This window comes from Edaphobacillus lindanitolerans (genome assembly GCF_900156305.1).
Classification (GTDB): Bacteria; Bacillota; Bacilli; order Bacillales_A; family Planococcaceae; genus Bhargavaea; species Bhargavaea lindanitolerans.
This window is the reverse complement of record NZ_FTPL01000002.1, coordinates 518802-576472: the sequence shown is the minus strand read 5'-3', so window position 1 is coordinate 576472 and position 57671 is coordinate 518802. Positions and strand designations below refer to the sequence as shown.

Sequence of the window (57671 nt, the reverse complement as noted above, 5' to 3'; positions counted from 1 at the left end):
CGGCATCACGATCCCGCTCGTCACGAAGGCGGACGGCACGAAGTTCGGCAAGACCGCCGGCGGCGCAGTGTGGCTCGATCCGGAGAAGACATCGCCTTATGAGTTCTACCAGTTCTGGATCAACACGGCGGATGCCGATGTCGTCAAATACCTGAAGATCTTCACGTTCCTCAGCCGCGAGGAGATCGGGGAACTCGAGAAGGCGGTTGAAGAAGAGCCGCATCTCCGGAAAGCCCAGAAAACCCTGGCTGAAGAAATGACGCGCATGATCCATGGACAGGAGGCGCTCGACCAGGCGCAGCGCATCACCCAGGCGCTGTTCAGCGGCGACCTGAAGGCCCTCTCCGTTTCGGAAATGAAAGATGCCTTCAAGGACGTGCCGACATTCGAATCGGCAAAAGAAGAAAAGAATATTGTGGATCTGCTTGTTGAAGCCGGAATCTCTTCATCGAAGCGGCAGGCGAGGGAAGATGTGACGAACGGGGCCATCTCGATCAATGGCGAGCGCATGACGGACCTGGCGCATACCGTCGGAGCGGACGACCGTCTGGATGATGCGTTCACAATCATCCGCCGCGGCAAGAAGAAATACACGATGGTGAAGTTCAGCTGAATTCCGGTGCGGGTTGGGAGGAAAAACAGATGCTGAAAGATCGGTTCTACTATGAAGATCCATACCGGACCGCGTTCAAGTCGAATGTCATCCATGAAGGGGAAGACGGAGGCCGTCCGTTCGTCGTACTTGAAAATACGGTGTTCTATCCGACCGGCGGCGGTCAGCCGAACGACACCGGCAAGCTGAATGGCATCCGGGTGACCGATGTGGAAGAGGTCGATGGGGAGATCCGGCATTACGTCGAGACCCCGCTCGAGGCATTCGTCGTTTCCGGCAAGATCGACTGGGAACGGCGCTTCGACCATATGCAGCAGCATGCCGGTCAGCATATCCTGACGGCCGCGTTCGTCGAGACGGCCGGATATCAGACCGTCAGCTTCCACCTCGGACAGGACATCGTTTCCATCGACTTGGATTCGGACCAGGTGATCGAGGAGCAGCTGCGGGCCGCCGAGGAACGGGCGAATGAAATCATCCTCGAGAACCGTCCGATCCAAACGGAATGGGTGACGGATGAGGAACTGGACCGTTCCAAGCTCCGTAAAGAGCTGGCGGTGAACGGGGAGATCCGGCTCGTCATCATTCCGGACTTCGACTACAACGGCTGCGGCGGAACCCACCCGAGGACGACCGGGGAAGTCGGGTCCATCAAAATCCTGGGGACGGAGCGGAATAAGAAGAAAACGCGTGTTCATTTCGTGTGCGGCGACCGGGTTCTCCGGCAACTCGGGAAGAAAAACGCCATCCTCAAAGAGGCGGTCGGGTTGCTGAGCGCGCCTGAAGAGCAGGCGGTTGACGCAATCCGGAAACTGCTCGAGGCGAACAAGTTGCTTGAAAAGCAGGCAGCGGAGCTGAAGGAATCCCTGATCGGCTTTGAAGCAGGCGAATTGCTCGCCGGTGCAGCCGGCAACACGGTGAAGGCCGCCTTTGAAGACCGGTCGATCGCCGAGCTGCAGAAACTCGCACGGGCGGCGGCTGCCCAAAGCGAAGAGTCGGTCATCCTGCTGGCGGCCCGGAACGGGGACAAGCTACAGTTCGTCGCGGCCCGGGGAAGCGGTGTGCCGCTATCGATGAAGAAGGCGGCGGATGCGGCCCTGTCCGAAATCGGCGGAAAGGGCGGCGGCAACGATGCATTCGTCCAAGGCGGCGGAGAAACCAGCCTGAGCGCGGAGCAAGTGCTGGGCGTTATGGAAGCGGCTCTTCAATAAACGAAAAGTAAAGTTGGATCCCCCGCTGCACATGACTGTGCGGCGGGGGATTTTGGCTGGATAGACTGTACATTCATTCAAAATGGCACACCGTTATTCATAACGGTGCTTCGTAATTCACAAGAGGGCTCCATAATTCATAACGGTTCTTCATAATTCACAACGAGGTCCCATAATTCATAACGGTGATTCATAATTCACAAGAGGGCTCCATAATTCATAACGGTGCTTCATAATTCATAACGTCGCTCCATAATTCAGAAGCCGACTCTATAATTCAAAACGTCGCTCCAAAATTCATAAAGCGACTCTATAATTCAAAACGTCGCTCCATAATTCATAAAGCGACTCTATAATTCAAAACGTCGCTCCAAAATTCATAAAGCGACTCTATAATTCAAAACGTCGCTCCATAATTCACAAGCCGACTTTATAATTCAAAACGTCGCTCTATAATTCAGAAGGCGACTCTATAATTCAAAACGGCGCTCCAAAATTCATAAAGCGACTCTATAATTCAAAACGTCGCTTTATAATTCACAAACCGCCTCCATAATTCAAAATGCCGTCCCATAATTCACAAGGCGGCATTGTAATTCATAATGCTACTCTATACTTCATTGTGGAGCTTCATAGTTCTAACACCCCAACCCGAAAACAATTAAGCCTCCCGGTTCACCCACTCAGGCAGTTCCAAGTCACCGTAGACTTCCGGATGGAGGAGGCGGCCGAGTTTCCAGGCGCCTTCGAGCAGACGCGGGGACGGCCGGCAGTAGAGTGATTCTTCCATGATGTCGACCTTGCCGTCCTGCATGGCCGCAAGCTCCGGCCAGCCGGGCCGTTTTTGAAGGAGTTCCGGCCGGATCTTTTCGGTCCTGACCCCGACCCAGGCGAGGAGGATGCGATCCGGGTTACGGAGTCGCACGTCTTCCCAGTCGGTCTGGATGCTGGCAAGCTCTACGTCCTCATACAGGTTCCGGCCGCCGGCGATCCGGCTCACTTCGGTGAGCCAGTTGACCGACCCGGGCGTAAACACCGGCTTCGGCCACCATTCCCAGTAGAGGGTAGGGGTGTCCGTCACTCGCTCGGACCGTTCCTTCATCTCCTCGAGGAACCGGCGATATTCTGCGGACACCCGCCGGGCCTCCGCCTCAATTCCACAGGCTTCGCCGACCCGGATGAGATCGTCCTCGATGTCTCCCAGGCTCTGCGGATCCAGAACGAGGTGGGGGATCGAGCGTTTCCGGAGTTCTTCGACATTCCGCTCCATCCCGGGGACGCTCAGTGAAGCGAGGACAAGGTCGGGTTCGAGCGATTCGAGCCGGTCCATGTCGATGGACAGGTCCGGTCCGAGCCGGGGAAGGTCGCGTACGGTGCCCGGCCAGTCGGAAAAGTCATCAACGCCGGCAAGCTGCCCGGCGATCCCGAGATAGGCGGCCAGTTCGGTGTTGCTCGGGCAGATGGATACTAGTTTCATGGAATCCCTCCGTTCTGACATCATTGTATCAAAAAAAGGCATAGAAAAAAGAGAGCCGGCAATCGGCTCTCTTTTTCAATGATCAGCGGCTGTAGAATTCAACGATGAGTGATTCGTTGATTTCCGCAGGCAGTTCGCTGCGCTCTGGAAGGCGGACGAACGTGCCTTTTTTCGCTTCCGCATCGAATGTTACGTAGTCCGGAACGAAGTTTGTCACTTCGATGGATTCGTTGACAGTCGTCAGGTTCTGGGAACGCTCGCGGAGCGAGATTTCCTGGCCTGGGGATACGATGTAAGACGGGATGTCTACGCGCTTGCCGTCAACGAGGATGTGACCGTGGTTGACGAGCTGGCGAGCCTGACGGCGTGTGCGGGCGAGGCCCATGCGGTACACGACGTTGTCGAGGCGGCGCTCAAGCAGGATCATGAAGTTCTCGCCGTGTTTACCAGACTGTTTGCCTGCACGGAGGAACATTGTATGGAATTGGCGCTCGTTCACACCGTACATGTGACGGAGTTTTTGCTTCTCTTGAAGCTGGAGACCGTATTCCGATTGTTTTTTACGCTGGTTCGGGCCGTGCGGGCCTGGAGCGTAAGGACGTTTTTCGAGTTCTTTGCCCGTACCGCTCAGGGAAATACCGAGACGGCGGGAGAGTTTCCAAGATGGACCTGTGTAGCGAGCCATGAAGACTCCTCCTCTGTTGGTTTTATTTTTTGAGTAAAATAAAAACCAGATGCGTTCAAACGCGGCGCCATTTCATCATCTTGCACCTTCGCCCAGCAGCCACGGGTTACGCGATGCACCTTCCGATCCCGGCCGAGCCGGAAAGAGGGAGGAATGAAATGGGCAGCCGTGCTCACACAACTGCTGCGTTTATTTTACACAACGACTATCATAACCCGGCGGCCCGGCCGAGTCAAGGAGAAACGAAAGGGACATCCCGTTTCCTCCTGTAGCCGGGTTCCTTTTTCGTTTAAAGGAAGATACAATGATTATGAAGATAGAGAAAATTTAGAAGGAGACGATTTTATGGATTCGAAACACGTTCATCGCGATACGCTCATGATCCACACCGGGCATGATCCCCATGAGCATCATGACAGCCTGGCCATGCCGCTCTACCAGACTTCGACCTACGTCTTTCCGGATGCCGCCACCGGCGCGGCGCGCTTTGCAGGGGAGCAGGAAGGCAATATTTACTCGAGACTGACGAACCCGACGGTCCGGGCGCTCGAGGAGCGGATCACCGCGCTTGAAAAGGGCGAAGGCGCGCTCGCATTCGGTTCGGGAATGGCGGCCGTCAGTGCGGTGCTGACCTATGCGACCAGAGCGGGGGACCATATCCTGGCGACGCGCGGCATCTACGGATGCACATTCGGCCTGCTCGCGATCATGAATGACAAATACAACATCACCCATGACCTGATCCGGATGTGGACGGAGGAAGAGATCGAGGCGGCCGTCAAGCCGGAGACGAAGGTCATTTACATCGAAACGCCGGTGAATCCGACGATGGAGATCGCCGATCTGCAGGCGGCCGTCAATGTGGCCCGCCGCCACGGACTGACCGTGATCGTCGACAACACGTTTTCTTCGCCGTACATCCAGAATCCGCTTGAGCTCGGTGCGGACTTCGTGCTCCACAGCGCGACGAAATATATCAACGGGCACGGGGACGTCATCGCCGGACTGCTCATCGGAGCGGATGCGGAGAAGATCACGGAACTCCGCATGACGGTCCAGAAGGATTACGGCGGGATCATTTCGCCATTCGATGCCTGGCTCCTGCTGCGCGGGCTGAAGACGCTCGCAGTCCGGATGGAGCGCCACACGGCAAATGCCGGACGGGTGATCGAGTATCTGAAGAGCGAGCCGATGGTCAGGGAAGTCCACTATCCATATGATGCGGATCACCCGCAGGCGCCGATCGCAAGGCGCCAGATGAGCGCGGGCGGGGGGATCTTTTCCTTCACGATCGACGGCGGTCTGCGGGAAGCCCAGGAATTCATGGACAGTCTTTCCCTCATCAAGATCGCCGTCAGCCTCGGGGATGCCGAATCCCTCATCCAGCATCCATGGACGATGACGCATTCCGGCGTGCCGGAGGAAGACCGGGCCGCGATGGGCATCTCCGACGGCCTGCTCAGATTCTCCGCAGGACTTGAACATCCGGACGATCTCATCGCGGATCTACAGGCGGCCTTTGCTTCCATGAAAAAGCACGCCGCAGCCCCTGCCGGAGAATGATAATAGGAAAACCGCCTTTCTTTGGGAGAAAGGCGGTTTTTCGTCGATCCGTCCGTGCTCAGATCCGCAGATGTTTGGCGAGGACAGCCACGAACTTTTCAAGCCCGTCTGCGTCCTCTTGCGAGAACCGGGAGACTTCCGGGCTGTCGATGTCCAGCACCCCGAACAGCCGGCCGTCCACTTCGATCGGGACGACCACTTCGGAACGGGAGGCCGCATCGCACGCGATATGGCCGGGGAACGCATGGACATCTTCCACAAGCTTTGTTTCCCGGTCTTTTGCAGCCGTTCCGCAGACGCCTTTGCCGAGCGGGATCCGCACGCAGGCAGGCAAACCCTGGAACGGGCCGAGCACGAGCTCGTCCTCTCCGTCCATCACGTAAAATCCTGCCCAGTTCACGCGGTCCAGGAACTGGTTGAGCAGTGCGGAAGCATTGGCCAGGTTGGCCATGACATTCGGTTCGCCTTCCAGAAGGGCATCGAGCTGCCGTGAAAGCAAATCATATTTTTCCTGCAGTGTGCCTTCGTAATCGAGTGGTGTGAACATCATTGATCCGCTCCTTTTACCGGAATTCCGGCACTTGTTGGTGTATGGTGACGAAATTTGAGGGTTCTTGCGAATTTGAACAGCATAATCAAACGAAACATGGTACTATTAAGGATAATACAGCGTTCACAGAGATTTTGGAACAGGGGGATGACCTTGAAGTATTTGATCATCGGGATCATCGTACTCATTGCATTGATCGCCATCGCCTTTATCTTCAGGCGAAAACATACAGCCATCATCGAAAAACTTGAAGTTCAAAAAATGGAGATCCAACACAAACCGATCCTTGAAGAATTGACAAAAGTAAAGCAGCTGAACATGAACGGCGAAACGGAAGAACGCTTTGAAAAGTGGCGCAGCAGCTGGACAGAGGTGATGGACGATCATATGCCGGCCATCGATAACCTGCTGTTCGATGCGGAAGAATCCGTCGACCGGCTCCGCTTCGGCAAAGCGACAAAATTTGAGGCGGAGATCGAAGAGAAGATCGCCTTCTGTGACAAAGAAATGAACCGCATCCTTGATGAGCTTTCCGAACTGATCGGAAGCGAAGAAGCGAACCGGACGGAAATGGAAGGCCTGAATGAGAGCTACAAGGCAGCCCGCAAAAATCTGCTGGCGCACCAGCATTCGTTCGGCAATGCCGCCGGCCCGCTCGAGGCACGGCTCGAATCGATCAATCCGAGGCTGGTGGAATACGACGAACTTACCGCTTCGGGGAATTATCTGAAGGCGAGGGAGACGGTTCTCGGCCTGGCCACCGAAGCCCGGGAAACATTCCGGCTGATCGAGGATGTACCGGTTCTTCTTTCGGAGATCCAGTCCAAGATCCCGCAGGCAATCCGGGAGCTGAGGTCCGGCCTCCGCGAGATGGAAGAGCAGCATTATTATCTCGGCCACCTTCGGATGGACGTTCGCCTGAACGAAATGGAAGAAGAGCTGGACGACCTGAAGGCGAAGCTCGAAGCACTTGAGGCAGAGGAAGTGAAAGCACGGATCCATTCGATCAATGAAGAGATCAACGGTTTCTACGACCACCTCGAAGCGGAAGTGTATGCGCGCAAATATGTAGAAGACAATGAACTCCCTGTAGGGGACCGTCTTGCCGAACTCGGCACCTTCACCCGGACAACGGCTGATGAGGCCCGCTTCGTCCAGCAGAACTACCGTCTGTCGGACCAGGAGGCTGCGGTGCCTGAAGAGGCGCTCGAGAAGCTGGAAGGGATGGAGAAGCGGTTCATGCTGCTGTCCGACCGGATCGCGCATGGCCAGTCCGCTTATTCCACCCTTCAGGAGGAACTGCAGGAGATCGCCGCGGAGACGGAATCGCTCATGCAGGAGCAGGATGATTATGCGGAACGCCTGAAAGGCCTGCGTGTGGATGAGACGAAAGCCCGCGAACAGCTGGACGAGCTCGTCCGCATCCTCCAGAACACGGACCGCAAGCTCTACCGTGCCAACACCCCGGGAATTCCGGAAGAAATGGATGCCCGGCTGGAGGAAGCCGAAGAGCACCTGTTTGTCGTCACGCGCAACCTCCAGGATATGCCGCTGAACATGGCGCTTGTGAATGATAACCTTGAAAAGGCGGGACAGTGCGTCCGGGAAGTCGAGGAAAAGGCGATCGAGATGCTCGAGAACGTCGAGCTCATCGAGCGGCTGATCCAGTACGGGAACCGGTTCAGGGCTACAAACCCTGCGGTCGACGAGCAGCTCGCCGAGGCGGAAGAAGCGTTCAACCAGTGCCGTTACGGCAAGGCGCTGGAAGATGCCGCAACCGCCGTGGAATCCGTCGAACCGGGTGCCATCCGGAAAATCGAAGTACTTGTCAAAGAGGAAGTCTGACGTACATAATGATACAGGGAACCGGCCACCTCACAATTGTGATGGTGGCTTTCGTTCGGAAAGGTAGCGAATTTTCATGATTTATTTTGATAATAGCGCGACGACGCAGCCTGATCCCGAAGTGCTCCGCACCTTCACGGCTGCGTCCCAAGCATTCTTTGCCAACCCGTCTTCTCTCCATGGCCTCGGAATCGAGGCGGACCGGCTGCTCGGCCGCGCGGCGCAGCAGGTGGCCGAACTGGCCGGCATGCCGGACGGGACCGTCGTCTTCACATCCGGCGGAACCGAAGCCAACAACCAGGCGCTGTTCGGGTTTGCCCGTGCAAACGCCGGGCACGGAAGGCGGATCCTCATCTCCTCCGTCGAGCATCCTTCGGTTTTGAATACGGCGGAGCAGCTTGAGGCGGAAGGCTTCGAAGTGCTCACGGTCGGCACGGACGGAAACGGAAGGCTGGACCTGTCCGATCTGGAACGAAAACTGTCCCAGAAGACGATCGTCGTTTCGATCATGCATGTCAACAACGAAACCGGTGCCATCCAGCCGCTCGAGGAAGCCGGCCGGCTGATCAGGCGCAAGGCGCCACGCGCCGTGTTCCACTCGGACACCGTGCAGAGCTACGGGAAGCTGGCCATTCCGGGCGGGCCGGACGGACCGGACGCAATTTCGGTGTCGGCCCATAAATTCCATGGACTCAAAGGATCGGGCGCGCTCATCCTGAAGAGGAATGCGCAGATCCGGCCATATCTGTTCGGAGGCGGCCAGCAGGGCGGTCTCCGGAGCGGGACGGTTCCGGTCGCCCATGCCGCCGCGCTTGCCAAGGCGATGCGCCTGGCCGAAGAAGCGCGCGGAGAGCTGCAGTTTGGCGAATGGCGCGATGAGCTGATCCGCTTTTTTGGCGGGTGGGACAAAGTCCGGGTGCTCGGAGGTCCGGAATCCGCGCCGCACATCCTGTCGGTTGCCATCCGCGGCATCCGGGGCGAAGTCGCGGTCAATGCGCTACAGGAGAAAGAGATCTATGTTTCCACCTCGAGCGCCTGCTCTTCGAGAAGCCGGAGCGAAAGCCATGTGCTCCGGGCGATGAGAATTGATGAAGACTTCCGGCACGGCGTCATCCGCCTCAGCTTCGGGCGACAGAACAGCCGGGAAGAAATCCTCCGGTTCAAAGAAGTATTTGCAGAATTTATGGATACGATAGAAAGGGTTTGAAAACCTCATGACCTACAATGAAATTCTCATCCGATACGGGGAACTGTCCCTGAAGGGGAAAAACCGCAATGTGTTCATCCGGAAACTCCGGGACAACATCCGCAGGGTGATGAAAGACCTGGAGACGGTCAAAGTGAAGTCCGAGCATGACCGGATGTTCCTCTTTGCCGATAGCCCCGAAGAGATGGAGGAAGCCATGCGCCGTCTGCCGGAAGTGTTCGGCATCCAGTCGTTCAGCCCGGCGGTCCGCTGCGATGCAGAAATCGAAGAGATCAAACAAACGGCAGCTGAAATTCTCGGAAGGATGGAAACCGAGGGGAAAACATTCAAGGTGGAAGCGCGCCGTGCAGACAAGACGTTCCCGCTTAAGACAAATGACATTCAGCAGGAGCTTGGCGGACACTTGCTCCCTCTTTATCCGGAACTCATCGTGAAGATGAAAAAACCGGACATCAAGCTGCTCGTGGACATCCGGGAGGACGGCGCCTATCTGTCAACGGAGACGATCCAGGGCGCGGGCGGACTGCCGGCCGGCTCGAACGGCCATGCACTGCTTATGCTGTCGGGCGGGATCGACAGCCCGGTTGCCGGATACATGATGATGAAGCGGGGCGTCAAACTGGACGTGATCCACTTCCACAGCCCGCCGTTCACAAGCGAACAGTCCAAACAGAAAGTCATCGAACTGGCAGAACGGCTCAGCGGCTTCGGCGGGCGCATCCGCATGCATACGATCCACTTCACCGAGATCCAGCAGGCGATCCAGGATACGATGCCGGCTGCGCTGACGATGACGACGACGAGACGGCTCATGATGAAGATCACCGACATGGTGCGCGAAGAAATCGGGGCAAAGGCGATCGTCACGGGTGAAAGCCTCGGCCAGGTGGCCAGCCAGACGCTCGACAGCCTGTCCGCCATCAATGAAGTGACGAGCACTCCGGTTCTCCGGCCGCTCATCGCCTATGACAAGCTGGACATCATTTCAATCGCCGAAAAGATCGATACGTACGAAACATCAATTCGTCCGTTTGAGGACTGCTGCACGATCTTCACGCCGTCCCATCCTGCCACAAAGCCGAAAACATCAAAAGTCATCTATTATGAAGGAAACGCGGACTTCGGGCCGATGATCGACAAGGCAGTGGCCGAACGGGAGATCATCGAATTTCCGATTCAAAAGGAAGCCGATCCGTTTGCGGACCTTCTTTGAAATCTTGAACAAATTTCCATTGTTTCGCTCTGCATGATTTTTTCTTCCCCGCACATTCTATGTGCACAAGGAGGTGAACAATCATGGCAAGCAACAACAGCAACAACTCTAACCAGCTGCTCGTACCGGGCGTGCGCCAAGCACTCGACCAGATGAAGTACGAGATTGCCCAAGAATTTGGTGTTCAGCTCGGTGCCGACGCAACATCGCGTGCCAACGGTTCCGTTGGCGGAGAAATCACAAAGCGTTTGGTTTCGATGGCACAGCAACAAATGAAAGGCACGAACCAGTAACAAATCCGGACCGCCCTCTCGAAGGGCGGTCTTTTTCGTTTTAAAACCGGAAGTTGGAGAGAGGTTCCGTTACGTCCGAATTGAAATTCTATTTTGAAAAGGTCCATTTGAAAGCGTATAATGAAAACGACCAATCAAAGGGGTGATTGCATGAAACGAGAAGAGCTTCTGGCTCCCGGACAGTACAATCTTTCTTCGGAATTTGAGAAGTACGCAAGCGGAACAGAACGGAAAGCCCTGATCTGGACCGACGGAACGGAAGAGCGTGAAATTACATATGCAGAGTTGATGGCACTGGCGAACCGCTGTGCCAATGTGCTGACCTCTCACGGCTTCGGCAAGGGAGACGTCGTCATGATCATGATGCCCCGTCTCGTAGAAGCCTATGTGACGTATGTGGCGGCATTGAAAGCCGGGATTGTCGTCATTCCGAGTTCTGAAATGCTCCGGGCATCGGACATCGAATACCGGCTTGAGCACAGCGGGGCGAAGGGCATCATCGCCTATGCGCCGTTTGCCGAACAATTCAAAGACGTTGACATGGACGGTGTCAGCCTGTTCATCGCCGGTGATGCCGATAATGGAATTCCATTGCTCAAGGAAATGCAAAACACGTCCGATCAATTTGAAGCGGCCGACACGAAAAGCAGCGACATGGCCTTCCTCTCGTATACGTCCGGCACGACCGGCAAGCCGAAAGGCGTCGTCCATACGCACGGATGGGGATATGCGCACCTCCGGACGACGGCTGCAAACTGGCTCGGAATCGAGGACGGCGATATGGTGTGGGCGACGGCGAGCCCGGGCTGGCAAAAATGGATCTGGTCTCCGTTCCTCGCCACGCTCGGCAGCGGATCGACCGGGTTCGTCTACAACGGCCGGTTCGATCCGGCCAAATACCTGGAGCTCATCGGCAAATACAGCGTCAATGTCCTCTGCTGCACGCCGACCGAATACCGTCTCATGGCGAAGACGGGCAAGCTCGGGGAGTACGATCTTTCTTCCATCCACAGTGCAGTGTCCGCCGGTGAACCGCTCAATGTGGAAGTGATCAACACATTCTCCCGTGTAGCAGGGATTGAAGTCCGGGACGGCTACGGCCAGACGGAAAACACACTCCTGGTCGGGACGATGAAGGGAATGGAAGCCCGTCCGGGGTCGATGGGCAAGCCGACGCCCGGGAACCGGGTCGAGATCATCGACGAATTCGGCCAGCCGAGCAGCCCGGGCGTGCCTGGGGATATTGCCGTCCATGTGAGCACGCCGGCGCTCTTCAAGGAATATCTGAAAGACCCCGAGCGGACGAGCATGCAGTTCAGGGGAGATTACTACCTGACCGGCGACCGGGCGAGCAAAGACGAGGACGGCTATTTCTGGTTTGAGGGCCGCGGCGACGACATCATCATCTCTTCGGGCTATACGATCGGACCGTTTGAGGTCGAGGACGCGCTGACGAAGCACCCGGCCGTGAAGGAATGTGCGGTGGTGGCGAGCCCGGACGAAGTAAGGGGGAATATCGTCAAGGCATACGTCGTCCTCACCGACCCGGAAAAAGCCTCTGATGAACTCGTCCAGGAACTGCAGGATCATGTGAAGGAACTGACGGCCCCTTATAAATACCCGAGGGCCATCGAGTTCATTGACGAACTTCCGAAAACAACATCCGGCAAAATCATGCGCGTCGAGCTGCGCAAGCGGGAAAACGAAAAGTAATCCTTGTTGCGCACTTGGAAGACAGCCGCCCCGGGCGGCTGTCTTCCCGCTTTTTTTACAGAAGCAAATGTTCATGCCGGCGGCTTTGACCCCGTGCGGCAGGAAGGAAAGAAGGGAAGCCCGTGGACGGGAAAGAAAAACAAGGCATCATCTGGGCGGCGGCCGCCTATCTGATCTGGGGCGTGCTGCCGATCTACTGGAAGCTGGTCGGTGACATACCGAGCGGTGAAATCCTGGCCCACCGGATTTTCTGGTCATTCATCACGACCGCATTGACCGTTGTCCTCATCGGCCAGGGACGGAAGCTCATCGAGGACTTCAAGGGGCTCTGGAAGCGGCAAAAAGACTTTTGGAGTTTGTTTGCCGCATCGATCCTCATTTCGGGAAACTGGTTCCTGTTCATCTGGGCGGTTAATAATGGCCATATCGTCCAGACCAGTCTCGGCTATTACATCAATCCGCTCCTCTCCATCCTTTTAGGCATCGTCTTCCTGAAGGAACGGCTCACCAAGGCGGAGAAGTCGGCGGTGCTGCTTGCTGCTGCCGGGGTGCTGATCATCACGATTTCATTCGGCCAGTTTCCGTGGCTTTCATTCGGGCTGGCGACATCCTTTGCCATCTACGGACTTGCGAAGAAGACGATCCATCTCGATCCGCTCCGCGGCCTGACGATCGAGACGTTGTTCATCGCCCCGTTTGCGGCGATCTACCTGGCGGTTGTATGGAAAGGGGGAAGCCCGGCATTCCTCCATTCGGGAGCCGGCATGGATGTCCTGCTGATCCTGTCCGGAGCGGCGACGGCGCTTCCGCTCGTCCTGTTTGCGAAAGGGGCGCAGAACATCCCGCTTTATCTGCTCGGCTTCCTTCAGTACATCGCGCCGACCCTCATGCTTTTCCTCGGGGTCATCATTTACGGGGAGCCGTTCGGAATGGTCGAACTGGTCGCGTTTTCGTTCATCTGGGCCGGGCTCATCCTGGTCACGGCTTCGAAATTCAGGATGATGAAGAAAATGAAAGTGGCTATGAAGTGAAACATTTCGGCAGTCTGTCCGTATACAAGACTGCTGCAGGAATAGGAGGGATACAGAATGAATATGAAACGATGGCTTGCCCTGGGTGCTGCGGTGCTCCTGTTTGTCGTCGCAGCCGGTGTGAACATGGCTTCTGCCATCTTCTCGAAGAACTGGGCTTCCGTCATGGAAGACGCATTCACGCCGGTCCAGGGGCAAATGGAATATGTGATCGAGGAAGGCGATGCCCGCAACCGGATCGCCCTGCTGCGGGTTGAAGGCGTGATTCAGGACACCGGATCGGCATCATCCCTGTTTGCGACCGGCTATGACCATCAGGCGCTCATGGAACAGCTGGATATGATCCGGGATGACCAATCCGTCAAAGGCGTCGTCCTGTATGTGGATTCCCCGGGCGGCGGAGTCGTGGAGTCCTCGGATATCCATGACAAGATCGTCGCGATCCAGAAGGAACGGGAAATCCCGGTCTACGTGAGCATGGGCGGCCTTGCCGCATCAGGCGGATATTACATATCGGCGCCGGCTGACAAAATCTTTGCCCATCAGGAAACGATGACGGGCTCGATCGGCGTGATCATGGAAAGCATCAATTACGGAGAGTTCGCCGACAAGCACGGAATCGACTTTGTGACGATCAAATCCGGGAAGTACAAAGACATCATGAGTGCGACGCGGGAGATGACGGACGAGGAGCGGGGAATGCTTCAGGAGATGCTGAATGATTCCTACGAGCGGTTCGTTGACGTGATCGAGGAAGGACGCGGAATGAGCGAGGCAGAAGTCAAGAAGTGGGCGGATGGACGGATCATGAACGGCCGCCAGGCGATCGAGGCCGGACTCGCTGATGAAACAGGCCGTCTGGAAGATGCCGTCGCGGCACTCCGGAACGACCATGACCTCGCCAAAGCGGAACTGTTCGAATACGGCACAGACGTCGGATTCGGCTCCCTGCTCGGTGTGAAAATGCAGTCGATGTTCAAAGGGGATCTGGAAACCCAGATCGTCGGACAGATCCTCGCCGACTACAATTCGCCTCGCATGATGTACCTGTACGGTGAGAAATAAGGAGGGATGAAGATGCGGGAATCCCAAATGACAGAAGGGATGCCGGCCGGCGGGACGATTGCCGTCCCGGCATACGCAGGGTTCTGGATCCGGTTCTGGTCTTATCTGATCGACCTCATCGTCCTCGGATCGGTCAGCATGCTGGTGATCCGTCCCCTATCACGGCTTGGCGGGCTCGAGATCGCGCCTGACGGGATCTTTGCGCCGTACAATATTGCCACGGCGGCTGTCTTCTTCCTCTACTTTGTCCTGATGACGAAGTTCTTCGGCCAGACCGTCGGCAAGATGGTGACGGGCATCCGCGTCGTCCGCAATGACGGCGGGCCGCTTGACTGGGGGACGATCGTGTTCAGGGAACTGATCGGCCGTTTTTTGTCGAAGACATTGCCGATCCTGTACTGGATCGTCGGCTTCACGCCGAAAAAAGAAGCGCTCCATGATTTCATCGCGGATACGCTGGTGATCCATGAGGAGCGGTATGTGATGGCGCCGGCGGGAATGCGGACCGAAGGGGAGGCTTCCCGATTGCAAGACGGGCCGGCCGTTTAGTACACTTGGTTGAAAAGGAGGCGTTCCCATGGTACAAGTGACATTCAAGCAAAACCCGGTGACCCTGCTCGGTACAGAAGTGAAGGTCGGCGATCAGGCACCCGATTTCACGGTGCTGACCAATGACCTCAGCCCATATACGCTCAAAGAGACCGAAGGCAAGGTTCGCCTCATCAGCGTCATCCCGTCGATTGACACGGGGGTCTGCTCCACGCAGACAAGACGGTTCAATGAAGCGGTGACGGAGCTCGGCGACGATGTGGCCGTCCTTACCATCTCGGCAGATCTGCCGTTTGCACAGGCACGCTGGAAGGCGACCGAGGGGCTTGATCAGGCGATTGCACTTTCGGATCACCGAGACCTGTCGTTCGGCCTCGGTTACGGAACGGTCATGAAAGAATTGCGCCTCCTGGCGAGAAGCGTGTTTGTCATCGACAAAGGCGGAAAAGTGACGTATGTCGAATATGTACCGGAAGGCACCGACCATCCGGACTATGACAAGGCGATTGAGGCAGTCAAAGAACTGACGAAGTAATTACATCCGGAAACCCACTCGGGCGAGTGGGTTTCTCTGTTTGGAGGATGAACATGGAAACGAACACCGAACTGCTTTTCTCTTTCCTCGACGGGCATTCGGCCCGGATCTCGGAAAAGGAAGAACTGCTTTACCTGGAGGCGCTGTTTGAAACCTTGAAGGCGTGGGCGGAAGGCACAATCTCTCCGGAAGCGGAGGAAGCGACGAAGGAAGAAGTGCGCAAGGCGATCCAGCTTGCCGTCCTGAAGGGCATGAAGGCGAATGCCCAGCCCCATCACCAGATGACCCCGGATTCCATCGGCCTGCTTGCGGGCTATCTGGCCGACCGGCTGTCGAAGGGAAGCCGGTATGTGACGCTGTTCGACCCGGCCGCCGGAACGGGGAACCTGCTGTTCACCGTCATGAATTACATGGACGGGCGGACCGCCGCATCCGCTGTCGAGATCGATGACCTGCTCATCCGGATTTCGGCAGTGACGGCGGACCTGCTCGCACAGCCGGTGACCCTTTACCACCAGGATGCGCTGCGTCCGCTCATGGTCGACCCGGTCGACGTCGTCATCTCCGACCTGCCCGTCGGCTACTACCCGGATGATGAGAATGCAGCAGGCTTCAAATTGAAGGCGGACGAAGGCCATTCGTACGCACATCATCTGTTCATCGAGCAGTCGATGCGCCATCTGAAGAAAGGCGGTCACGGGATCTTCATCGTGCCGGCCAATCTGTTCGAATCCCAGTTTGCGACGCAGCTTCATACATTCCTGAAAGAGGAAGCGCAGATCGTGGCAGTCCTCGCTCTTCCGCCGGGCCTGTTCAAAAGCCAGGCGCACGCAAAGAGCGTGCTCGTCCTGAAGAAGCCGGACCTGGCAGGCGGGCCAAAGCCGGAAGTGCTTCTGGCGAATGCGCCGGACATGACGAACATCCGTGCACTGGAGAGCTTCTTCGCAAAGGTGGACGCCTGGGCGGAGGAGAACGGCTACAAGACGGACAGCAATTGAGCATCCGGCATCCGTCTGCTTTACGCGGCCGTTGAAAAAGTCTAATAGAGCCAACACCGCCGTTCCGGCGTGTTGGCTCTTTTTGTTTCCGCTGCGGGGAGGGGGTTATCGGGTGTATGTTAAGAATAACGGCCTGTAGGTTAAGAAAGAAGGGCTGTATGTTAAGAAAGATGCTGTCTAAGTTAAGAAAGACGCCCTCAAAGTAAAGAAAGACGCCCTCTAAGTAAAGAAAGGCCCACACTTCTCTCTGCAGAGAAGGGAGGCCGGCCCCCACGCTCAAAAAGGCGAGATTGCGTCCCGGTCGGGGGCAATCTCGCCTCTTCTTTTTCAGCGGCCGGATGAGGGAGCGGTCACTCTTCGGTCGCCGCGATTTCCTTTTCTTCGGTGCGGACGACGAGGACGTCACACTTGGCGCTCCGGACGATCGTCTCGGAGATGCTGCCGATCAGGAAGCGTTCGACCGCATTCAGGCCGGTCGCCCCGCAGATGATCAGGTCGGCTTCGACTTTCTTGGAAACGTCCCGCGGGATCATCGTCTTCGGCGAGCCGTATTCCACGATGATGTTGACGTCTTTGACGCCGGCCTGCTCGGCTTCCGTTCTGTAGTCCGAAAGCAGCTGCTGGGCAAAGCCCTGGGCACGTTCCGCGATGGACCGGTCATAAGCCTCCACGGCAGCAAAAGAACGGGTGTCGATGATGTTTACGAGATTCAGGGTTGCGCTGTTCCTCTTGGCGATGCCGATCGACTTCTTGAATGCCCATTCCGCTTCTTTCGAGCCGTCGACGGCGACGAGGATATGCTTGTAGTTGAGTGTCATCTGCTTTCCCTCCTTCTGGATCTTACTTACTTTATTCGACGGCGGCAGTGCCGATTCCTCCGGGAAGCCAGGCTGTTTCTGTCGATTCTGTGTCGGTATTTCATATTTGAAATGCTTTCAACATTCGGCAAACGTGATAGAATGGAAGAGCAAAAGCAGAGGACGGGCTTCCGTCCGGCTGGTGAGCGACAATGGGATTATTGTAGGAGGGTTTAGGAATGCGCATCGGTGTACCAAAGGAAGTCAAGAACAATGAAAATCGCGTGGCCATGACGCCGGCCGGCGTCGTCACGCTCGAATTGGCCGGCCATGAAGTTCTGATCGAGAAGGGAGCCGGCGAAGGTTCCGGATTCACCGACGCCGACTACCGGGAAGCGGGGGCAGTCATCGTCGAAACGGCAGAAGAGGCCTGGGCTGCCGAGATGGTCATGAAGGTGAAGGAGCCGGTCCGGGAGGAATACCGTTATTTCCGCGAAGGACTCATCCTGTTCACCTACCTGCATCTGGCACCTGAAGAGGAATTGACGGCTGCGCTGCTTGAAAATAAAGTGGTCGGCATCGCCTATGAAACCGTCCAGCTGCCGAACCGCTCGCTGCCGCTCCTCTCGCCGATGAGCGAGGTCGCGGGCCGCATGGCGACGCAGATCGGCGCCCAGTTCCTTCAGCGCACGAACGGCGGCAAGGGGATCCTCCTTGCCGGCGTCCCGGGCGTCAGCCGCGGCAAGGTCGCCGTCATCGGCGGCGGCATGGCCGGTGCGAACGCTGCTCGCGTCGCCGTCGGCATGGGCGCGCAGGTGACGGTCATCGACCTGAGCCCGGAACGTCTCCGCCAGCTCGACGACCAGTACGGGAACGACATCCAGACGCTCATGTCCAACCCGTTCAACATCGCGGAGGCCGTGAAGGACGCCGACCTCGTCATCGGTGCGGTGCTGATTCCGGGCGCGAAGGCGCCGAAGCTCGTCACCGAAGAGATGGTGAAGTCGATGCAGCCGGGCTCCGTGCTCGTCGACATCGCGATCGACCAGGGCGGCATCTTCGAGACGAGCGACCGGATCACGACGCACGACGACCCGACGTACGAAAAGCACGGCGTCGTCCACTACGCGGTCGCCAACATGCCGGGCGCCGTTCCGCGCACATCGACGATGGCGCTCACGAACGTGACAGTGCCGTACGCGCTCCAGATCGCGAACAAAGGCTGGAAACAGGCCGCACTCGACAATGAAGCATTGCGCAAAGGCTTCAATACGCTCGGGGGCCATGTAACGTACAAAGCCGTTGCCGATGATCAGGGCCGTGAATATGTCCCGGTCGATTCGCTGCTGAACTGAATGTGAACAACAAAGGAGCCGTCCGGCATTATGCCGGACGGCTCCTTGTCATTTCTTATTTCATTCAGCCGATGATCTGCAGTTCTTTCGGGAACTTCGTGAGCACTTCCACACCATCTGCCGTTACAACCACATCGTCTTCGATCCGGACCCCGGTCACGTCGGGATGGTAGATACCCGGTTCAATCGTGAAGACCATGCCTTCCTGGAGTTCGATTTCATTTGCGCCGTGGATCGACGGGAATTCATGGACGGAGATGCCGAGACCATGGCCGAGACGGTGCGTGAAGTATTGGCCGTAGCCCGCTTCCGTGATGACGTCGCGTGCGGTTTTGTCGAGGTCCATTGCACGGATGCCCGGCTTCACTGCATCGACGGCCGCCTGTTCGGCGCGGCGCACGGTTTCATAGATCTCGCGCTGCTTGTCCGTCGGCTCCCCGAATGAAACGGTGCGGGTGATGTCGGAGCAGTATCCTTCCCACACAACGCCGAGGTCGAACAGGACAAAGTCGCCCTTCTGGATCTTTCGGGTACCCGGATTTCCGTGAGGGGAAGCCGTCTTCGGCCCGCTCAGCACCATCGTATCGAACGACATGTGCGAAACGCCTTTTTTCTTCATTTCAAACTCAATCGCCATGAGGATCTCCAGCTCGGTTTTGCCTTCGGCGATTTCCCGGCAGCCGACTTCGACCGCGTAGTCCGCGAGCTCGGCGGCCTTGCGCAATTTTTCCAGCTCGTCTTCGCCTTTGATGTTGCGCATTGCATTGAGCTTGTCGTCCAGTCCGGTGAACGAGGCTTCCGGGTACAGCGTGGACAGCCGTTCGAACCGCTCGACGTTCATGTGGACTTTCTCGACGGCAATGGACGCTGGATGGACATCGCGTTCCTTGACGGCATTTGCAACGATCTCCCATGCATCGTCGGTGTCTTCATGTCCGATGACGCCGCCGGTCCAGCCGGCCGCCTTGACGTCAGGCACTTCCATTTTCGGGGCAATGATGAATGGTTCTGCGTCTTTGAACACGGCAACGGCGAGCAGCCGCTCGTGCGGGTCGCTCATGAAACCGGACAGGTAAAAAACATTATCCGGCGTTGTAATGAAAGCCGCGTCGATTCCGTTCTCCTTCAGGTAATTCGTCACTTCGTTCAGTTTGTCCAAATCATCCACCAGCCTTTCTGATTCCTTCTCATCATAGCAAAAAAGAAGGAATCCGTGCACAGCTGTCGAATCAGGGAACCGAGCGAGAAACACGGAAAGGAGTTTTTTTCATGTATGTATCCTATCACGGCCACTCGGTCGTAAAGATCCGGACAGAGAACCATACGATCCTCATCGATCCGTTCATCACGGGCAACGGGCTCACGGACCTGAAAGCGGAGGAAGAGAATCCCGACGCCATCCTGCTGACCCACGGACACGGCGACCATGTCGGAGACACGGTGGAACTGGCGAAGCGGAGCGGTGCCCTCGTCGTCGCCCCGAACGAGCTCGCGGTCTGGCTGTCCTGGCAGGGGATCGAAACCCACCCGATGCATATCGGGGGCTCCTTCGAGTTCGACTTCGGACGCGTGAAATTCACCCAGGCGTTCCACGGCTCCTCCTTCATCAAGGAGGACGAACAGGAGATCATCTATACCGGAATGCCGGCGGGCGTCCTGTTCATGGCGGAAGGAAAGACGGTCTACCATGTCGGGGACACGGCGCTGTTCTCGGACATGGAGCTGATCGGCAAGCGCCATCCGGCCGACATCGCCTTCGTTCCGATCGGTGACAACTTCACGATGGGCCCGGAAGACGCCGCCTATGCAGTCGGTCTCATCAGGCCGAAGATCGCGGTGCCCGTTCACTATGACACCTTCCCGCCGATCAAGCAGGACCCCGGGCAGTTCAAACAGCTCGTCGAAGGCACGGACGTGCGGATCCTGAAAGCCGGAGAGGGCATTCAACTCTGAGCAGCCCGGAACGGAATAAAACAAAAACCCCGGAATTCACTGCCGGGGCGGCATATGAATCAGGTCCGGACGTCATCTGTCCGGACCTGATTTTGTGTTTGTTCCGGCTTTCGGCATTTGACAGGAAGCCATCAGCTTATAACTCAAATGGTTATTGTCCCGGATGAAGGATGTTGCAGGCGCTCAGCCAATTGCCGGAAGGATCTTTAAATCCAAAACCGCCGGATTCTCCTTGTAAATTCAAAGGACCCACTTCCACCTGTTTTCCTTTCAGCCACTCATGTAATTCCTTTAGGGAAGGAGTATAAAAGTCGATTACGCTATGAACGATCCCGGTATCCGTGTTTTTGAATGATAACCCCTTAATTTCTTCAGTTTCAACGAGGAAAATCGTGGGGACCCCTTTTGAATGCATCGTAAGCATCGCATTTTTTTCTCCCTGGAAGTGGAGTTCGGCGCCCAGGATATCGGTATAAAAACTGATGGATTCCTCTAAATTTGCAACAGGGATCTCCAATGTTGCAACATGTGAAATGAGATGAGTCATGGCTGCCTCCTGTGTTTTATTTGTTCATCATATGATTCTTCACTCTATTAGGGGCATCCTCTAATATTTAATAAGCATTCGAATTAAAAATAGTCCTTGTTCTTCATTCAAAAGACCGGCAACTCCGTCCCCGCCATATCTAAATAGGCCAATAAGATGAGCTTTCCGTCTTCTATGGTAAAATGGAGTCAGAATTCGGTTTTGGGAAAAGGTGAAGATGTGGCGACTAAACATGAGATGATTCTCCGTTTCATCGAGGGGCTGCCGGTCGGCGACAAAATATCCGTCCGCCGGATTGCCCGGGAGATGGAAGTCAGCGAGGGGACGGCCTACAGGGCCATCAAGGAAGCGGAAAACCGGAAACTCGTCAATACGATCGAACGGGTCGGCACAATCCGGATTGAGCAGAAGAAGAAAGAGAACATCGAGCGGCTCACATTTGCCGAGGTGGTGAATATTGTCGACGGCCAGGTGCTCGGCGGCCGGAACGGGCTGCATAAGACCCTGACGAAGTTCGTTATCGGAGCGATGCAGATGGAGGATATGCTGCGCTATACCGATCCGGGAAGCCTCCTCATCGTAGGGAACCGGCTGAAAGTGCACAACAACGGGCTCCGGGCCGGTGCGGCCGTGCTGATCACGGGCGGTTTTGAAGCATCAGAGGAAGTGAAGCGGCTTGCCGATGAGGTGGAGCTCCCGGTCATTTCAACGAGCTATGACACGTTCACGGTCGCGACGATGATCAACCGGGCGATCTATGACCAGCTGATCGAGAAGGAGATCCTTCTCGTGGAGGACATCGTCGTCCCGGTCGACGTGACGGCGACTCTCGACGTCCAGGACCATGTCTCGGATTTCCATGCGAGCAACCGCACGACCTCCCACGGGGCCTTTCCGGTCACGACGAAGAACGGCCGGCTCGCCGGCATCGTCACCGCAAAAGACGTGATCGGGATGGACGGAAGCGTCCCGATCGAGCGCGTCATGACGCCGAGGCCGATTTCGGCCAACATGAAGATGAGCGTGGCGTCTGCCGCGCACCGGATGATCTGGGAAGGGATCGACCTGATGCCGGTCGTTTCCTCCGGCGAGATCCTGCGAGGGGTGATCAGCCGGCAGGATGTGCTGAAAGCCATCCAGGTGGCACAGCGGCAGCCCCATCAAGGTGAAACGATCGAAGATCTTGTCCGGTCGCAGATGGAGGACAGCCGGGACGGGGAGTCGTCGTTCACGTTCACGGTGACACCGAGGATGACGAATTCGCTCGGATCACTGTCCCACGGGGCGTTGACGATCATGCTGTCGGAATCCGCCGATCATCTGCTGAAGAAGCGGAAGCGCGGGGAGAGCGTCGTCGAGAACATGACGGTCTACTTCATGAAGCATGTGCAGCTCGGCAGCGAAATCCGGGTGGAGCCGGAACTGCTCGATACGAGCCGGCATTTCGTGAAGATGGATTTTACCGTTTATTCGGGGGAGTCCATTGTCGGCAAAGCGATGATGATGTTCCAGGTGTTTGAACGATAAAAAAAGCGATGCACGGAATGTGCATCACTTTTTATTCAGCCGCCGTTCCTCTTCGAGGAAACCGGCGTAATGCCGGCGGGCTTTCAGGTTGAAAACGAGTACATACAGTCCGAACAGGATGAAGATGGCCGTAACGATGTACGTGACGGTGCCCCTGAACAGGAACAGCTGGTTGGCGCCGAACGACACGAGCAGGGCGCCGAGCGCAGCCGATGCGCTGCTTGAGTAGTACTGCCGTTCCGCCGTCAGCGTCGTGCGGAACTGCTTCGTTTTAAAGTAAAGATACGCGATCGCCGAGAAGACGATCAGGGCGATCAGGGCGATATTCAAGATCATGTAATCCCTCCGTTGCAAGCAAAACTGTCCTTATTGTATATCGTATCCGGCCGTAAAGCGAATGGAAATCATCGATTCTGGAGGAAAACCGCATGAAGCGACAAATCATCGACATGATTGAACAATACGAAACAATCATCATCCATCGGCATGTGCGTCCGGATCCCGATGCATACGGATCCCAGCTGGGCCTGAAGGAGATCATCCGGTCGAACTACCCGGGGAAATCCGTTTTTGCGGCCGGTACGCCCGATCCGTCGCTCGACTATCTCGGTGGTCCGGATGAACTGCCTGCCGGCATCTATGACGGAGCGCTCGTGATTGTGACCGACACGGCCAACACGGAACGGATCGACGGGGACCGGTATGCCGAGGGGGCCGCGCTCCTGAAAATCGATCATCATCCCGACGACGACCGGTACGGCGATCTGCGGTGGGTGATCTCCGGCAAGAGCTCGACGAGCGAGATGATCTACGACCTGTTCCGGGAAGGGGCGGAAAGCCGCGGCTGGCGCATGGATGCAGCGGCTGCGCGCCTCCTGTTCGCCGGAATCGTCGGTGATACCGGCCGGTTCGTTTATCCGGCCACGACGGCGGATACGTTCCGGGCAGCAGCGGATCTCATCACCCGGGATTTTGACCGGACCGTACTGTATGATGCGATGTTCGAAATGGATGCCCCGCTGCTGAAGCTGAACGGATATATCTATCAGAATCTCGACATCGACGAAAACGGCGCTGCCGTCGTCACGATCACGGCGGACATCATGGAGCGTTTCGGGCTGACGCCGCAGGATACGGCAAAGCTCGTGAGCGCACCGGGGATCGTCAAAGGCATCCGGGCCTGGCTATTCAAGGTGGAAGAGCCGGACCAGATCCGGCTCCGCTTCCGATCCAAGGGTCCGGTCGTCAACACGCTGGCCAAGCAGTTTGGCGGGGGCGGGCATGCGATGGCCGCCGGTGCCTCCGCGAAGGACTGGGAAGAGGCGGAACGGGCGGCGCGCGCACTCCGCGATCTTTGCCGCCGATAAAACGGGAGGTGGGATCATGGCACTCGGATATGGACAAATCATGACTTCGGACGATCCGCTCCAGAGCCTGATCCGGACAGGACGGCTTCCGGGAGCGCTGAAAGAACGCGGGGCCGCGGCCGCCGCCATCGTCAACACCCGGCTGTACGGCGTCCTGCCATTCGCTAAAGCCTTGACGGAAACAGGGATCCATCCGGTGATCGGCCTGTCCGTCGAGATCGAGACTACCGCCGGCGTCCTGCCGGCATTCATCTATGCAAAAGACGACCAGGGCTACAGGAACCTGCTCAAGATCTCAAGCGCCCAGTCCGTGAGGGAGCGGGAAGGCCTGCCGCTCCAATGGCTGAAAGGCTACCGGGACGGATGCCTGGTGATGGCAGATCCCGCAGCCATGGGCGAAGGAGACCCGGCGGAGGCATTGGGCCGGGTGCTGGAGGCCGCGGGGGAAGGCAGGCTCGTCATGGGCATTTCCCGCCGCGGCGGGCAGCAGCATCCTGCCGAAGATGATTTTGTCCGGTTTGCGGAAACCGCCGGACTGCCGGTCTGCGCTGTGGCCGTCGCCCGCTATGAGCGGCAGGAAGAAGCATTTGCTTTCAGGGTCGCCCGCCTCATTGCGGAAGGCAGCAAGCTGGCGGAAGCGGGGGAGGGGGAGGATCCCGATGCCTGCCTGCTATCACCGCATCAGCTGGCGGAGCGCTTCGGCGACCGGCCCGACTGGGTGGAAGCGGCGGCGGAAATCCTTCTTTCATGCGCCAAGACGGTGCCGGAGCCCGAGCGCCTGATGCCGGCTTTCCCGCTGGACGAAGGGGAAAGTGCAGACGGACGGCTGAGGACCGATTGCCTGGCGGGGCTGGAGCGCCGACTCGGAGAGACCGGGCCGGCCTATGCAGACCGTCTGGACCACGAACTGGGCGTCATTGCCCGGATGGGGTATTCGGATTACTTCCTGATCGTGGCGGACTTCATCGCATTCGCAAGCTCGAAGGGGATCCTGACGGGGCCGGGCCGCGGTTCTTCCGCGGGGTCCCTTGTCGCGTTTGCACTGGGCATCACGGACGTCGACCCGCTTGCATACGGACTGATCTTTGAACGGTTTCTGAACCCCGAACGGGTGACGATGCCGGATATCGACGTCGACTTCGCCGACCACCGCCGCCACGAAGTCATCGACTACGTCGCCCGCAAATACGGCGAGGAGCATGTGGCCCAGATCATCACATTCGGAACGCTCTCGGCAAAGGCAGCCGCCCGGAGCACGGCGCGGATTTTCGGATTCTCTGAGGAGGAACAGCGGGAGATTTCCAGGATGATTCCCGGCCGGCCGGGCGTTTCCCTGAAGGAGGCGGCAGCGGAGGGCTCGCCGCTCGCCCGGTGGGTGGGGGAAGAGCCGGTCCGGCTTCGCTGGATGCAGACGGCGCTGGCCGTAGAAGGCATTCCGAGGAACGTGTCGACCCACGCGGCCGGGGTGGTCCTGTCCCCGGTTCCTCTCGTCGAGGCGGTTCCGGTCGAGGCCGGATCCGACGGAGGCGTCTGGCTTACTCAGTGGCCGATGAAGGAAGTCGAGGAACGGGGCCTGCTGAAGATGGACTTTCTCGGACTCCGCAACCTCACCCTCCTTGAGCGGATCCGGGCGATGATCCTCCATGACCGGAAAGAGTTTCTGGATTTCGAACGGATTCCGCTAGATGATCCGGCCGCGATCCGGCTGTTCCAGGAAGGGGACATGACCGGCATCTTCCAGTTCGAATCCGACGGAATGCGGGATACGCTCCGGCGGATCAGGCCCGGCACTTTCCGGGACATCTACGCGATCAACGCGCTTTATCGTCCGGGGCCGATGGACAACATCCCCGTCTTCGAGCGGAGGATGCACGGGCGGGAGCCGATCCCGTCCATCCACCCGTCCATCGACCCGGTGCTCCGGGAGACCTACGGCATCATCGTCTACCAGGAGCAGATCATGCAGATCGCGGTGCGGATGGCCGGCTTCTCGATGGGAGAAGCCGATATCCTCCGCCGGGCCGTGAGCAAGAAAAAGAGAAGCGTGCTCGAACAGGAACGGAACCATTTCGTCGAGGGGGCAACCGGCCTCGGACACAGCCGGGATACCGCCCTCCGGGTTTACGACTATATCGTCAAATTCGCGGACTACGGATTTCCGAAAAGCCACGCGGTCGCCTATTCGCTCATTTCATTCCGCCTTGCCTGGCTGAAAGCGAATGAGCCCGCCTATTTCTATGCGGCCCTGATCTCCCAGGCATCGGGGGATCCGGATCGCGCTTCGAGAATCATCCAGGAGGCCAGGCGGAAAGGCCTGTCCATCCTGGCTCCGTCCGTTCTGAAAAGCGGATATGCCTGCCGTGTGGAAGGCGGGGCGATCCGCCTCGGGCTTTCTTCGGTGAAGGGGGTGCCGGCACCGTTCATCCGCAAGCTGCTCGACGTCCGGAAGAATTCGGGAAGATGGGCAGACCTGTTCGAGATGGCGGTTGCCCTGTCCGCGCGGAATTTCACCCGCGGTGCCGTCGAGCCGCTCGCCAAGGCGGGGGCCCTCGATGAATTCCATCCGGACCGCGCGGTGCTGCTGGCCTCGATCGGAGCGGCGGAAACGTACGCGGAGCTGGTCAGGCCGGACGAGGAGGACGACCTGTTCGGCGGCGATCCTGCCACATTCGGACGGCAGAAATATTCGAAGGCAGGGGAACTGCCCGAACCGCTCAGGCTCCAGTACGAACGGGAAGTGCTCGGATTCTATCTGTCCGAGCATCCCGCGTCCGGCCTCAAGCAAAAAAGGCCGGGCGAATTCACCGACCTAGGCTTGGTTGACGGGACGGCCTCCCGCCTCACCGTTGCAGGGATCATCCTTGAGATCAAGCGCATCCGCACGAAAAAAGGCGAGGCGATGGCGTTCCTCACGCTGCAGGACGACACCGGGGAACTGCCCTGCACACTTTTCCCGAAAGAGTACACGAAGTTCAACCGTCTGCTGAATGAAGGGTCGGGCCTGATCGCCTCCGGCCAGGCGGAGCGGAGAAACGGCAAAATCCAGATGATCATCAAAGAAATCCAGGAGTGAAACTGTACAGGGAACTGTACAGTTTTTTCTTTACTCATTATTTTCGTTGCGTTATGCTTATTCAATGAGTGGCCAGACCACTTTCAAATTAATGGAACGAAGGAGCGCGACGATGGAGGAAGCAAAACCGTCCCGGAAGATGTTTCTTGAAATTGTGCAGGAATTGCAGTCGCTGATCCGGAATGAGAATATCCGGACGGGTGAAAAGCTGCCATCGGAACGCGTCCTCGCCGAAAGGCTCGGCGCCGGCCGTTCCACGGTCCGTGAAGCGCTGAGGAGCCTGGAGCTTCTCGGGCTGATCGAGACGCGAAGAGGGGAAGGGACGTTCCTGTCGGACTACCGGCAGCACCAGCTTGTGGACGTGCTTGCGGCGTTCATCATGCAGGAGCCGAAGTCGCTGGAGGACGTCCGGATCACCATGCAGATCCATGAACGGGATGCTGCCTTGAGGGCGGCATCCGAACCTGGGATCCGCGCGCTTCCGCTTTGGGACAGCCTTTGGGCTGCAGTCTCTTCCGGCTTGCCCGTCAGGCGGGAAGACATCATCCGTGAAGTTCTCGTGGCTGCCGGAAACCGGCTGTCATTGAAAATCTGGTATCTATTGAATGCATATGCAAAAACACCTTATGCGGGAGATGCGGGCCCGGCAGAACGGCCCGTTCTCCAGGACATGATCAAAGCCATCAAAGACGGCGACGGCATCCGGACGGCAAATGCCTATGACCGCTGGGCCGCCATGGTGAGCGAACAGAGGGGGAATTGACATGGCGATCATCCGAGAGATGTTCAAAAAGAACAAGAAACGGTATATGACAGTTCCTTCCGATGCGTCAAGAGACGTTCCGGAAGGGATCATGACGAAGTGTCCGGAATGTAAAAAAATCATCCTGACAAAGGATCTGATGAAAAGCAACAAAGTGTGCCCCCATTGCGACCATCACATGAAGATGACCGCCTGGGAACGGGTGGATTGCCTGTTTGATGAAGAGACGTTCAAACCGATGGACGAGGAGCTGAAAACGTCGAACCCGCTGAACTTCCCTTCCTATGAAGAGAAGGTGAAGGCCGATTCTGAAAAAACGGGCCTGAATGAAGCGGTCCTGACAGGGATCGGGGAGATCGGGGGCCGGCGTACGGCCGTGGCCATCATGGACGCCCATTTCCGCATGGGTTCGATGGGATCGGTTGTAGGGGAGAAAATCACGCGTGCCGTCGAAAAGGCGACGCAGGAAGGGATCCCGTTCATCATCTTCACCGCGAGCGGCGGGGCACGGATGCAGGAAGGCGTGTTGTCGCTCATGCAGATGGCCAAGACGAGCGTCGCCCTTTCCCGGCATTCGGAACAAGGTCTCCTTTATATATCCGTGATGACCCATCCGACGACAGGAGGGGTTTCCGCGAGCTTCGCTTCCGTCGGCGACATCAATCTCGCCGAGCCGAAGGCGCTCATCGGATTCGCCGGCCGGCGGGTCATCGAGCAGACGGTGCGGGAAAAGCTGCCGGAAGATTTCCAGACGGCCGAATTCCTGCTTGAACACGGCCAGCTGGACGCGGTCGTCCACCGCAGCGACATGAAGGACGTCCTGTCCACGCTCATCCGACTACATGGAAAGGAGGACCGGTGAGATGGTGAAACCACTGCCTTTTGAAGAGCCGGTCATCCGGCTGAGAGAGAAGATCGACGAACTGAAGGGCATCACCGATGAAGCCCATGTCGACATGAGCGGCGAAATCACGCAGCTCGAGGAACGTCTGGCCAGGCTGGAGAAGGATGTGTACGGGAACATGGAACCGTGGGACCGTGTCCAGGTCGCCCGTCATCCGGAGCGTCCGACGACGCTTGATTACATCGGGCATCTGTTCAACGACTTCATCGAACTGCACGGAGACCGCAACTACGGGGATGACGCGGCGATCGTCGGCGGCATCGCAGAGTTCGACGGAACCCCCGTCACCGTGATCGGACACCAGCGCGGGAAAGACACGAAGGAGAATATCCGACGCAACTTCGGCATGCCGCACCCCGAAGGCTACCGGAAAGCGCTCCGGCTCATGAAGCAGGCCGAAAAATTCGGCCGGCCGATCGTTTGCTTCATTGATACGAAAGGGGCTTATCCGGGAAAGGCCGCCGAAGAGCGGGGCCAGAGCGAAGCGATCGCCCGCAATCTTGTGGAGATGGCCGGATTGACCGTTCCCGTGATCAGCATCGTGATCGGCGAAGGCGGAAGCGGCGGGGCGCTCGGCCTCGGCGTGGCCAACCGGATCTACATGCTCGAGAACTCGACCTATTCCGTCATTTCCCCTGAAGGGGCGGCTTCGATCCTCTGGAAGGATGCTGCGCTTGCCAAGCAGGCTGCCGAAGCGATGAAGATCACTGCCGGTGACCTGAAAGAGATGGACATCATCGACGGCGTGATCCCGGAAGTCATGGGCGGTGCCCACCGGGACGCGGAGCAGCAGTCCGGCGAGATCCGCGAAACGCTGCGCACTGCGCTGGCCGCCCTGGGGTCCATGCCGGCGGACGGCCTGGTGCAGGACCGGTATGAGAAGTTCCGCAAAATCGGCGTCTACAGCGAATAACCGAAAGGGGAGGACCGCCATGAAGAAGATTGCAGTGCTGACGAGCGGAGGAGACGCACCCGGCATGAATGCGGCAATCCGGGCAGTTGTCAGGAAAGGCATCTTCGAAGGACTCGAAGTATGCGGCATCTTCAACGGCTACCAGGGACTCATCGACGGGAAGATCGAGCCGCTGTCGGCAGGTTCCGTCGGCGACATCATCCAGCGCGGGGGGACGATGCTCCGTTCATCCCGCTGTCCGGAATTCAAAACCGAAAGAGGACGCGAACGGGCACTCGACCAGCTGCGGGAGCGCGGCATCGAAGGACTCGTCGTCATCGGCGGCGACGGATCGTTCAGGGGGGCGCTTGAGCTGTCGAAGGCCGGCTTCCCGTGTGTCGGGGTCCCGGCGACAATCGACAATGACATCAACGGAACCGACTACACGCTCGGATTCGATACGGCGCTCAATACCGTCATCGATGCAATCGACAAAATCCGGGATACCGCCACATCCCATGAGCGGACATTCATCGTCGAGGTGATGGGCAGGGATGCAGGCGACCTGGCGCTCTGGGCCGGAGTGGCCGGCGGTGCGGAGACGATCCTCATCCCTGAGCGTCCGTATGATCTCGGCGAGATCGTCAGCCGGCTGCAGCAGGGCAAGGACCGCGGCAAGAAGCACAGCATCCTGATCGTGGCAGAAGGCGTCATGGGCGGCCAGGAACTGGCGGCCGGCCTGATGGATGACGCGGGGATCGAGACGCGGGTATCCGTCCTCGGCCACATCCAGCGCGGCGGCACACCATCGGGACGGGACCGTGTGCTGGCCTCCCGCTTCGGCGCCCGGGCGGTCGAAGCCCTGCTTGCCGGCAGGGCGGGGGTCGCCGTTGGCATGAGGGAGCACGCAGTGATAGACTATCCATTAGCGGAAGTGTTTGATGGCGGGGATGCGAAAGATCTCGGACTATACGACCTTTCAAAGGAACTATCGATTTGACGGATTGGGGCGAAACACGATGAGAAAGACGAAAATCGTATGCACGATCGGGCCGGCGAGCGAGTCGCCCGAGACACTGGAAAAATTGATCGACGCGGGCATGAACGTGGCGCGGCTCAATTTCTCCCACGGAGACCATGACGAGCATTTGGCGCGCATCCGGAACATCCGGGAAGCGGCAAAACGGAAAAACCGCGTGGTCGGCATTTTGCTGGACACAAAAGGACCGGAAATCCGCACCCATAAAATGGAGGGCGGAAAGGTCGAACTGAAAAACGGGCAGGAAATCGCGATTTCCATGCAGGAGATCCTCGGCAACGAAGAACGTTTTTCGGTCACCTATGACCGGCTCATCGAGGATGTCAGCCCAGGCTCGATCATCCTGCTGGACGACGGCCTGATCGAACTGGAAGTGACCGGAACGGACACCTCTGCCGGCATCATCCACACGGTCGTCAAAAACGCTGGGGTCCTGAAGGACAAGAAAGGGGTCAATGTTCCGGGCGTATCGGTCCAGCTGCCCGGCATCACCGACAAAGATGCCGATGACATTCTGTTCGGCATCAAGAACGGCGTTGATTTCGTTGCGGCCTCTTTCGTGCGCCGTCCTTCCGATGTGATGGAAATCCGCCATCTTCTCGAGAACAATGACGGCGGCCATATCCAGATCATCCCGAAAATCGAAAACCGGGAAGGTGTCGACAATCTGGATGGCATCATCGCCGTTTCCGACGGCCTCATGGTGGCGCGGGGGGACCTCGGCGTGGAAATTCCGGCCGAAGAAGTACCGCTCGTCCAGAAGCAGATGATCGAAAAATGCAACCAGGCCGGCAAGCCGGTCATCACCGCGACACAGATGCTCGATTCCATGCAGCGCAATCCGCGGCCGACACGCGCCGAGGCAAGCGACGTGGCGAATGCCATCCTGGACGGCTCGGATGCAATCATGCTGTCCGGCGAAACGGCAGCCGGGCAGTATCCGATCGAATCGGTCCTGACGATGGACCGGATAGCCAGGACGGCAGAAGCGGCAGTGGACTACCGTTCGGTGATCACGACACGCCGGCGGGAAAAAGAGGGGAACATGACCGAGGCGATCGGCCAGGCAGCGGCCTATACGGCGCTCAACCTGAACGTCAAGGCGGTGCTTGCGCCGACCGAAAGCGGACAGACGGCGAAAATGATCGCCAAATACCGCCCGGGCTGCCCGATCATCGCCGTTACGGCATCCGATCGCTGCTCGCGGCGTCTGACCCTCGTCTGGGGTGTTTATCCGATCGTCGGCGAACGGGTCACCTCGATCGACGGCATCCTTGAAGTATCCGTCGAGGAAAGCATCAAGCACAAGTACGTGACGCACGGGGATGTCGTCATCATCACCGCCGGCGTACCGGTCGGTGAAGCCGGCACGACGAACCTGATGAAGATCCATGTGATCGGGGACCTGCTCGCAAAGGGACAGGGCATCGGCAAGGCGGTCGCGTTCGGCGAAGCAGCGGTGATCCGCAGCGCGGCGGAGGCGGCCGGCCGTGACATGAGCGGCAAGATCATCGTCACATACGGCACGGACCGGGACATGATGCCGGCGATCGAGCAATGTGCGGGCATCATCACCGAAGAAGGCGGCCTGACGAGCCACGCGGCAGTCGTCGGTCTCAATGTCGGAATCCCGGTCATTGTCGGGGTCAAAGATGCGGTCAAGGAAATCCAGGACGGACAAGACGTGACAATCGATGCGGAAGCGGGCGTCATCTACAACGGCCACGCATCCGTCTTGTAAAGAAATCAACGCCATTCCGGATCCGGAATGGCGTTTTGGAGATGATCGATGATGAAATGGCTGTTTATCCTGTTTATCGTCGTGCCGACTTCCGAACTGGCGGTCCTGTTGTATACAGGCAGCAAGATCGGCGTCATGCCGACGATCGCCATCATCCTGCTGACGGCCGCGCTCGGTGCCTGGCTGGCGAAGAGCCAGGGGCTGAAGGCCTGGAGGGAGCTGCAGCGCCGGGCATCTGCGGGGGAACCGCCGGGAGACGCCGTACTGGATGGCCTGTTCATCCTGTTCGGCGGCATTCTCCTGCTGCTCCCGGGACTGATCACGGACATTCTCGGCCTTCTGTTTCTGCTGCCGCCCACAAGGCGGGCGTTCAAGCCTGTGCTCTACCGGCAGCTCCGGAAAAGGATGAAGAACGGCGTCGTGGTCATCCGCGGTTGAATGCGGGATGATGACGGATCCGTGCCGCGCCGAACAAAAGGACGGGGCTGAGCAGAATCCCCGGAATGCCAAAGACGAGGATGGAAGCCGCGGCGATGAAGAAGGCGTGGGCGGGACGCAGCTGGAACGTCGAGGCCCAAAGATGGGATTCTGCGATCTGGCGGGTGAGAAGAACGAACGCATACAGGATCACGAGTGCCGTGCAGAGCAGCATGTTGCCTGCCGCAAACTGATAGGCTGCCATCGGGATGAGAAAAATGCCGATCCCGAGAAACGGGAGGCTGTCAGCGAGTGCAATCAGGAAAGCCTTTCCGGCAGGAGCGGGAAATCCGAGTGCGGCCAGCCCTGCGGCCAGGATGAAGAAAGTCAGCAGGGAAAGCCTCAGTTCTACCGAAAGGAATGTTCCGAAAAGGGTGCCCCCTTCCTGGAACATTCCTTTTGCTTTTTCCCGTGATCTCCGGGGCAGCAGAGAGGTGAACCAGAGGCGGTCGCGGGAAGATTCATAAAGGGCGAAGTAAAAGGCAATCAGAAAGATGAAGAAGTAGAACACCTGGCTGAACATCGTCTGGATCAGTCCGGCCGATGAAGCGAGAAGACGCTCACCCGCGGCGGCGATGGCCGCATCCGCATACAGCAGCATTTCCTCCGCAAGGGGATTGCGAAGGTCAAGGGCAGAAAATGCGGAGCGGATCTCGGGGATCACACCGATCATTTCCCGGATGGCAAACAGACCGACCGAGATGACGGCGGCGATCAGAAGGAGCTCGGTCAGCAGGGCACCGGCTGACGGCGGAATCCCGACCCGCCTGTTCAGCCATCGTACCGCCGGAGCGGCGAGATATCCTGAAATGACCGCAAGCGCCAGGGGAGGGACCAGAAAACAGAGTCCCGCCGCCAGCACGATCGGCAGCCAAAGTTTCATTCCTTCCAGAAAAGGATTGGAACGCTGGTTCATCATTTATTCCTCGCTTTCAACCTGCATCGGGGCCAAACAGGCCGGCATACATCTGTTTTGAACTGTAAATGAAATAATTCGGGCGTTTTCATTCACAAAATTGTTATATATGATTATAATGGGCTTGTAAGCGGTTTATAGATATGCACATAGATGCGAAAAGCCCGAAGATTCTCTTTTAAAATGAGAAGAAGGGCAATCGTAAAAGGAAAGGGAGATCGATATGACGTCTACACGTGGACTGGAAGGAGTCGTGGCAACACAATCTTCCATCAGCTCAATTATCGACGATACTCTTACATACGTCGGTTACAACATCGATGATCTTGCAGAGAATGCAAGCTTTGAAGAGGTCGTGTACCTGCTATGGCACCAGCGTCTTCCAAAAGAGGACGAGCTCGCGGAGCTGAAGCAGCAGCTCGCGGACGCAATGGACGTGCCGCAGGAGGTGTACGATCACTTCCGGACCTATCCGATCAATGATGTTCACCCGATGGCGGCTCTCCGCACGGCAGTCTCGCTTCTCGGATTGTATGACGAAAAAGCGGAAGACATGTCCGACGAAGCCAACTACCAGAAGGCGATCAAGCTCCAGGCGAAAATCGCGACGCTCGTGACTGCCTTTGCCCGCATCCGCGACGGCAAAGAACCGGTCCGTCCAAAGTCCGATCTCAGCTACGCGGCCAACTTCCTGTACATGCTCAACGGCCAGGAACCCGAAGCGATCGAAGAAGAAGCGTTCAACAAGGCGCTCGTCCTTCACGCGGACCACGAGCTGAATGCATCGACATTCACGGCACGCGTCTGCGTGGCAACGCTGTCTGATATGTACTCCGGCGTCACGGCTGCAATCGGTGCGCTCAAAGGGCCTCTCCACGGCGGCGCGAACGAGCAGGTCATGAAGATGCTGACGGAAATCGGCACGCCTGAAAATGTTGAGCCGTACATCCAGAGCAAGCTCGACAACAAAGAGAAGATCATGGGCTTCGGCCACCGCGTATACCGCAAGGGCGACCCGCGGGCCAAGCATCTTCGCGAAATGTCCGAAAAGCTCACGAAGCTCCGCGGCGAGGAAGACCTCTACAAGATGTCGATCAAGATCGAAGAGCTCGTCACCGGCCAGAAGAACCTGCCGCCGAACGTTGACTTTTACTCGGCATCGGTCTACCATGCACTCGGAATCCAGCATGATCTGTTCACGCCGATCTTCGCGGTTTCCCGTGTATCCGGCTGGATCGCCCACATTCTTGAACAATACGCGAACAACCGTCTGATCCGTCCGCGTGCGGATTACACAGGTCCCGGCCTGCAGACTTATGTTCCGGTAAGCGAACGCTGATCCGGTATCTGGTATAATCCGAGGGGACGGTCCAGGCCGTCCCCTCATTGTGAGCAGAAATCATCTTCAGGAGGAATCGTATACCATGGCAAACGGCGAAAAAATTACGGTAACCAACGGCAAATTGAATGTCCCTGATGCACCGGTCATCCCATTCATCATCGGTGACGGCACGGGCCCGGACATCTGGAACGCTGCTTCCCGCGTACTTGAAGCGGCAGTTGAAAAAGCATATGACGGCAAAAAGCAGCTCGTATGGAAAGAAGTCCTGGCAGGCGAGAAGGCCTTCAACGAAACAGGCAACTGGCTTCCTGACGAAACCCTTAAAACCATCGATGAATACCTGATCGCGATCAAAGGCCCGCTCACGACTCCGATCGGCGGCGGCTTCCGTTCCCTGAACGTGGCACTCCGCCAGGAACTCGACCTGTTCGCATGCGTGCGCCCGGTCCGCTACTTCGAAGGCGTGCCTTCCCCTGTGAAGCATCCTGAACACACGGACATGGTCATCTTCCGCGAAAACACGGAAGACATCTATGCTGGCATCGAGTACAAGGAAGGCACGGATGAAGTGAAGAAAGTCATCGACTTCCTCCAGAACGAGATGGGCGTCAAGAACATCCGCTTCCCTGAGACTTCCGGCATCGGCATCAAGCCGATTTCCGAAGAAGGCACGAAGCGCCTCGTCCGCTCCGCAATCGAGTACGCGGTCAAGGAAGGACGCAAGTCGGTCACGCTCGTCCACAAAGGCAACATCATGAAGTTCACGGAAGGCGCGTTCAAGAACTGGGGCTACGAAGTGGCCGAGCAGGAATTCGGCGACAAGGTCTTCACTTGGAACGAATACGACAAGATCAAAGACGCGGAAGGCACGGATGCAGCCAACAAAGCACAGTCCGATGCAGAAGCTGCCGGCAAGATCATCATCAAAGATGCAATCGCCGACATCTTCCTCCAGCAGATCCTGACACGTCCGAAAGAATTTGATGTCGTCGCGACGATGAACCTGAACGGCGACTACATCTCCGATGCACTTGCAGCGCAAGTCGGCGGAATCGGGATCGCACCGGGCGCGAACATCAACTACGTCACCGGCCACGCAATCTTTGAAGCCACTCACGGCACGGCGCCAAAATATGCAGGCCTCGACAAAGTGAACCCGTCGTCCGTCCTTCTCTCCGGCGTCATGATGCTCGAGCACCTCGGCTGGAACGAAGCTGCCGACATGATCACGGCTTCCCTCGAGAAGACGATCGAGTCCAAAGTCGTCACATACGACTTCGCCCGCCTCATGGAAGGTGCGACAGAAGTGAAAGCTTCCGAGTTCGCAGACGAACTGATCAAGAATCTTTAATTGAATTTAGGGAACTGACATAAGAGGGAGCCTGCTCCCTCTTATTTTCATATCTTTTGAGAAAGCCGCTTTGCGATCATCATCCCAAAAGGAGTGTTTGTTATGGCGCTGAAACGAAAGAAGATCTCGGTCATCGGTTCCGGTTTCACAGGGGCGACCACGGCGTTCCTGCTCGGCCAGAAGGAGCTCGGGGATGTCGTGCTCGTCGATATCCCGAACATGGAGAATCCGACGAAGGGGAAGGCGCTCGATATGGCGGAAGCCGCCCCGGTGCTCGGATTCGACGCAGACGTGACCGGCACATCGGACTATGCAGACACAGCTGGATCCGACCTCGTCATCATCACGGCAGGCATGGCGAGAAAGCCGGGCATGAGCCGGGACGACCTCGTCCAGACGAACCAGAAAATCATGAAGGCCGTCACCGCGGATGTGGTGAAGCATTCGCCTGATACGATCATTCTCATCCTGACCAACCCGGTGGATGCGATGACCTATACGGCATTCAAGGAAAGCGGATTCCCGAAAGAACGGGTCATCGGCCAGTCGGGTGTGCTCGACACTGCCCGTTTCCGGACATTCGTCGCCCGGGAACTGAACCTGTCGGTGAAAGATGTGACAGGTTTTGTGCTCGGCGGGCACGGAGATGACATGGTGCCGCTCGTCCGTTATTCCTACGCAGGCGGCATTCCTTTGGATGCGCTCCTTCCCGCCGACCGCCTTGAAGCCATCGTCGACCGCACACGGAAGGGCGGGGCCGAGATTGTGGAGCTCCTCGGCAACGGGTCGGCTTATTATGCGCCGGCCGCTTCTCTGGCAGAGATGGCGGAAGCGATCCTGAAAGACCAGAAACGGGTACTCCCGTCCATCGCCTACCTTGAAGGAGAGTACGGAATGGACGGCCTCTACCTTGGCGTTCCGACCGTTCTCGGCGCAGGGGGCATCGAGAAGATCATCGAACTGGACCTGACCGAGGACGAACAGGCAAAACTGAAGAAATCTGCAGACTCCGTCCGGAAAGTGATGGATATCCTGCAATGACCGAAAAGCCCCCCGTCCCGCTGCCGGAACGGGGGGCTTTTTTGGTCTCAGTGCCGCGCCCGGCGCGGCGTTCCTGACTTAAAGGGCTTCTTTGCCAAACCTGCAGTCCGCCCTTCTGAACCTGCAGCGCTTATTGCTTAATCTCCAGCCCTCCGGTCCGGCCAGACACCCAGCCAAAAAATACAGGCTCCCACAGGGCACCGGGGGTGCTGCCGGGCCGCCCAGCCGGGAACAAACCCTCCTGATCGGCTTTTTCGGCAGTTTAACTCTGCCGACTCAGTCAAGGGTGAAAGCCTGCCGGATAAAGAGGGAGCGTCCGGTGCTTGCATGATATAATGGGGACATTACGGACAAAGGGGAGATCTGATTGATTTTCAATCGACGGCGAGTGAGCGTCAGGCCGATCAGCGAACTGGAAGAAGGGGAATCATTAAAGATCGTGGAGAAGATCGAAGACCGCGATCTGCTTCTTTATCTGGGTCTGACCAATGACAGCAATCCGCTTTACATTCAACATGATTTCGCCAGGGCGGCAGGCTATGAAGGACCGGTCGTGCCGGCGGTCATGCTGGCGGGGATTGTCTTTTCTTCGATCTCCAAGCATTTGCCGGGTCCGGGCGCGCGGATCGTCGAACAGGCGCTGCGTTTTCCGGAAGCTGCATGCCACGGATCGACGCTGACGTTCCGGCTGGAAGTCATTTCAGTCAGTGAGAAGGCGGGAACGCTGAAGATGCGCGTAGACGGGGAAGATGAGGAAGGACGGGCCGTCATGGCTGGCGAGATCACGGTGGCCATGCCTGACGCACTTGAAGGGGAAACGGAAATCCCCGCTCTGGGGGATGATTAAATGACGGACATGAAGAAAATTCTCGTTGTGGATGATGAGCGTCCGATTTTGACGCTGCTTGAATATAATCTGAAACAGGCCGGTTTCGATGTGATCCCGGCCAATGACGGACAGGAGGCGCTGGACAAGGCGGCATCCGAACAGCCGGACTTGATCATCCTGGACCTCATGCTGCCGAAAATGGACGGGATGGACGTGTGCAGGACGCTCCGCCAGCAGCGGGTGGAAACGCCGATCATCATGCTCACCGCCAAATCGGATGAGGTGGAGAAGGTGCTCGGCCTGGAGCTCGGTGCGGATGACTATATGACGAAGCCGTTCAGCCCGCGGGAAGTCGTGGCACGGGTGAAGGCTGTCCTGAGGCGGACCGGACGCCAGCCGCAAGGTCCGGAGGAAGGCCGGGAGACCGTCCTGCAATCCGGTGATCTGACCGTTTATCCGGAACGCTTCGAAGCATATAAATCCGGCAGTGAACTGGAATTCACCCCGAAGGAATTTGAGTTGCTCGTTCATCTGATCACCAACCGGAACCGGGTCCTGTCGCGTGACCAGCTGCTCAGCGCAGTCTGGAATTATGACTTTGCGGGGGATACCCGCATCGTGGACGTACATATCAGCCATCTCCGGGACAAAATCGAGGAAAACACGAGGAAGCCGTCCTACATCAAAACCATCAGGGGGACGGGATACAAGTTCGAAGGACCGCCGGACGCATGAAGCCGCTGAGGAAGAAACTGCTTGTATCGTTTCTCCTGATCATGTGCCTCACACTGGCAGGCGTGCTTTTCGTCCTGGCCCAGCTGCTGCCGGTCTATCTGTCCCATGAAGACGAACGGGCAGCGGGTGAAGTGTCCGGGCTGCTCCAGGACAAGGGCATCATCCTCGATGAACCGACCCGGAACGAACTGGAAGAGCGCATTGCGGGCATCGATGCCGAAACAGGGAAAAAGCAGCTGCCGATCGGATTCCTGTCCACATTGTTGATTACATTTTCTGCTGCATTCATTGTATCGGCCGTCCTTTACTTCAGGCTGACGGACCGCTATGTGCATCCGATCGACCTGGTGACCGGCACCGCGCTTGAATTGGCGAAGGGCAATTACCGGGCGCGTGCGGAATGGAGTGCGCCGGGCATGCAAAGCGCACTGGTCACGGCCGTCAATGCGCTTGCCCGCAATCTGCAGGATATGGAGGCGCTGAGGGAGACCGAGGCCGAGCGTCTGGAGACGTTGATCGGCCATATGGGCAGCGGACTGCTCATGATCGGGCACAATTCAGAAATCGCCATGGCCAACTCATTTTTCCTGAATCAGTTGAACCTCGAAGAGCATGCCCTCATCGGGAAAAGCTACAAGGCAGCGGCTTTGCCATCCGGTCTGATCCGGCTCATCGATGCGGTGCAGATCGAGGAAAAGCCGCGGACCGAGCAGATGGATATCGAAACGGGCAACAGCACCGGGACGATGGCCGTCTATGCAGCGCCGGTCATCGGCGGCCATGGGAGCTGGCTCGGCATCGTCGTTGTCATGCACGACATCACCGAGCTGATCCGGCTGGAACGTGTGAGGAAGGACTTTGTCGCCAATGTTTCACATGAGCTTCGGACGCCGGTGACGTCCATCAAGGGATTTTCGGAAACGCTGTTGGACGGTGCCATAAATGACCCCGAGGCGACCGGACAATTTCTCGAGATCATCCACCGCGAGAGCGGCAGGCTCGAAACACTCATCGAAGACTTGCTTGATCTCTCCAGGATCGAGAAGGAAGGCTTCACACTTGAACTGGCCGGGGTGCGTGTCCAGAACATCCTCAACCAGGCCGCAGGAACGGTTTCGGGCAGGCTGGAAGAGCGGGGCATGAAGCTGTCCATGGACTGTCCGGAACACCTGGCGGTCATGGGCGATGAGCCCCGCCTCGTCCAGGTGTTCGTCAACCTGCTCGCCAATGCGATCGCCTACTCCCGTCCCGGCACGGATATCCGGATCACTGCGGATAGCAGAGGGGACATGGCGGAAATCTCCGTGGAAGATCACGGGATCGGAATCCCGGAAGAGGAGATCCCCCGCTTGTTCGAACGGTTTTACCGGGTGGACCGGGCCAGAAGCCGGGATTCCGGCGGCACCGGCCTGGGCCTTGCGATCGTCAAGCACCTCGTCGAACTTCACGGAGGATCGATCGGGGTGGAAAGCAAACTCGGGGAAGGCTCGGTATTCACCATCCGGATTCCGCTCGCCCGGCAGACGGGGCAATAAAAAAGGATCCATCAAGAAAGCCGGCCCGCAGGGGGCCGGCTTTTCTGCGGCACCGGATTGGAAGGGGAGGCCGTGACAAAATAACTGAAACCGGAGAGGATCTTCTTCCGTATACAAAGATATACATAGAAACAGAAACCTAGAAGGAGGGGCATTTATGAGCGTCAAGCGCATCTTGACCATCGCCGGGATGGCGGTGGCCGCAGCCGTGCTGCTCATCGTCCTGTTCACCACATGGTATACGGTGGATGAGGGAGAACAGGCGATCATCATCACGTTCGGGGAAGCCGATGAAACCGTCACCGATTCCGGGCTGAAATTCAAGCTTCCGTGGCCGGTTCAATCGGTGGAAAAACTGTCCAAGGAAACGTTCAGTACGACGTTCGGTTACAATCAGGACGCATCGGGGGAGCTGATCTCCTACGATAAAGAAACAAAAATGATCACTGGGGACGAATACATTGTCATTGCCGACCTGGTCGTCCAGTGGAAGATCACCGAGCCGGTGAAGTATCTGTTCAACTCGGAAAATCCGCGCGAACTGCTCCACGATGCCACTGCCGCTTCGATCCGTTCGATCATCGGCTCCTCGCCGATCGATGATGCGCTGACAGACGGCAAAGCGGAAATCGAGGCAGAGACGAGGGACCTTCTCGCCGATCTCATTGATCGCTACGATATCGGGATCGCCATCCAGGGAGTGAAGCTCCAGGACGTGGAACTTCCGAATGCTGAAGTCCGGGACGCATTCACGGCCGTGACGGACGCACGGGAAACGAAGAGCACAAAGATCAACCAGGCACGCAAATACGAAAACCAGAGAAAGAACGAGGCCGCGGGTGAACGGGATGCCGTCTTGTCCAAAGCCCAGGGAGACAAGACGGCGCGGATCGAGCAGGCAAACGGGGACGTGGCCGTGTTCAACAAGCTTTATGCAGAGTACAGCAACAACAAGGAAATCACGCGTGAGCGGCTCATCCTCGAGACACTGGAGCAGGTGCTGCCCGGCGCGAAACTGTATATCATGAACGATGACGGCGGCACGATGAAATACTTGCCGCTCGCCCCGATGGGCCAGCAAACGCAGGCCACGCCGCAGGACAGCGAAAATGAGAAGGAAGGAGGAGAAGGGGATGGCAAATAACGAAAATCCGTTCAAGAGCATCGAGGAGAAATTCCTCGAACGCCAGAAAGCCCAGGCGAATAAGAGCCGGCAGTCCAAGCAGAAGCGGTTCGGCAAAAAGACCGAAGGGCCGAAAGAGCCGAAGAAGCCGTTCGATCCGGCGGGACTGAAGAAATACCTCAAGACGGCCATCGGCCTGACGGTTGTCTTCGCCCTGCTCCTCATCCTTCTCGCCAATGTTTACATCGTGAAGGAAAACGAATACCGGGTCGTCCGCCAGTTCGGGGAAGTCGTCAAGATCGTCGACACGCCGGGTGTCCGGTTCAAAGTACCGTTCGTCCAGAGCGTCTCCGCACTGCCGAAAAACCAGATGGCCTACAACGTATCGGAAGCCGAGATCACGACGAAGGATAAAAAACGGATGATCATCGACAACTACGCCATCTGGCGGATCACTGATCCGAAGAAGATGATCAACAACGCCCGCAATATCGTCAACGCAGAATCAAGGATGGAAGAGTATATCTATTCGGTCGTCCGTTCCGAATTCGGACGCCTCGACTATGCCGCCATCGTCAATGACAAAGACTCCTCACGCGGCAACCTGAACGATACCGTCACCGAACGGGTCAACGAGCTCCTGGAGGCCGGGAACTTCGGCATCGCGGTCACGGACGTCCGGATGAAACGGATCGATCTTCCGCCGGAGAACGAACAATCCATCTATACTAGGATGATTTCTGAACGGGAATCGACCGCCCAGACCTACCTGTCGGAAGGGGACGCCGAAAAGCGGCGGATCGAGGCGGAAACAGACCGGGAAGTCCAGGAGCTGCTCGCCAAAGTCAAGAAAGACGCGGAAGTGATCCGCGCGGAAGGCGAGGCGGAAGCCGCCCGCATCTACAACACTTCGTTCTCGAAAGACCCCGAATTCTATGAGCTTTACCGCACGCTTGAATCGTACAAGAAGACGATCGGGAAAGAGACGATGATCATCCTCCCGTCCGATTCGCCGTACGCCCGGATTCTTTCGGGATATCTCGATTAACCGGAAGGCCGTCGCAGCTTTCACCATCCTGCCCCTGTGGTAAGATGGTGGAAGACGACGGCTATTTTATTTGGAATTTCAAATCAGAGAACAGGCGCGGATTTCTGCGGCCGGTCCCAGCCGGGGACCGTCAGGATATCGCGTGGCCTGTCCTCATTGTGGAGGTTGACGATATGACGAAGCGGAAAGTGCTGCTCCTCGACGGGAACAGCCTGGCCTACCGGGCCTTTTTTGCGCTCCCGCTGCTGACGAACGACCAGGGGGTCCATACGAACGCGGTGTACGGATTTGCAATGATGCTCCAGAAAATCCTTGAGGAAGAAAAGCCGACGCATATGCTGGTCGCCTGGGATGCGGGCAAGACGACATTCCGTCACGAGACATTCAAGGAATACAAGGGAGGGCGCCAGAAGACGCCGCCGGAGCTTTCCGAACAGTTCCCTTATATCCGCAAGATGCTGGACGCCTATAAGATCCGTCAATACGAACTGAACTCGTATGAGGCGGACGACATCATCGGCACGCTCAGCCGGGAGGCGGCGCATGAAGGGGCGGAAACGGTCGTCATCTCCGGTGACAAAGACCTCACCCAGCTCGCTTCTGGAGATGTGACGGTCTGCATCACGCGAAAGGGCATCACCGACATCGAGCGGTATACCCCCGATCATGTCATGGAAAAATACGGCCTCACCCCTGAACAGATCATCGACATGAAAGGGCTCATGGGAGACAGCTCCGACAACATCCCGGGTGTTCCGGGCGTCGGTGAGAAGACGGCGATCAAGCTGCTCAAGCAGTTCGGCACCGTGGAAGGCGTCTACGAAGGGATCGGCGAAGTGAGCGGTAAAAAGCTGAAGGAAAAGCTTGAGGAGAACGAAGAGCTCGCCAGGATGAGCAAGCAGCTCGCCACGATTGACACCGGCTCGCCGGTGGAAGTCAAAATCGGAGATCTCCAATACCCCGGACCCGACACGGATGAGATCGTGAAGATCTGGCAGGAGCTGAATTTCAAAACCCTCCTTGAAAAGCTGGATGCGCCCGCACCTGCCGAAGAGGAGCTGGCCGCATTCGAATGCCCGGTGACGGAACATGCGCCGGAATCCCTCCTGGCCGACGGAGTGGCGATCCACCTGGAACTTTCGGGCGAACAGTATCATACAGCGGAGATTCTCGGCCTCGCCCTTTCCGACGGGGAAGAGACGGTGTTTATCCGTGCGGAAGACGTCAAGGCGGATGAACGGCTCGCTGAGTGGCTCGGCGACGAATCCAGGGCCAAATGGTGCACCGATTCCAAAGCGGCACTCGCCGCACTCACAAGGCTCGGCGTCGAAGCGGACGGCATCGGTTTCGACCTGCTTCTCGCCTCCTACATCGCCAATCCGTCCGTCTCGCTCACCGACACGGCTTCCATCGCAAAGGAATTCGGCTGGACGGGCATCCCGTCGGACGAGGCGGTTTACGGAAAAGGCGCCCGCAAGGCAGTCCCAGCAGTGGAAGACGTCGCGGTCCACGCCGGTCGGAAGGCCTATGCCGTTGCCAAGCTGAAAGAAACGGCCGAAGAAAAACTGAAGGCGAACGAACAGTTTGAATTGTACCGGCAGCTGGAACTTCCGCTCGCTTCGATACTCGGAAAGATGGAAGCACAGGGCGTCAAGGCGGACAGGGACACACTCCTCCATATCGGGGAAGACCTGTCCGGGAAACTGGCAGCCATTGAACGGGAAATCTATGAAGTCGCCGGGGAAACGTTCAACATCAACTCGACGAAGCAGCTCGGGACGGTCCTCTTTGAAAAACTCGGCCTGCCGCCGATCAAGAAGACGAAGACCGGCTATTCCACGGCGGCCGATGTGCTCGAAAAACTGGCGGACCGCCATGAAATCGTCCGGCACATCCTGGAGTACCGCCAGCTCGGAAAGCTGAATTCCACCTACATCGAAGGTCTCCTGAAAGAGATCCACCCGGACGGGAAGATCCATACGTACTATCAGCAGGCACTCACGCAGACGGGGCGGCTCAGCTCGACAAGCCCGAATCTCCAGAACATCCCTGTAAGGATCGAGGAAGGCCGGAAGATCCGGAAGGCATTCATCCCGTCCGAGCCCGGCTGGATGATGTTCGCAGCCGACTACTCCCAGATCGAATTGCGTGTCCTTGCCCACATGTCCGGGGACGAGCGGCTCATACAGGCATTCCTGGACGGCGCGGACATCCATACGCGCACTGCCGGCGATGTATTCCACGTGAGTCCGGAAGAAGTGACGTCCGACATGCGCCGTGCCGCCAAGGCGGTCAACTTCGGGATCGTGTACGGCATCAGCGACTACGGTCTCTCGCAGAGCCTCAACATCACGAGGAAAGAAGCCGGCGAATTCATCGACCGGTACCTCAAAAGCTTCCCGGGCGTAAAGGCCTATATGGATAGCAGTGTCGCCGAGGCACGCAAATGCGGGTATGTCACGACCCTGCTCAACCGCCGGCGCTATCTGCCGGACATCACGAGTTCCAACTTCAACCTGCGCAGCTTCGCCGAGCGGACGGCGATGAACACCCCGATCCAGGGTACCGCCGCGGACATCATCAAAAAAGCGATGATCATGATGGACGAGCGGCTGGAGAAAGAGGGGCTGAAAGCCCGGATGCTGCTCCAGGTGCATGACGAACTCATCTTCGAGTGCCCGCCGGAGGAAGTGGCGGTCCTCGAGAAGATCGTTCCGGATGTCATGGAGTCCGCACTCAGCCTCACGGTTCCGCTCAAAGTCGAATCCGCATCGGGCGCAAGCTGGTACGATACGAAATAACGAAGAAAGAAGATGAATGGACAATGCCGGAACTGCCGGAAGTCGAAGGCGTCGTCCGGTCACTCGGCCCCGCCGCAACCGGCCGGACCGTCCGCGACGTCACCATCTCGGATACGATCATCCGGTCGAAAGCCGAGTCAAAAGAAGCCATCCTGAAAAATATCTCGCCGGAGGAATTCACCGACAGGATGCGGGGAATGACCATCCTCAATGTCACCCGGCGAAGCAAATACATCTATTTTCACCTTGAAAAAGACGGCGTGCCGTCCCTGCTCGTCAGCCATCTCGGCATGTCGGGCGCCTGGTTTGCGGTCGGAAGCCTGGATGAAGTGACGGAAGGCAAGTTCCGCCGCCACATCCATGTGGTCTTCGGCATGGAAGACGGGGGGCTGCTCGTCTTTGCGGACATCCGCCGGTTCGGCGAGCTCCGGCTCATCGGAGGAGAATCGGACCATCCGCCGCTTCTCGCCATGGCCCCTGAACCGTTCGATGAAGAAGCGGAAGGGCACTTTCTGGAGATGTCCGCTTCCCGAAAGTACCGGGATAAACCGATCAAGGAAACAATCATGGACGGGCATGTCATCTCCGGCTGCGGCAATATCTACGCGACCGAAGCCCTGTTCCGGATGGGCATCCACCCGGGGAGGAAGACGAACCGGATCAGCATGGAGCGGCGCGCCAAGCTATTCCGTGTGATTGTGGAAATCCTGGGAGAGGCCGTCGAAGCGGGCGGCAGCTCGATCTCAGACTACCGGAACATCAACGGGGAAGCCGGGTCGATGCAGGACCGTCTTCAGATGTACGGCAAGAAACACTGCCCGTCATGCGGCAGCGAGACAAAAAGGCGGACCATCGGGGGGCGGACTTCCGTCTATTGCCCGAAGTGTCAGCATTGATGGGAGGAGTTCAAATGATCATCGGATTGACGGGAAGCATCGCAAGCGGCAAAAGCACCGTATCCGGCATGCTGGCGGAGCGGGGGTACCCGATCGTCGATGCGGACCTTGTGGCAAGGGAAGTCGTGGAACCCGGCCGGCCGGCCCTGGAGCAGATCCGACGTGCATTCGGAGAACAGGTCATCATGGAAGACGGGACGATGGACCGCCGGTTTGTCGGCGAACTCATCTTCAATGACCCGGCCCAACGGAAAAAGCTGAATGACATCATCCATCCGGCCATCCGTACGGAAATGCTCAGGCAGCGTGATGGTCATCTGGCTGCGGGGAAGAAGACGGTCGTCATGGATATCCCGCTGCTGTTTGAAAGCCGGCTCCAGCATCTCGTCGACAAAATACTCGTCGTTTCGGTCAAGGAAGAAACGCAGCTGCACCGGCTGATGGCGCGGAACTCCTTCACTGAGCAGGAGGCAAGGGCCAGAATCGCTTCCCAGCTTCCGATCTCGGAAAAAGAGAAAGGGGCCGACGCCGTCATTTACAATAACGGGACACTCGAAGAAACGGCACGTCAGCTTGATCAGATACTGGAAAGCTGGCATACGATGGCATAAGCAGTATCTGAATTGTAGAACTTCCGGTTGTATTTAGATTGAAGATGCACTTTCCGCAAAATGTGCTATACTAATTGAGGATTAAAGAAAAAGAGTATAACACAGTTAATGGGAGGATCATCATGACAACTTCAATTGCGATCAACGGATTCGGCCGCATCGGCCGCATGGTGTTCCGCCAGGCCATCCTGGAGGACGATCTGAATATCGTGGCGGTGAATGCAAGCTACCCGCCGGAAACGCTTGCTCACCTTTTGAAATATGATACGACGCATGGCCGGTTCGAGGGCAGTGTCCTGACCGAGGAAGATGCCCTCATCGTCAACGGCAAACGCGTCCAGCTCATTGCCGAGCGCGACCCTGCGAAACTCCCATGGACGGAGCTGGGCGTCGACATCGTGATCGAAGCCACAGGGAAGTTCAATGAACGCGATAAAGCGGCCCTTCACCTGCAGGCGGGTGCCAAGAAAGTCATCCTGACCGCACCGGGCAAGAATGAGGATGTCACAATTGTGGTCGGCGTCAACGATGACAAGCTTGACATCGAGACACAGGACGTCATCTCCAATGCCAGCTGCACGACAAACTGTCTGGCGCCGGTCGCCAAAGTGCTCAACGACGAGTTCGGCATCGAAAGCGGCCTCATGACGACGGTCCACGCCTATACGAACGACCAAAACAATATCGACAACCCGCACAAGGATCTCCGCCGGGCGCGCGCTTGTGCCGAGTCGATCATCCCGACAACGACGGGAGCGGCAAAGGCTCTTTCCCTCGTGCTTCCTGAACTGAAGGGCAAGCTGCACGGCATGGCCCTCCGGGTTCCGACACCGAACGTCTCCCTCGTGGACCTCGTCGTCGACCTGAAGACGGACGTCACGCCGGAAATCGTCAACGACGCATTCATCCGCGCTTCCGAAGGCCCGATGAAAGGGGTCCTCGCCTACACGCCGGAACCCCTCGTTTCGACCGATTTCAATACGGATGCACATTCTGCGACGGTCGACGGTCTCACGACGATGGTCATGGGCGACCGCAAAGTGAAGGTTCTTGCCTGGTACGACAACGAGTGGGGCTACTCCGCACGCGTCGTCGACCTGACGAGAAAGGTTGCCACCCAGCTCAGCGCTAAAGTGAACGCATAAGAAATTCTATCAAGAAGGCGAGATTGCACCCGGCCATCGGGCTGCAATCCCGCCTTTTTTGGTCTGAGACGGGGCTGAAGGACCGGTGAAATTCCGCAGTCCGAAAAGCGGACGCGAAAAGGGCCAAAGCGGGAGCGAACCGGCAAAAAGTCTGGGTTGGAATAGCCGGAACGACTTTTCGAAGACCCTTACGCTTTTCACCCGCCCGCTGAATCCTTTCTTAACATAGAAAGTGTCATTTTTAACATGGAGAGTGTCTTTCTTAACATAAAGGGAGCTGTTCTTAACTTAGAGAGTGCCAATCTTAACCTGGAGGGCACCATTCTTAACCTGCAGCCATTCTTCCTCTGCCTGCATCCGGACTCGCGGAGAAGCCGTCCAAGCTGAGCAGCAAGAAATAATTGACCAAAAATGGTTGCACTCGGCTCCTCCGCATCATATAATTAGTCCGACCAATGAGTCGTGGGCCGCTTAAAGGGTTAGGACCTCTAGGACTAACTTTCCCCCGTGGCGTCCCGTTTGCCGGCAATCCCGGCATTCATCTCGTGTGAAGGGGGGACGAACCATGGAAACAATGGGTCGTCATGTAATTGCAGAACTTTGGGAATGTGATTTCGACAAGCTCAACGACATGCCGTTCATCGAGCAGACATTTGTCGATGCAGCACTCCGGTCCGGAGCCGAAGTGCGGGAAGTGGCTTTCCACAAGTTCGCACCGCAGGGCGTCAGCGGAGTCGTCATCATCTCGGAATCGCATCTGACCATCCACAGCTTTCCGGAACACGGTTATGCGAGCATCGACGTGTACACGTGCGGTGATCTCGATCCGACGATTGCGGCAAAGTACATTGCCGAGGCGCTGGGTGCGAAAAGCCGTCAGATGGCAGAACTTCCAAGGGGCATGGGCCCTGTTGCCGTGCCAGAACCGTCGGCCAGCCCGGTCTGAGAGAGATTGAGTGTCTGATTAATAATGCGTTTTTGTTTAGGCAGGAGCTCCCGGCTTCTGCCTTTTTTGATGTTTTCCGATGCAATCCCTCCTTTTCTCCTGCAAGTCGACAGTACCCGTTTCGAAGGAGAAGGATGTCTGCTATAATGGATACACCATATTCGGAAAGCAGGGATCACGATGAAGTGTCCGGCTTGTCAGCATAACGGGACGCGTGTCGTCGATTCCCGGCCAGTGGACGAGAGCAAGGCGATCCGTCGCCGCAGAGAATGCGAAGAATGCGGGTACCGGTTCACCACGTTTGAAAAAGTGGAAGAAATGCCGCTCATCGTCGTCAAGAAAGACGGATCCCGGGAGGAATTCAGCCGGGAGAAAGTGCTGCGCGGACTGATCCGCGCCTGTGAAAAAAGACCGGTTCCGCTTGATGTTCTCGAGGGGATCGTCTTTTCTATAGAAAAGGAGCTGCGCCGGCAAGGCAACGCAGAAGTGAAATCCGGAGAAGTCGGAGAAATGGTGATGGAACGGCTTGCGGACGTCGATGATGTCGCCTATGTCCGGTTCGCTTCTGTGTATCGCCAATTCAAGGATATCAATGTGTTCATCGAAGAGCTGAAAGACCTTCTGAAAAAGGAGGGCGACCACTGACTTGCCGACGGATTGAAAGGATGGGAACATGAATCCGCTTTATAAAGAACTGCAGCCGTCGGATGCCTATTGCGTCCGGCTTCCTTATCCGTTTTCCGATTTTGACCGCCAGATCCTCACGGGGCTTTACCAACCGCTTGTCGGCCACGAGGCCATGGCGGTCTTGTTCACCCTGTGGGATGAGGCGGAGCGCGACGGCGGGGCCGAGTCCAACCACTATCATCTGCTCAATGTGCTCGGCATGCCGGTCGGCCGCCTGTTTGAGTCCAGGCTCGCGCTCGAAGGGATCGGCCTCCTGAAGACATACAGGAAATCCGAGGACGGGAGCCGTTCGTTCCTGTATGAGCTCCAGCCGCCCCTCGACCCGGAAACCTTCTTCCATGATGCCATCCTTTCGATGTTTCTGTTCGGGAAAGTCGGAGCACCGGCCTATAAGCGGCTCATGCAGCGGTTCCTGGTGAGTGCGCTGCCGGACGGCTACGAGGATGTATCCCGCTCGTTCCTTGAGGTCTACAAGCCCGTGACGGCCAGGACCCCGGAGCCGGATGACGAGAATACATATGAAAAGAAAGCACGTCCTGCCAAACTTGCGTTTGACGGGCACGATTTCGATTTTTCACTGCTCATGGAAGGGCTGTCCGCCCATCTTGTGTCACGGAAGGCATTTACGCCTGCCGCCAAGGACATGATTGCCCGCCTGGCATTCCTTTACGCGCTGTCCCCCCTGGAAATGCAGCAGGTCGTCCTGCTGGCCATCGATCAGGACGGTCAGCTGACCGAGGAACGGCTGAAGCGGGCCGCCGCGGACTATTACAAGCTGTCCGTTTCAAAAAGCGCCCCCCGGCTCGAGAAAGTGACTGCCCTGCAGCCTGCAGCCGAGTCCCGTCCGGCCAGTGCGGCCAAGACGAAAGAGGACGAGCTCGCCGATTATCTGGAAGCGATCCCTCCAGTCGAGATGCTTCGCCAGATCAACGGCGGCAGGGAACCGGTGCAGATCGATGTGCGACTCGCACAAAAGCTCGTGCTCGAGCACGGGCTGCCGACCGGCGTCGTCAACGTGCTCCTGCAATACGTCCTGCTCCGCAATGACGGCAAGCTGACGAACAACTATGTGGAACGGATTGCGTCTCACTGGATGGCGAAAAAAGTGGGGACCGCCCGTGAAGCGCTGGAACTCGCCCGGACTGAACATGATAAGTACATGAACTGGAAACAAGAAGGCGGAAAGCCCTCGACTTCCCGCAAAGGGGCCGGCAAGACGGAGAGCGTGCCGGATTGGTTTTACAAAAAGGATGAAAAGCCCGGTGCATCCGAGGCCAAGCAGGATGAAAGCCCGGAAATCGAGGCGAGGCGGCTTCGCCTCATGAAGAAATTTGGAATGGCGGAAGGCGGTGCAGAATAAATGGAACCGATCAGAGAGACGCTGAAGCGAGTCGTGAATGCGCCGGCCTTTGCCGAACGCTATGACACCATCCGCAATGAGGTCCTCGAAAACCCCGGCGTCCAGGCCTTTCTTGAAGAGCACTCCGGTGAAGTGAGCAAAGGCATGGTCGAACGCGGGATGGGCAAGCTGTATGAATACGTGAACCAGTCGCATGACTGCTCCGGCTGCCCAAACCTCGAAGGCTGCATCAACGTCGTGAAAGGCTATGAGCCGAAGCTGGCCATCGAAAGAGGGACGATCGGCGTCGATTATGTCATGTGCAGGCGGAAGGTCGTGGACACCGAGCACCGGAAAGTTTCTTCGATGATCCGGAGCATGCATATGCCGAAAGATATGCTGGGCCTGGAGATCAAGGACGTGGACCTCACTTCGGAGGAGACCCGGCTGGCTGCCGTCGAGAAGATCGGCGAATTTCTCGACCAGTATGACCGGACAGGGGAACTCCCGTCGAGGGGGCTGTTCATCCACGGCCCGTTCGGAACGGGGAAATCGTACCTGCTCGGGGCGGTCGCCGGAGAACTGGCGAAACGTCATGTCCCGTCCGTCCTCGTGTTCGTCCCGGAATTCCTGCGTGAGCTGAAGCAGGCGATCCAGGATCAGTCCCTGGACGAGAAGATCAGCTTCGTCAAGCAGGCCCCCGTCCTTATGCTGGACGATCTCGGCGCCGAAACGCTCACGGCCTGGACCCGTGACGAGGTGCTTGCGACAATCCTGCATTACCGGATGTCCGAGCAGCTCCCGACCTTCTTCACTTCGAACTTTGACTACAAAGGGCTGGAAAACCATCTGGCCTATACGCAGCGGGGCGATAAGGAAGTCGTCAAGGCGGGGCGGATCATGGAACGGATCCGGTCCATGACCACGCCGGTCCGGCTTGACGGCCCGAACCGCAGGGAAAAACAGTGAACCGGTAAAAACTCCCGGACTGTTGCATTATTTTGCTGAATTGATTATACTCAGTTCAATACTTCTTCCAAATGCTTGGACGGGGACACCTTTCCGGTTGTCCGGCCAGACAGAGAACGGGGTCAAAGGCTGAGAGCCCCGATGGCACGGCACCGGACTGACCACCCCAGAGCAGCACGGGCGACTTCCGCTTCCGGAACAGCCCGTGACGGCACCGGACCGTTATCCGATGAAGAGCTTCATCCGGACCCGATTTTCAGTCCGGAGGGAAGAAGGGTGGAACCGCGAGCATACGCCTCGTCCCTTTTTGGGACGGGGCTTTTTTGCGTTCATCAAGAAAGGAGAGAAACCCCCATGTCAGAGAAGATCAACCTGAAATTCCCGGACGGCGCCGTCAAGGAGTTCCCTCAAGGCACGACAACAGAAGAGGTTGCCCAGTCGATCAGCCCGGGTCTTAAAAAGAAGGCGATTGCCGGAAAGATCAATGGCCGCCTCATCGATTTCCGTACGCCGATCGAAGAAGACGGAGACATTGAAATCATCACGCCGGACGCTCCGGAGGCCCTCGAGATCCTCCGCCATACGACGGCCCATGTGCTCGCACAGGCGGTCAAACGCCTGTTCAAGGGCGTGAAGCTCGGCATCGGCCCGGTCATCGAGAACGGGTTCTACTACGATTTCGATTCACCGGAACCGATCACGGCCGAAGACCTTCCGGAAATCGAGAAGGAAATGAAAAAGATCGTCAACGAAAACCTGGAAATCGTCCGCAAAGAAGTAACCCGCGATGAAGCCCGCAAGATCTATGAGGAGATCGGGGACGAATACAAACTCGAGCTCCTCGACGCCATTCTCGAAGGGGAGAAGGTCACGATCTACCAACAGGGCGAATTCTTCGACCTCTGCCGGGGCGTGCACCTGCCGTCGACCGGAAAGGTCCGTGAATTCAAGCTGCTCAGCATCGCGGGTGCCTACTGGCGCGGAAACTCGGACAACAAGATGCTCCAGCGCATCTACGGTACCGCCTTCTTCAAGAAGGAGGAACTTCAGGACCATCTCCGTATGCTGGAAGAGGCCAAGGAGCGCGACCACCGGAAGATCGGGAAAGAGCTTGACCTCTTCATAAACAATCAGCTTGTCGGCCAGGGGCTGCCGCTCTGGCTTCCGAAAGGGGCGACGATCCGCCGCATCGTCGAGCGCTACATCGTCGATAAAGAGGAAAAACTCGGCTACAACCATGTCTACACCCCGGTCATGGCGAACGTCGAACTGTACAAGACTTCCGGTCACTGGGATCATTATCAGGACAGCATCTTCCCGCCGATGCAGATGGACAATGAAGAACTCGTCCTCCGTCCGATGAACTGCCCGCACCATATGATGATCTTCAAGAACGGCATCCACTCCTACCGGGATCTGCCGCTCCGCATCGCGGAACTCGGCACGATGCACCGCTATGAGATGTCCGGTGCGCTGTCGGGCCTTCAGCGCGTCCGCGGCATGACGCTCAACGATGCCCATATCTTCGTCCGTCCTGACCAGATCAAGGAAGAGTTCAAGAAAGTCGTCGAGCTGGTCATTGATGTGTATAAGGACTTCAAGCTCAAGGACTACACATTCCGACTGTCGTACCGTGATCCCGCGGACAAGGAGAAATACTACGATGACGACGAGATGTGGGAAAAGGCACAGGGCATGCTCAAAGAAGCAATGGATGACCTCGGCCTCGCCTACTATGAAGCGGACGGGGAAGCGGCGTTCTACGGACCGAAGCTTGACGTCCAGGTGAAGACAGCGATCGGCAAGGAAGAAACACTCTCGACCGTCCAGCTCGACTTCCTGCTGCCGGAACGGTTCGACCTGAACTATATCGGAAAAGACGGCAAGCAGCACCGCCCGGTCGTCATCCACCGCGGTGTGGTCTCGACGATGGAACGGTTCGTCGCCTTCCTGATCGAAGAATACAAGGGAGCCTTCCCGGCATGGCTCGCACCGGTCCAGGTGGAAGTGATTCCGGTATCACCGGACGTCCACCACGATTATTCGGAAAAAGTGCGCGAGTCCCTGCTGGCCAGCGGCTTCCGCGTCGATGTCGACAACCGAGACGAAAAGCTTGGCTACAAGATCCGTGAAGCCCAGACGCAGAAAATCCCGTACATGCTCGTCCTCGGTGACAAGGAAATGGAAACCGGGGAAGTCAACGTCCGGAAATACGGCGAACAGAAATCCAAAAGCATGCCGCTCGAAGACTTCATCGCCCGCCTGAAGGAAACCGTCGATTCGAAGAACTGATCGATTCGGCAAGGGAATCGGATGCGGCTTTGATCCGGTTGGAAATCGGTGCCGTTCCCGAAAGAGCCTGAAACAGTCGTTGACAGGGCCTGGTTGCATGTGATAAAGTAGTTAAGGTTAAGGAATACAGTTTGTGGTAGAAGAAGGAGCCGCCCGCTTCTCACCTGATCGACGCTTCGGCTGTTGGCAGGTCTGCACCATTGTGACGTTCCGTGCTGGCTTCGCACGGTCGCATATGCGGGTGGACATCTCCGGTGTCCACCCGTTTTTCGTTTCGGATTGGCCACGGGGGAGCATTCCCCGGCGGGCCTACCCAAACCATGTATTCGCGATCTACTACACGGAGGTGGCTTACGATTAGCAGAGATAACCGAGACAAATTTGTCAATGAGGGCATCCGCGCCCGGGAGCTCCGCGTCATCGACCATAACGGTGATCAGCTGGGCATCAAAACGCGGAACGAAGCGCTTGATATCGCTGCGCGCGTCAACCTGGACCTCGTCCTCGTTGCCCCGAATGCGAAACCGCCTGTCGCCCGGATCATGGACTATGGGAAATTCAAATTCGAGCAACAGAAAAAAGAACGCGAAGCGCGCAAAAACCAGAAAGTCATCAACATCAAGGAAGTCCGCCTGAGCCCGTCAATCGACGATCACGACTTCCAGACCAAGCTCCGCAACGCCATCAAGTTCCTTGAAAAAGGGGACAAAGTCAAGGCATCCATCCGCTTCCGCGGCCGTGCGATCACCCACAAGGAGATCGGCCAGCGCGTCCTCGAACGATTCGCAGAGGAATGCAAGGAAGTCGGAACGGTCGAACAGCGCCCGAAAATGGAAGGCCGCAGCATGTTCCTTCAGATGGCGCCGCTCAACGAGAAGAAATAATCAAGCAAAGGATTGGGAGGATCACGAAATGCCTAAAATGAAAACTCACCGCGGTTCCGCAAAACGCTTCAAGCGCACGGGTTCCGGCAAACTGAAGCGCGGCCGTGCATACACAAGCCACTTGTTCGCCAACAAATCGACGAAGCAAAAGCGTCACCTTCGCAAATCGACGCTCGTTTCCAAAGGCGACTTCAAGCGCATCAAATCCATGCTCACATACATGAAGTAATTCCGAACACCAACACACACCGAAACACCAGGAGGGAAAACCAATGCCACGCGTAAAAGGCGGTACAGTGACGCGCAAGCGTCGTAATCGAGTTCTTAAACTTGCAAAAGGCTACTACGGTTCCAAACATACACTCTACAAAACAGCTAACCAACAGGTCATGAAGTCCCTGCAATATGCATACCGTGACCGTCGCCAGAAAAAGCGCGACTTCCGCAAACTGTGGATCGCCCGGATCAACGCAGCTGCACGCCTGAACGGCCTTTCTTACAGCCGCCTCATGCACGGCCTCAAAGTTGCCGGCATCGACGTCAACCGCAAAATGCTCGCTGACCTCGCCGTAACGGACGAGAAAGCATTCGCACAACTTGCGGACGCTGCGAAAAAAGCAGTCAACAACTAATCCATGAAGAGAGCCGGCGGTTTTTCCCGCCGGCTCTTTTTCAACAGAAGGAGTTCCTTCCATGGAAAATGCATTGATCGCCTGGATCGGCATCATGTCGGTCTATGGATTTATTCTGATGGGGTTGGACAAGCGCCGGGCGAAGCGGGGCGAGTGGAGGATCCCTGAACGGACCCTCTGGACGGTTGCGCTGTTCGGCGGGGGCATCGGCTGCTATCTCGGCATGCAGACGTTCCGCCACAAGACCCGCCACACTTCCTTCCGTCTCGGATTCCTCATCCTTGCGCTCCTCTATGTCGGTGCCGGCATCTGGCTGAAAACAGCGGCATGAAAAAACAAGGCGGATCCGCGTCAAGCGGTTCCGCCTTGTTTCATCAGCTGTTCAATCGGATTTTTCCAGTTGATCTCGGCATTCGGGTAGTTCATGCGAATCTCACCCTCCAGGAAGAGGAAATCATCTTTGGTGAATCCCTGGAGTCTGACTTCGTCCCTTACCCAGACGAAGATCGAAACGACTTCAAATGCCTCCGATGTCGTGCCGAGATATTTCTCGCCCTCAAACAGGGCGCCTTTATAAGTGATAAAGAAGTTCTTCCGGACATTTTTAACATCATCATAAAAGTAATATCGCTCCTGCTCGTAGGCATCATCGAGCTTGCGCTTCGGGTCGGTCAAGTACCGGACACCGCGATAAAAGAGATAAATGATGAGCGCGAGAACTGCCACGCGGATGATCAAAGCCATGATGCTGCCCCCTTGGACATACTTGTTCTCTTTCTATACGGACAAGGGGCAGTTTGGTTTCAAGATATTCAAAAAAAGTTGGAGGTTTGTTGATGAAGCTTCAAAGATTGTTTGAAATGCAACGGGAACTGGACCGGTATATTGAACAGGCAAACGGGGTGGAAGGGGATCTGTTCGAGAAGAAAGTTCTTGCACTCAACGTGGAACTGGCCGAACTGGCGAATGAAACCCGCTGCTTCAAGTTCTGGAGCCGCAAAGGCCCTTCACCTGATGAAGTGATCCTGGAAGAGTATGTGGATTCGATCCACTTTCTTCTGTCCCTCGGCATCCTGGAGGGTCTCGACGGACTGGAAGAGTGGCCGGAAGGGGAGGTTGCGGGCGATCTGACTACATTGTTCCTGCTCACGCAGCGACGGATCCTTTCATTTGCGGAAAACCCCGGATCGGAATCTTACCGGGACATCTGGATCTGCTACGGGGCCATCGCGGACAGGCTCCATTTCGGCACGGACGCGGTCATCGATGCATACGAAAAGAAGAACGAAGAAAACTATAACCGCCAGCACCGCGGATATTAAGGGAATGGCCGGCCACAAGACGTGGCCGGCCATTCGTGTCAGGAATTACGGAGCGTGATCTTGCCGTTGTCTGTTTCCAGCCGGACGGTGTGGGTTCCTCGGCCGAAGACCCGTTCCCGATCGGCGCTTCCGAATATATCGGGGCGGCCGCTGTCGGAACGGACACGGACGACTGCGTCCTCCGGCAGGCGATCCGTGGTCACCGTGATGCTTCCATTATCCGTCAGGAGTTGGATGTTCCGGT

The 57671-nt window shown here is 57.3% G+C and carries 56 protein-coding genes (2 of these 56 cut by a window edge); 46 read left to right on the top strand and 10 right to left on the bottom strand.

The features are described from left to right. Both tyrS and B0B07_RS08920 read left to right on the top strand, forming a co-directional pair. Window positions 1-613, top strand: the final stretch of a protein-coding gene (gene tyrS / locus B0B07_RS08925; protein WP_076758214.1) for a tyrosine--tRNA ligase. It extends 653 nt beyond the left edge of the window; the window shows 613 of its 1266 coding nt (coding positions 654-1266); its start codon lies off the left edge, out of view; the stop codon is at window positions 611-613. A gap of 29 nt (window positions 614-642) precedes the next feature. Further along, a complete protein-coding gene (locus B0B07_RS08920) occupies window positions 643-1824 on the top strand; it encodes an alanyl-tRNA editing protein (RefSeq protein ID WP_200805797.1) in 1182 nt (393 codons plus the stop codon). A gap of 661 nt (window positions 1825-2485) precedes the next feature. Here B0B07_RS08920 and B0B07_RS08915 read toward each other — a convergent pair. Together B0B07_RS08915 and rpsD are read right to left on the bottom strand one after the other, a co-directional pair. Continuing rightward, window positions 2486-3301, bottom strand: coding sequence for a cobalamin-binding protein (locus tag B0B07_RS08915; RefSeq protein WP_076758211.1), 816 nt, complete (start codon window positions 3299-3301; stop codon window positions 2486-2488). 82 nt (window positions 3302-3383) lie between these two features. After that, window positions 3384-3986 carry a 30S ribosomal protein S4 gene (gene rpsD, locus B0B07_RS08910; protein ID WP_076758209.1) on the bottom strand — a complete coding sequence of 201 codons (603 nt, stop codon included), beginning with the start codon at window positions 3984-3986 and terminating at the stop codon, window positions 3384-3386. 345 nt (window positions 3987-4331) lie between these two features. Between rpsD and B0B07_RS08905 the strand changes: the two genes are divergently transcribed. Beyond that, window positions 4332-5549, top strand: coding sequence for a trans-sulfuration enzyme family protein (locus B0B07_RS08905; protein ID WP_076758207.1), 1218 nt, complete (start codon window positions 4332-4334; stop codon window positions 5547-5549). 58 nt (window positions 5550-5607) lie between these two features. On the opposite strand, the gene B0B07_RS08900 is transcribed toward B0B07_RS08905, so the two are convergent. Next, a complete protein-coding gene (locus B0B07_RS08900) occupies window positions 5608-6096 on the bottom strand; it encodes a GAF domain-containing protein (protein WP_076758453.1) in 489 nt (162 codons plus the stop codon). 150 nt (window positions 6097-6246) lie between these two features. On the opposite strand from B0B07_RS08900, the gene ezrA reads away from it, so the two are divergent. The 10 genes from ezrA (at window position 6247) to B0B07_RS08850 (ending at window position 16548) form a co-directional block, all read left to right on the top strand. Further along, window positions 6247-7944: a septation ring formation regulator EzrA gene (gene ezrA / locus B0B07_RS08895; RefSeq protein ID WP_076758205.1), complete on the top strand. Its 1698-nt coding sequence runs from the start codon at window positions 6247-6249 to the stop codon at window positions 7942-7944. A gap of 76 nt (window positions 7945-8020) precedes the next feature. Further along, window positions 8021-9151: a cysteine desulfurase family protein gene (locus B0B07_RS08890; RefSeq protein WP_076758203.1), complete on the top strand. Its 1131-nt coding sequence runs from the start codon at window positions 8021-8023 to the stop codon at window positions 9149-9151. 7 nt (window positions 9152-9158) lie between these two features. Then, entirely contained in the window at window positions 9159-10364 is a 1206-nt protein-coding gene (gene thiI, locus B0B07_RS08885; protein WP_076758201.1) for a tRNA uracil 4-sulfurtransferase ThiI, read from the top strand. An 83-nt stretch (window positions 10365-10447) separates the two neighbouring features. Further along, a complete protein-coding gene (locus tag B0B07_RS08880) occupies window positions 10448-10657 on the top strand; it encodes an alpha/beta-type small acid-soluble spore protein (protein ID WP_076758199.1) in 210 nt (69 codons plus the stop codon). 150 nt (window positions 10658-10807) lie between these two features. Continuing rightward, window positions 10808-12370, top strand: coding sequence for an acyl-CoA synthetase MbcS (gene mbcS, locus B0B07_RS08875; RefSeq protein WP_076758197.1), 1563 nt, complete (start codon window positions 10808-10810; stop codon window positions 12368-12370). A 122-nt stretch (window positions 12371-12492) separates the two neighbouring features. Then, complete coding sequence (gene rarD, locus B0B07_RS08870) at window positions 12493-13401, top strand: EamA family transporter RarD (RefSeq protein WP_076758195.1); 909 nt, start codon at window positions 12493-12495, stop codon at window positions 13399-13401. 57 nt (window positions 13402-13458) lie between these two features. Further along, window positions 13459-14466, top strand: coding sequence for a signal peptide peptidase SppA (gene sppA, locus B0B07_RS08865; protein WP_076758193.1), 1008 nt, complete (start codon window positions 13459-13461; stop codon window positions 14464-14466). 12 nt (window positions 14467-14478) lie between these two features. Continuing rightward, window positions 14479-15015, top strand: coding sequence for an RDD family protein (locus tag B0B07_RS08860; RefSeq protein ID WP_234982314.1), 537 nt, complete (start codon window positions 14479-14481; stop codon window positions 15013-15015). A 28-nt stretch (window positions 15016-15043) separates the two neighbouring features. Further along, entirely contained in the window at window positions 15044-15550 is a 507-nt protein-coding gene (tpx, locus tag B0B07_RS08855; RefSeq protein WP_076758191.1) for a thiol peroxidase, read from the top strand. 53 nt (window positions 15551-15603) lie between these two features. Beyond that, entirely contained in the window at window positions 15604-16548 is a 945-nt protein-coding gene (locus B0B07_RS08850; protein WP_076758189.1) for a class I SAM-dependent methyltransferase, read from the top strand. Between the two features lie 350 nt (window positions 16549-16898). On the opposite strand, the gene B0B07_RS08845 is transcribed toward B0B07_RS08850, so the two are convergent. Further along, window positions 16899-17366 carry a universal stress protein gene (locus B0B07_RS08845; protein ID WP_076758187.1) on the bottom strand — a complete coding sequence of 156 codons (468 nt, stop codon included), beginning with the start codon at window positions 17364-17366 and terminating at the stop codon, window positions 16899-16901. Between the two features lie 218 nt (window positions 17367-17584). On the opposite strand from B0B07_RS08845, the gene ald reads away from it, so the two are divergent. Further along, window positions 17585-18700, top strand: coding sequence for an alanine dehydrogenase (gene ald / locus B0B07_RS08840; protein WP_076758185.1), 1116 nt, complete (start codon window positions 17585-17587; stop codon window positions 18698-18700). Between the two features lie 64 nt (window positions 18701-18764). Here the strand turns inward: ald and B0B07_RS08835 are convergent, their stop codons facing one another. Further along, window positions 18765-19859: a M24 family metallopeptidase gene (locus B0B07_RS08835; RefSeq protein ID WP_076758449.1), complete on the bottom strand. Its 1095-nt coding sequence runs from the start codon at window positions 19857-19859 to the stop codon at window positions 18765-18767. Between the two features lie 110 nt (window positions 19860-19969). Here B0B07_RS08835 and B0B07_RS08830 point away from each other — a divergent pair, with 110 nt between their 5' ends. Next, window positions 19970-20653 (top strand): metal-dependent hydrolase, encoded by a 684-nt coding sequence (locus B0B07_RS08830; protein ID WP_076758182.1) that lies wholly within the window; start codon window positions 19970-19972, stop codon window positions 20651-20653. A 151-nt stretch (window positions 20654-20804) separates the two neighbouring features. Here the strand turns inward: B0B07_RS08830 and B0B07_RS08825 are convergent, their stop codons facing one another. After that, complete coding sequence (locus B0B07_RS08825) at window positions 20805-21200, bottom strand: VOC family protein (RefSeq protein ID WP_076758180.1); 396 nt, start codon at window positions 21198-21200, stop codon at window positions 20805-20807. 219 nt (window positions 21201-21419) lie between these two features. On the opposite strand from B0B07_RS08825, the gene B0B07_RS08820 reads away from it, so the two are divergent. Continuing rightward, the gene (locus B0B07_RS08820; protein WP_076758178.1) at window positions 21420-22727 is read left to right on the top strand and encodes a DRTGG domain-containing protein; all 1308 of its coding nucleotides are present in this window, start codon (window positions 21420-21422) and stop codon (window positions 22725-22727) included. A 24-nt stretch (window positions 22728-22751) separates the two neighbouring features. On the opposite strand, the gene B0B07_RS08815 is transcribed toward B0B07_RS08820, so the two are convergent. Continuing rightward, window positions 22752-23063: a YtpI family protein gene (locus tag B0B07_RS08815; RefSeq protein WP_076758176.1), complete on the bottom strand. Its 312-nt coding sequence runs from the start codon at window positions 23061-23063 to the stop codon at window positions 22752-22754. Between the two features lie 92 nt (window positions 23064-23155). Between B0B07_RS08815 and B0B07_RS08810 the strand changes: the two genes are divergently transcribed. The 8 genes from B0B07_RS08810 to B0B07_RS08775 all read left to right on the top strand — a co-directional run bounded on the left by B0B07_RS08810 (window position 23156) and on the right by B0B07_RS08775 (window position 32944). Then, complete coding sequence (locus B0B07_RS08810) at window positions 23156-24094, top strand: DHH family phosphoesterase (RefSeq protein ID WP_076758174.1); 939 nt, start codon at window positions 23156-23158, stop codon at window positions 24092-24094. Window positions 24095-24110: 16 nt separating this feature from the next. Continuing rightward, window positions 24111-27167 carry a DNA polymerase III subunit alpha gene (locus B0B07_RS08805; RefSeq protein ID WP_076758172.1) on the top strand — a complete coding sequence of 1019 codons (3057 nt, stop codon included), beginning with the start codon at window positions 24111-24113 and terminating at the stop codon, window positions 27165-27167. 112 nt (window positions 27168-27279) lie between these two features. Further along, window positions 27280-27930, top strand: coding sequence for a FadR/GntR family transcriptional regulator (locus B0B07_RS08800; protein ID WP_076758170.1), 651 nt, complete (start codon window positions 27280-27282; stop codon window positions 27928-27930). A 1-nt stretch (window position 27931) separates the two neighbouring features. Further along, entirely contained in the window at window positions 27932-28792 is an 861-nt protein-coding gene (accD, locus tag B0B07_RS08795; protein WP_076758168.1) for an acetyl-CoA carboxylase, carboxyltransferase subunit beta, read from the top strand. 1 nt (window position 28793) lies between these two features. Next, window positions 28794-29747: an acetyl-CoA carboxylase carboxyltransferase subunit alpha gene (locus B0B07_RS08790; protein WP_076758166.1), complete on the top strand. Its 954-nt coding sequence runs from the start codon at window positions 28794-28796 to the stop codon at window positions 29745-29747. 19 nt (window positions 29748-29766) lie between these two features. Continuing rightward, window positions 29767-30726: a 6-phosphofructokinase gene (gene pfkA / locus B0B07_RS08785; RefSeq protein ID WP_076758164.1), complete on the top strand. Its 960-nt coding sequence runs from the start codon at window positions 29767-29769 to the stop codon at window positions 30724-30726. 19 nt (window positions 30727-30745) lie between these two features. Continuing rightward, the gene (gene pyk, locus B0B07_RS08780) at window positions 30746-32506 is read left to right on the top strand and encodes a pyruvate kinase (protein WP_076758162.1); all 1761 of its coding nucleotides are present in this window, start codon (window positions 30746-30748) and stop codon (window positions 32504-32506) included. Between the two features lie 51 nt (window positions 32507-32557). Next, window positions 32558-32944 carry an FxsA family protein gene (locus B0B07_RS08775; protein WP_084186640.1) on the top strand — a complete coding sequence of 129 codons (387 nt, stop codon included), beginning with the start codon at window positions 32558-32560 and terminating at the stop codon, window positions 32942-32944. On the opposite strand, the gene B0B07_RS08770 is transcribed toward B0B07_RS08775, so the two are convergent. Beyond that, a complete protein-coding gene (locus tag B0B07_RS08770; RefSeq protein ID WP_159438436.1) occupies window positions 32931-33866 on the bottom strand; it encodes an AI-2E family transporter in 936 nt (311 codons plus the stop codon). The genes B0B07_RS08775 and B0B07_RS08770 overlap by 14 nt on opposite strands. 256 nt (window positions 33867-34122) lie before the next feature. On the opposite strand from B0B07_RS08770, the gene citZ reads away from it, so the two are divergent. From citZ to B0B07_RS08665, 21 genes are all read left to right on the top strand, one after another. Next, the gene (citZ, locus tag B0B07_RS08765; RefSeq protein ID WP_076758156.1) at window positions 34123-35238 is read left to right on the top strand and encodes a citrate synthase; all 1116 of its coding nucleotides are present in this window, start codon (window positions 34123-34125) and stop codon (window positions 35236-35238) included. An 85-nt stretch (window positions 35239-35323) separates the two neighbouring features. Continuing rightward, on the top strand, window positions 35324-36592 hold the full coding sequence (gene icd, locus B0B07_RS08760; RefSeq protein WP_076758154.1) for an NADP-dependent isocitrate dehydrogenase: 1269 nt from the start codon (window positions 35324-35326) through the stop codon (window positions 36590-36592). 102 nt (window positions 36593-36694) lie between these two features. Next, window positions 36695-37633, top strand: coding sequence for a malate dehydrogenase (mdh, locus tag B0B07_RS08755; protein WP_076758153.1), 939 nt, complete (start codon window positions 36695-36697; stop codon window positions 37631-37633). 367 nt (window positions 37634-38000) lie between these two features. Next, window positions 38001-38480 (top strand): MaoC family dehydratase, encoded by a 480-nt coding sequence (locus B0B07_RS08750; protein ID WP_076758151.1) that lies wholly within the window; start codon window positions 38001-38003, stop codon window positions 38478-38480. A gap of 9 nt (window positions 38481-38489) precedes the next feature. After that, window positions 38490-39197, top strand: a complete 708-nt coding sequence (locus B0B07_RS08745; protein WP_076758447.1) for a response regulator transcription factor — start codon at window positions 38490-38492, stop codon at window positions 39195-39197. After that, window positions 39194-40732 (top strand): two-component system histidine kinase PnpS, encoded by a 1539-nt coding sequence (gene pnpS, locus B0B07_RS08740; protein ID WP_076758149.1) that lies wholly within the window; start codon window positions 39194-39196, stop codon window positions 40730-40732. The genes B0B07_RS08745 and pnpS overlap by 4 nt, the downstream gene beginning before the upstream one ends. Before the next feature lie 157 nt (window positions 40733-40889). After that, window positions 40890-41876: an FtsH protease activity modulator HflK gene (gene hflK / locus B0B07_RS08735; protein ID WP_076758148.1), complete on the top strand. Its 987-nt coding sequence runs from the start codon at window positions 40890-40892 to the stop codon at window positions 41874-41876. Further along, window positions 41866-42903 carry a protease modulator HflC gene (gene hflC, locus B0B07_RS08730; RefSeq protein ID WP_076758146.1) on the top strand — a complete coding sequence of 346 codons (1038 nt, stop codon included), beginning with the start codon at window positions 41866-41868 and terminating at the stop codon, window positions 42901-42903. The genes hflK and hflC overlap by 11 nt, the downstream gene beginning before the upstream one ends. Before the next feature lie 173 nt (window positions 42904-43076). Beyond that, window positions 43077-45704, top strand: a complete 2628-nt coding sequence (polA, locus tag B0B07_RS08725) for a DNA polymerase I (protein WP_076758144.1) — start codon at window positions 43077-43079, stop codon at window positions 45702-45704. Window positions 45705-45727: 23 nt separating this feature from the next. Then, window positions 45728-46600 carry a bifunctional DNA-formamidopyrimidine glycosylase/DNA-(apurinic or apyrimidinic site) lyase gene (gene mutM / locus B0B07_RS08720; RefSeq protein ID WP_076758142.1) on the top strand — a complete coding sequence of 291 codons (873 nt, stop codon included), beginning with the start codon at window positions 45728-45730 and terminating at the stop codon, window positions 46598-46600. A gap of 14 nt (window positions 46601-46614) precedes the next feature. Then, window positions 46615-47211, top strand: a complete 597-nt coding sequence (gene coaE, locus B0B07_RS08715) for a dephospho-CoA kinase (protein ID WP_076758140.1) — start codon at window positions 46615-46617, stop codon at window positions 47209-47211. A gap of 122 nt (window positions 47212-47333) precedes the next feature. Further along, window positions 47334-48356 (top strand): glyceraldehyde-3-phosphate dehydrogenase, encoded by a 1023-nt coding sequence (locus tag B0B07_RS08710; protein WP_076758138.1) that lies wholly within the window; start codon window positions 47334-47336, stop codon window positions 48354-48356. Window positions 48357-48921: 565 nt separating this feature from the next. Further along, window positions 48922-49302, top strand: a complete 381-nt coding sequence (speD, locus tag B0B07_RS08705) for an adenosylmethionine decarboxylase (protein ID WP_076758137.1) — start codon at window positions 48922-48924, stop codon at window positions 49300-49302. Window positions 49303-49482: 180 nt separating this feature from the next. Then, on the top strand, window positions 49483-49947 hold the full coding sequence (nrdR, locus tag B0B07_RS08700; protein ID WP_076758136.1) for a transcriptional regulator NrdR: 465 nt from the start codon (window positions 49483-49485) through the stop codon (window positions 49945-49947). A 28-nt stretch (window positions 49948-49975) separates the two neighbouring features. Next, complete coding sequence (locus tag B0B07_RS08695; protein WP_076758134.1) at window positions 49976-51349, top strand: replication initiation and membrane attachment family protein; 1374 nt, start codon at window positions 49976-49978, stop codon at window positions 51347-51349. Beyond that, window positions 51350-52297, top strand: a complete 948-nt coding sequence (gene dnaI / locus B0B07_RS08690; RefSeq protein WP_076758133.1) for a primosomal protein DnaI — start codon at window positions 51350-51352, stop codon at window positions 52295-52297. 354 nt (window positions 52298-52651) lie between these two features. After that, window positions 52652-54589 carry a threonine--tRNA ligase gene (gene thrS / locus B0B07_RS08685; protein WP_076758131.1) on the top strand — a complete coding sequence of 646 codons (1938 nt, stop codon included), beginning with the start codon at window positions 52652-52654 and terminating at the stop codon, window positions 54587-54589. Window positions 54590-54909: 320 nt separating this feature from the next. After that, entirely contained in the window at window positions 54910-55473 is a 564-nt protein-coding gene (infC, locus tag B0B07_RS08680; protein ID WP_076758129.1) for a translation initiation factor IF-3, read from the top strand. Between the two features lie 28 nt (window positions 55474-55501). Beyond that, window positions 55502-55702, top strand: a complete 201-nt coding sequence (gene rpmI / locus B0B07_RS08675) for a 50S ribosomal protein L35 (RefSeq protein WP_040229125.1) — start codon at window positions 55502-55504, stop codon at window positions 55700-55702. Window positions 55703-55745: 43 nt separating this feature from the next. After that, entirely contained in the window at window positions 55746-56105 is a 360-nt protein-coding gene (gene rplT / locus B0B07_RS08670) for a 50S ribosomal protein L20 (protein ID WP_076758128.1), read from the top strand. Between the two features lie 61 nt (window positions 56106-56166). Next, window positions 56167-56436, top strand: coding sequence for a DUF1294 domain-containing protein (locus B0B07_RS08665; RefSeq protein ID WP_076758126.1), 270 nt, complete (start codon window positions 56167-56169; stop codon window positions 56434-56436). 20 nt (window positions 56437-56456) lie between these two features. On the opposite strand, the gene B0B07_RS08660 is transcribed toward B0B07_RS08665, so the two are convergent. Continuing rightward, entirely contained in the window at window positions 56457-56849 is a 393-nt protein-coding gene (locus tag B0B07_RS08660) for a sigma-w pathway protein ysdB (RefSeq protein WP_076758125.1), read from the bottom strand. A gap of 92 nt (window positions 56850-56941) precedes the next feature. Here B0B07_RS08660 and B0B07_RS08655 point away from each other — a divergent pair, with 92 nt between their 5' ends. Continuing rightward, on the top strand, window positions 56942-57427 hold the full coding sequence (locus B0B07_RS08655) for a dUTP diphosphatase (protein ID WP_076758123.1): 486 nt from the start codon (window positions 56942-56944) through the stop codon (window positions 57425-57427). 38 nt (window positions 57428-57465) lie between these two features. Here B0B07_RS08655 and B0B07_RS08650 read toward each other — a convergent pair whose 3' ends face one another. Beyond that, window positions 57466-57671, bottom strand: partial view of an HAAS signaling domain-containing protein gene (locus B0B07_RS08650; RefSeq protein WP_076758121.1) — the 3' portion only. The gene runs 847 nt beyond the window's last position; the window shows 206 of its 1053 coding nt (coding positions 848-1053); its start codon lies beyond the right edge, outside the window; its stop codon occupies window positions 57466-57468.

Coding starts and splice junctions, on each gene's coding strand:
- B0B07_RS08845 (WP_076758187.1), bottom strand. CDS start 17,366: ATGACACTCAACTACAAGCATATCCTCGTCGCCGTCGACGGCTCGAAA.
- B0B07_RS08810 (WP_076758174.1), top strand. CDS start 23,156: ATGAAGCGACAAATCATCGACATGATTGAACAATACGAAACAATCATC.
- dnaI (WP_076758133.1), top strand. CDS start 51,350: ATGGAACCGATCAGAGAGACGCTGAAGCGAGTCGTGAATGCGCCGGCC.
- tpx (WP_076758191.1), top strand. CDS start 15,044: ATGGTACAAGTGACATTCAAGCAAAACCCGGTGACCCTGCTCGGTACA.
- pyk (WP_076758162.1), top strand. CDS start 30,746: ATGAGAAAGACGAAAATCGTATGCACGATCGGGCCGGCGAGCGAGTCG.
- rpmI (WP_040229125.1), top strand. CDS start 55,502: ATGCCTAAAATGAAAACTCACCGCGGTTCCGCAAAACGCTTCAAGCGC.
- B0B07_RS08890 (WP_076758203.1), top strand. CDS start 8,021: ATGATTTATTTTGATAATAGCGCGACGACGCAGCCTGATCCCGAAGTG.
- rpsD (WP_076758209.1), bottom strand. CDS start 3,986: ATGGCTCGCTACACAGGTCCATCTTGGAAACTCTCCCGCCGTCTCGGT.
- speD (WP_076758137.1), top strand. CDS start 48,922: ATGGAAACAATGGGTCGTCATGTAATTGCAGAACTTTGGGAATGTGAT.
- rplT (WP_076758128.1), top strand. CDS start 55,746: ATGCCACGCGTAAAAGGCGGTACAGTGACGCGCAAGCGTCGTAATCGA.
- B0B07_RS08790 (WP_076758166.1), top strand. CDS start 28,794: ATGGTGAAACCACTGCCTTTTGAAGAGCCGGTCATCCGGCTGAGAGAG.
- B0B07_RS08920 (WP_200805797.1), top strand. CDS start 643: ATGCTGAAAGATCGGTTCTACTATGAAGATCCATACCGGACCGCGTTC.
- hflC (WP_076758146.1), top strand. CDS start 41,866: ATGGCAAATAACGAAAATCCGTTCAAGAGCATCGAGGAGAAATTCCTC.
- icd (WP_076758154.1), top strand. CDS start 35,324: ATGGCAAACGGCGAAAAAATTACGGTAACCAACGGCAAATTGAATGTC.
- B0B07_RS08660 (WP_076758125.1), bottom strand. CDS start 56,849: ATGGCTTTGATCATCCGCGTGGCAGTTCTCGCGCTCATCATTTATCTC.
- nrdR (WP_076758136.1), top strand. CDS start 49,483: ATGAAGTGTCCGGCTTGTCAGCATAACGGGACGCGTGTCGTCGATTCC.
- pfkA (WP_076758164.1), top strand. CDS start 29,767: ATGAAGAAGATTGCAGTGCTGACGAGCGGAGGAGACGCACCCGGCATG.
- B0B07_RS08825 (WP_076758180.1), bottom strand. CDS start 21,200: ATGACTCATCTCATTTCACATGTTGCAACATTGGAGATCCCTGTTGCA.
- B0B07_RS08830 (WP_076758182.1), top strand. CDS start 19,970: ATGTATGTATCCTATCACGGCCACTCGGTCGTAAAGATCCGGACAGAG.
- B0B07_RS08665 (WP_076758126.1), top strand. CDS start 56,167: ATGGAAAATGCATTGATCGCCTGGATCGGCATCATGTCGGTCTATGGA.
- infC (WP_076758129.1), top strand. CDS start 54,910: ATGTATTCGCGATCTACTACACGGAGGTGGCTTACGATTAGCAGAGAT.
- pnpS (WP_076758149.1), top strand. CDS start 39,194: ATGAAGCCGCTGAGGAAGAAACTGCTTGTATCGTTTCTCCTGATCATG.
- mdh (WP_076758153.1), top strand. CDS start 36,695: ATGGCGCTGAAACGAAAGAAGATCTCGGTCATCGGTTCCGGTTTCACA.
- B0B07_RS08915 (WP_076758211.1), bottom strand. CDS start 3,301: ATGAAACTAGTATCCATCTGCCCGAGCAACACCGAACTGGCCGCCTAT.
- citZ (WP_076758156.1), top strand. CDS start 34,123: ATGACGTCTACACGTGGACTGGAAGGAGTCGTGGCAACACAATCTTCC.
- B0B07_RS08770 (WP_159438436.1), bottom strand. CDS start 33,866: ATGAAACTTTGGCTGCCGATCGTGCTGGCGGCGGGACTCTGTTTTCTG.
- accD (WP_076758168.1), top strand. CDS start 27,932: ATGGCGATCATCCGAGAGATGTTCAAAAAGAACAAGAAACGGTATATG.
- B0B07_RS08655 (WP_076758123.1), top strand. CDS start 56,942: ATGAAGCTTCAAAGATTGTTTGAAATGCAACGGGAACTGGACCGGTAT.
- hflK (WP_076758148.1), top strand. CDS start 40,890: ATGAGCGTCAAGCGCATCTTGACCATCGCCGGGATGGCGGTGGCCGCA.
- B0B07_RS08880 (WP_076758199.1), top strand. CDS start 10,448: ATGGCAAGCAACAACAGCAACAACTCTAACCAGCTGCTCGTACCGGGC.
- thiI (WP_076758201.1), top strand. CDS start 9,159: ATGACCTACAATGAAATTCTCATCCGATACGGGGAACTGTCCCTGAAG.
- B0B07_RS08695 (WP_076758134.1), top strand. CDS start 49,976: ATGAATCCGCTTTATAAAGAACTGCAGCCGTCGGATGCCTATTGCGTC.
- B0B07_RS08900 (WP_076758453.1), bottom strand. CDS start 6,096: ATGTTCACACCACTCGATTACGAAGGCACACTGCAGGAAAAATATGAT.
- sppA (WP_076758193.1), top strand. CDS start 13,459: ATGAATATGAAACGATGGCTTGCCCTGGGTGCTGCGGTGCTCCTGTTT.
- ald (WP_076758185.1), top strand. CDS start 17,585: ATGCGCATCGGTGTACCAAAGGAAGTCAAGAACAATGAAAATCGCGTG.
- B0B07_RS08745 (WP_076758447.1), top strand. CDS start 38,490: ATGAAGAAAATTCTCGTTGTGGATGATGAGCGTCCGATTTTGACGCTG.
- B0B07_RS08850 (WP_076758189.1), top strand. CDS start 15,604: ATGGAAACGAACACCGAACTGCTTTTCTCTTTCCTCGACGGGCATTCG.
- B0B07_RS08775 (WP_084186640.1), top strand. CDS start 32,558: ATGAAATGGCTGTTTATCCTGTTTATCGTCGTGCCGACTTCCGAACTG.
- B0B07_RS08710 (WP_076758138.1), top strand. CDS start 47,334: ATGACAACTTCAATTGCGATCAACGGATTCGGCCGCATCGGCCGCATG.
- coaE (WP_076758140.1), top strand. CDS start 46,615: ATGATCATCGGATTGACGGGAAGCATCGCAAGCGGCAAAAGCACCGTA.
- B0B07_RS08800 (WP_076758170.1), top strand. CDS start 27,280: ATGGAGGAAGCAAAACCGTCCCGGAAGATGTTTCTTGAAATTGTGCAG.
- B0B07_RS08815 (WP_076758176.1), bottom strand. CDS start 23,063: ATGATCTTGAATATCGCCCTGATCGCCCTGATCGTCTTCTCGGCGATC.
- mbcS (WP_076758197.1), top strand. CDS start 10,808: ATGAAACGAGAAGAGCTTCTGGCTCCCGGACAGTACAATCTTTCTTCG.
- polA (WP_076758144.1), top strand. CDS start 43,077: ATGACGAAGCGGAAAGTGCTGCTCCTCGACGGGAACAGCCTGGCCTAC.
- mutM (WP_076758142.1), top strand. CDS start 45,728: ATGCCGGAACTGCCGGAAGTCGAAGGCGTCGTCCGGTCACTCGGCCCC.
- B0B07_RS08860 (WP_234982314.1), top strand. CDS start 14,479: ATGCGGGAATCCCAAATGACAGAAGGGATGCCGGCCGGCGGGACGATT.
- thrS (WP_076758131.1), top strand. CDS start 52,652: ATGTCAGAGAAGATCAACCTGAAATTCCCGGACGGCGCCGTCAAGGAG.
- B0B07_RS08905 (WP_076758207.1), top strand. CDS start 4,332: ATGGATTCGAAACACGTTCATCGCGATACGCTCATGATCCACACCGGG.
- B0B07_RS08805 (WP_076758172.1), top strand. CDS start 24,111: ATGGCACTCGGATATGGACAAATCATGACTTCGGACGATCCGCTCCAG.
- ezrA (WP_076758205.1), top strand. CDS start 6,247: ATGACCTTGAAGTATTTGATCATCGGGATCATCGTACTCATTGCATTG.